General features: G+C 48.7%; 54 protein-coding genes and 1 tRNA gene. 22 read left to right on the top strand and 33 right to left on the bottom strand.

Annotated elements, in window-relative coordinates; all coding sequences use genetic code 11:
• Window positions 1-312: 312 nt before the first annotated feature.
• Window positions 313-501, top strand: coding sequence for a hypothetical protein (locus tag B3A20_RS11465; RefSeq protein WP_290764919.1), 189 nt, complete (start codon window positions 313-315; stop codon window positions 499-501).
• Here the strand turns inward: B3A20_RS11465 and B3A20_RS11460 are convergent.
• From B3A20_RS11460 to B3A20_RS11450, 3 genes are read right to left on the bottom strand one after another with little or no spacing between them, the layout of a single operon-like run.
• Window positions 498-1,682: a DUF4419 domain-containing protein gene (locus B3A20_RS11460; RefSeq protein ID WP_290764917.1), complete on the bottom strand. Its 1,185-nt coding sequence runs from the start codon at window positions 1,680-1,682 to the stop codon at window positions 498-500. The two genes, B3A20_RS11465 and B3A20_RS11460, sit on opposite strands and share 4 nt — an antisense overlap.
• An 18-nt stretch (window positions 1,683-1,700) precedes the next feature.
• Entirely contained in the window at window positions 1,701-2,309 is a 609-nt protein-coding gene (locus B3A20_RS11455; RefSeq protein ID WP_173387584.1) for a hypothetical protein, read from the bottom strand.
• A gap of 33 nt (window positions 2,310-2,342) precedes the next feature.
• The gene (locus tag B3A20_RS11450) at window positions 2,343-3,401 is read right to left on the bottom strand and encodes a DUF4434 domain-containing protein (protein WP_290764914.1); all 1,059 of its coding nucleotides are present in this window, start codon (window positions 3,399-3,401) and stop codon (window positions 2,343-2,345) included.
• 167 nt (window positions 3,402-3,568) lie between these two features.
• Between B3A20_RS11450 and B3A20_RS11445 the strand changes: the two genes are divergently transcribed.
• Window positions 3,569-4,588 carry a polysaccharide lyase gene (locus B3A20_RS11445; protein WP_290764912.1) on the top strand — a complete coding sequence of 340 codons (1,020 nt, stop codon included), beginning with the start codon at window positions 3,569-3,571 and terminating at the stop codon, window positions 4,586-4,588.
• A gap of 100 nt (window positions 4,589-4,688) precedes the next feature.
• Here B3A20_RS11445 and rbr read toward each other — a convergent pair whose 3' ends face one another.
• Window positions 4,689-5,228 (bottom strand): rubrerythrin, encoded by a 540-nt coding sequence (rbr, locus tag B3A20_RS11440; protein ID WP_085490822.1) that lies wholly within the window; start codon window positions 5,226-5,228, stop codon window positions 4,689-4,691.
• 379 nt (window positions 5,229-5,607) lie between these two features.
• On the opposite strand from rbr, the gene B3A20_RS11435 reads away from it, so the two are divergent.
• From B3A20_RS11435 to cysK, 3 genes are read left to right on the top strand one after another with little or no spacing between them, the layout of a single operon-like run.
• Window positions 5,608-6,441, top strand: coding sequence for a TIGR02147 family protein (locus B3A20_RS11435; protein WP_290764908.1), 834 nt, complete (start codon window positions 5,608-5,610; stop codon window positions 6,439-6,441).
• Entirely contained in the window at window positions 6,434-7,612 is a 1,179-nt protein-coding gene (locus B3A20_RS11430; RefSeq protein ID WP_290764906.1) for a hypothetical protein, read from the top strand. The genes B3A20_RS11435 and B3A20_RS11430 overlap by 8 nt, the downstream gene beginning before the upstream one ends.
• A gap of 55 nt (window positions 7,613-7,667) precedes the next feature.
• The gene (cysK, locus tag B3A20_RS11425; RefSeq protein WP_290764904.1) at window positions 7,668-8,588 is read left to right on the top strand and encodes a cysteine synthase A; all 921 of its coding nucleotides are present in this window, start codon (window positions 7,668-7,670) and stop codon (window positions 8,586-8,588) included.
• A 142-nt stretch (window positions 8,589-8,730) separates the two neighbouring features.
• On the opposite strand, the gene B3A20_RS11420 is transcribed toward cysK, so the two are convergent.
• The 4 genes from B3A20_RS11420 to B3A20_RS11405 all read right to left on the bottom strand — a co-directional run bounded on the left by B3A20_RS11420 (window position 8,731) and on the right by B3A20_RS11405 (window position 13,668).
• Complete coding sequence (locus tag B3A20_RS11420; protein WP_290764901.1) at window positions 8,731-10,527, bottom strand: CotH kinase family protein; 1,797 nt, start codon at window positions 10,525-10,527, stop codon at window positions 8,731-8,733.
• Between the two features lie 174 nt (window positions 10,528-10,701).
• Window positions 10,702-11,817, bottom strand: a complete 1,116-nt coding sequence (locus B3A20_RS11415; protein WP_290764898.1) for a TrmH family RNA methyltransferase — start codon at window positions 11,815-11,817, stop codon at window positions 10,702-10,704.
• 82 nt (window positions 11,818-11,899) lie between these two features.
• Window positions 11,900-12,454, bottom strand: coding sequence for a 5-formyltetrahydrofolate cyclo-ligase (locus tag B3A20_RS11410; RefSeq protein ID WP_290764895.1), 555 nt, complete (start codon window positions 12,452-12,454; stop codon window positions 11,900-11,902).
• 53 nt (window positions 12,455-12,507) lie between these two features.
• Window positions 12,508-13,668, bottom strand: coding sequence for a ribonuclease D (locus B3A20_RS11405; RefSeq protein WP_290764893.1), 1,161 nt, complete (start codon window positions 13,666-13,668; stop codon window positions 12,508-12,510).
• Between the two features lie 519 nt (window positions 13,669-14,187).
• Between B3A20_RS11405 and B3A20_RS11400 the strand changes: the two genes are divergently transcribed.
• The 13 genes from B3A20_RS11400 (at window position 14,188) to B3A20_RS11340 (ending at window position 30,616) form a co-directional block, all read left to right on the top strand.
• Window positions 14,188-15,021, top strand: coding sequence for a hypothetical protein (locus tag B3A20_RS11400; protein ID WP_290764892.1), 834 nt, complete (start codon window positions 14,188-14,190; stop codon window positions 15,019-15,021).
• 399 nt (window positions 15,022-15,420) lie between these two features.
• Window positions 15,421-16,416 carry a tryptophan--tRNA ligase gene (locus B3A20_RS11395; protein WP_012820331.1) on the top strand — a complete coding sequence of 332 codons (996 nt, stop codon included), beginning with the start codon at window positions 15,421-15,423 and terminating at the stop codon, window positions 16,414-16,416.
• A gap of 219 nt (window positions 16,417-16,635) precedes the next feature.
• Window positions 16,636-17,649, top strand: coding sequence for a hypothetical protein (locus B3A20_RS11390; protein WP_290764889.1), 1,014 nt, complete (start codon window positions 16,636-16,638; stop codon window positions 17,647-17,649).
• Window positions 17,646-18,581 (top strand): tryptophan-rich sensory protein, encoded by a 936-nt coding sequence (locus tag B3A20_RS11385; protein WP_290764888.1) that lies wholly within the window; start codon window positions 17,646-17,648, stop codon window positions 18,579-18,581. The genes B3A20_RS11390 and B3A20_RS11385 overlap by 4 nt, the downstream gene beginning before the upstream one ends.
• 40 nt (window positions 18,582-18,621) lie before the next feature.
• Window positions 18,622-19,722 carry a hypothetical protein gene (locus B3A20_RS11380; RefSeq protein WP_290764886.1) on the top strand — a complete coding sequence of 367 codons (1,101 nt, stop codon included), beginning with the start codon at window positions 18,622-18,624 and terminating at the stop codon, window positions 19,720-19,722.
• 146 nt (window positions 19,723-19,868) lie between these two features.
• The gene (gene rpsF, locus B3A20_RS11375; protein ID WP_290764884.1) at window positions 19,869-20,240 is read left to right on the top strand and encodes a 30S ribosomal protein S6; all 372 of its coding nucleotides are present in this window, start codon (window positions 19,869-19,871) and stop codon (window positions 20,238-20,240) included.
• Window positions 20,240-20,491, top strand: a complete 252-nt coding sequence (gene rpsR / locus B3A20_RS11370) for a 30S ribosomal protein S18 (protein WP_173355777.1) — start codon at window positions 20,240-20,242, stop codon at window positions 20,489-20,491. Before rpsF ends, rpsR begins: the two co-directional genes overlap by 1 nt.
• A 17-nt stretch (window positions 20,492-20,508) precedes the next feature.
• Window positions 20,509-20,955: a 50S ribosomal protein L9 gene (gene rplI, locus B3A20_RS11365; protein ID WP_173387568.1), complete on the top strand. Its 447-nt coding sequence runs from the start codon at window positions 20,509-20,511 to the stop codon at window positions 20,953-20,955.
• Between the two features lie 195 nt (window positions 20,956-21,150).
• A complete protein-coding gene (locus B3A20_RS11360; RefSeq protein WP_290764855.1) occupies window positions 21,151-24,060 on the top strand; it encodes an MBG domain-containing protein in 2,910 nt (969 codons plus the stop codon).
• Between the two features lie 88 nt (window positions 24,061-24,148).
• Window positions 24,149-25,570 carry a hypothetical protein gene (locus B3A20_RS11355; protein ID WP_290764854.1) on the top strand — a complete coding sequence of 474 codons (1,422 nt, stop codon included), beginning with the start codon at window positions 24,149-24,151 and terminating at the stop codon, window positions 25,568-25,570.
• Window positions 25,570-26,277 carry a hypothetical protein gene (locus tag B3A20_RS11350; RefSeq protein WP_290764852.1) on the top strand — a complete coding sequence of 236 codons (708 nt, stop codon included), beginning with the start codon at window positions 25,570-25,572 and terminating at the stop codon, window positions 26,275-26,277. The genes B3A20_RS11355 and B3A20_RS11350 overlap by 1 nt, the downstream gene beginning before the upstream one ends.
• A 191-nt stretch (window positions 26,278-26,468) precedes the next feature.
• Window positions 26,469-27,560 (top strand): efflux RND transporter periplasmic adaptor subunit, encoded by a 1,092-nt coding sequence (locus tag B3A20_RS11345; RefSeq protein ID WP_290764849.1) that lies wholly within the window; start codon window positions 26,469-26,471, stop codon window positions 27,558-27,560.
• The gene (locus tag B3A20_RS11340; protein WP_290764846.1) at window positions 27,560-30,616 is read left to right on the top strand and encodes an efflux RND transporter permease subunit; all 3,057 of its coding nucleotides are present in this window, start codon (window positions 27,560-27,562) and stop codon (window positions 30,614-30,616) included. The genes B3A20_RS11345 and B3A20_RS11340 overlap by 1 nt, the downstream gene beginning before the upstream one ends.
• A 101-nt stretch (window positions 30,617-30,717) precedes the next feature.
• On the opposite strand, the gene B3A20_RS11335 is transcribed toward B3A20_RS11340, so the two are convergent.
• A complete protein-coding gene (locus B3A20_RS11335; RefSeq protein ID WP_290764843.1) occupies window positions 30,718-30,942 on the bottom strand; it encodes an FtsB family cell division protein in 225 nt (74 codons plus the stop codon).
• A gap of 58 nt (window positions 30,943-31,000) precedes the next feature.
• Window positions 31,001-31,897, bottom strand: coding sequence for a DNA-processing protein DprA (locus B3A20_RS11330; protein ID WP_290764841.1), 897 nt, complete (start codon window positions 31,895-31,897; stop codon window positions 31,001-31,003).
• A gap of 190 nt (window positions 31,898-32,087) precedes the next feature.
• Here B3A20_RS11330 and mazG point away from each other — a divergent pair, with 190 nt between their 5' ends.
• Window positions 32,088-32,885, top strand: coding sequence for a nucleoside triphosphate pyrophosphohydrolase (gene mazG, locus B3A20_RS11325; RefSeq protein WP_290764839.1), 798 nt, complete (start codon window positions 32,088-32,090; stop codon window positions 32,883-32,885).
• An 841-nt stretch (window positions 32,886-33,726) separates the two neighbouring features.
• Here mazG and fusA read toward each other — a convergent pair.
• The 12 genes from fusA to purU all read right to left on the bottom strand — a co-directional run bounded on the left by fusA (window position 33,727) and on the right by purU (window position 45,510).
• Window positions 33,727-35,856 (bottom strand): elongation factor G, encoded by a 2,130-nt coding sequence (fusA, locus tag B3A20_RS11320; protein WP_290764836.1) that lies wholly within the window; start codon window positions 35,854-35,856, stop codon window positions 33,727-33,729.
• A 116-nt stretch (window positions 35,857-35,972) separates the two neighbouring features.
• Window positions 35,973-37,004, bottom strand: coding sequence for a hypothetical protein (locus B3A20_RS11315; RefSeq protein WP_290764833.1), 1,032 nt, complete (start codon window positions 37,002-37,004; stop codon window positions 35,973-35,975).
• A gap of 471 nt (window positions 37,005-37,475) precedes the next feature.
• The gene (locus B3A20_RS11310; protein ID WP_290764830.1) at window positions 37,476-38,189 is read right to left on the bottom strand and encodes an EcsC family protein; all 714 of its coding nucleotides are present in this window, start codon (window positions 38,187-38,189) and stop codon (window positions 37,476-37,478) included.
• A gap of 17 nt (window positions 38,190-38,206) precedes the next feature.
• Window positions 38,207-38,494, bottom strand: a complete 288-nt coding sequence (locus B3A20_RS11305; RefSeq protein ID WP_290764827.1) for a hypothetical protein — start codon at window positions 38,492-38,494, stop codon at window positions 38,207-38,209.
• Window positions 38,495-38,516: 22 nt separating this feature from the next.
• Window positions 38,517-38,852 carry a hypothetical protein gene (locus B3A20_RS11300; RefSeq protein WP_290764824.1) on the bottom strand — a complete coding sequence of 112 codons (336 nt, stop codon included), beginning with the start codon at window positions 38,850-38,852 and terminating at the stop codon, window positions 38,517-38,519.
• Window positions 38,853-39,013: 161 nt separating this feature from the next.
• Window positions 39,014-39,775 (bottom strand): type I methionyl aminopeptidase, encoded by a 762-nt coding sequence (gene map / locus B3A20_RS11295; protein WP_012820312.1) that lies wholly within the window; start codon window positions 39,773-39,775, stop codon window positions 39,014-39,016.
• 89 nt (window positions 39,776-39,864) lie between these two features.
• Window positions 39,865-41,256, bottom strand: coding sequence for a DEAD/DEAH box helicase (locus B3A20_RS11290; RefSeq protein WP_290764819.1), 1,392 nt, complete (start codon window positions 41,254-41,256; stop codon window positions 39,865-39,867).
• Window positions 41,257-41,401: 145 nt separating this feature from the next.
• Entirely contained in the window at window positions 41,402-42,658 is a 1,257-nt protein-coding gene (locus B3A20_RS11285) for a hypothetical protein (protein WP_290764816.1), read from the bottom strand.
• Window positions 42,655-43,350, bottom strand: a complete 696-nt coding sequence (locus B3A20_RS11280) for a hypothetical protein (protein WP_290764813.1) — start codon at window positions 43,348-43,350, stop codon at window positions 42,655-42,657. The genes B3A20_RS11285 and B3A20_RS11280 overlap by 4 nt, the downstream gene beginning before the upstream one ends.
• 27 nt (window positions 43,351-43,377) lie before the next feature.
• Window positions 43,378-44,049 (bottom strand): orotate phosphoribosyltransferase, encoded by a 672-nt coding sequence (gene pyrE, locus B3A20_RS11275; protein ID WP_290764810.1) that lies wholly within the window; start codon window positions 44,047-44,049, stop codon window positions 43,378-43,380.
• 9 nt (window positions 44,050-44,058) lie between these two features.
• Window positions 44,059-44,661, bottom strand: a complete 603-nt coding sequence (locus B3A20_RS11270) for a hypothetical protein (protein ID WP_290764808.1) — start codon at window positions 44,659-44,661, stop codon at window positions 44,059-44,061.
• Between the two features lie 9 nt (window positions 44,662-44,670).
• Entirely contained in the window at window positions 44,671-45,510 is an 840-nt protein-coding gene (gene purU / locus B3A20_RS11265) for a formyltetrahydrofolate deformylase (RefSeq protein ID WP_233138457.1), read from the bottom strand.
• Window positions 45,511-45,616: 106 nt separating this feature from the next.
• Between purU and B3A20_RS11260 the strand changes: the two genes are divergently transcribed.
• Window positions 45,617-46,738: a fibrobacter succinogenes major paralogous domain-containing protein gene (locus B3A20_RS11260; protein ID WP_290764805.1), complete on the top strand. Its 1,122-nt coding sequence runs from the start codon at window positions 45,617-45,619 to the stop codon at window positions 46,736-46,738.
• Window positions 46,739-46,950: 212 nt separating this feature from the next.
• On the opposite strand, the gene argS is transcribed toward B3A20_RS11260, so the two are convergent.
• The 11 genes from argS to miaB form a co-directional block, all read right to left on the bottom strand.
• Window positions 46,951-48,663, bottom strand: coding sequence for an arginine--tRNA ligase (gene argS, locus B3A20_RS11255; RefSeq protein ID WP_290764802.1), 1,713 nt, complete (start codon window positions 48,661-48,663; stop codon window positions 46,951-46,953).
• Window positions 48,650-49,069 (bottom strand): ribosome silencing factor, encoded by a 420-nt coding sequence (gene rsfS, locus B3A20_RS11250; protein ID WP_290764800.1) that lies wholly within the window; start codon window positions 49,067-49,069, stop codon window positions 48,650-48,652. Before rsfS ends, argS begins: the two co-directional genes overlap by 14 nt.
• Window positions 49,053-49,502 (bottom strand): LytR C-terminal domain-containing protein, encoded by a 450-nt coding sequence (locus B3A20_RS11245; protein ID WP_290764798.1) that lies wholly within the window; start codon window positions 49,500-49,502, stop codon window positions 49,053-49,055. Before B3A20_RS11245 ends, rsfS begins: the two co-directional genes overlap by 17 nt.
• A gap of 75 nt (window positions 49,503-49,577) precedes the next feature.
• Window positions 49,578-50,090 (bottom strand): outer membrane protein, encoded by a 513-nt coding sequence (locus B3A20_RS11240; RefSeq protein WP_290764796.1) that lies wholly within the window; start codon window positions 50,088-50,090, stop codon window positions 49,578-49,580.
• A gap of 69 nt (window positions 50,091-50,159) precedes the next feature.
• Complete coding sequence (locus tag B3A20_RS11235) at window positions 50,160-50,717, bottom strand: hypothetical protein (RefSeq protein WP_290764795.1); 558 nt, start codon at window positions 50,715-50,717, stop codon at window positions 50,160-50,162.
• Window positions 50,718-50,809: 92 nt separating this feature from the next.
• Entirely contained in the window at window positions 50,810-52,324 is a 1,515-nt protein-coding gene (locus B3A20_RS11230; protein ID WP_290764794.1) for a flotillin family protein, read from the bottom strand.
• Window positions 52,325-52,505: 181 nt separating this feature from the next.
• A complete protein-coding gene (gene panD / locus B3A20_RS11225) occupies window positions 52,506-52,862 on the bottom strand; it encodes an aspartate 1-decarboxylase (RefSeq protein WP_290764792.1) in 357 nt (118 codons plus the stop codon).
• A 6-nt stretch (window positions 52,863-52,868) separates the two neighbouring features.
• On the bottom strand, window positions 52,869-53,597 hold the full coding sequence (locus B3A20_RS11220) for a hypothetical protein (protein ID WP_290764790.1): 729 nt from the start codon (window positions 53,595-53,597) through the stop codon (window positions 52,869-52,871).
• Between the two features lie 25 nt (window positions 53,598-53,622).
• A tRNA-Leu gene (locus tag B3A20_RS11215) sits at window positions 53,623-53,706 on the bottom strand.
• 117 nt (window positions 53,707-53,823) lie between these two features.
• A complete protein-coding gene (locus B3A20_RS11210; RefSeq protein ID WP_290764789.1) occupies window positions 53,824-54,795 on the bottom strand; it encodes an SPOR domain-containing protein in 972 nt (323 codons plus the stop codon).
• A 157-nt stretch (window positions 54,796-54,952) separates the two neighbouring features.
• The gene (gene miaB / locus B3A20_RS11205) at window positions 54,953-56,275 is read right to left on the bottom strand and encodes a tRNA (N6-isopentenyl adenosine(37)-C2)-methylthiotransferase MiaB (protein ID WP_290764787.1); all 1,323 of its coding nucleotides are present in this window, start codon (window positions 56,273-56,275) and stop codon (window positions 54,953-54,955) included.
• A 335-nt stretch (window positions 56,276-56,610) separates the two neighbouring features.
• Here miaB and B3A20_RS11200 point away from each other — a divergent pair, with 335 nt between their 5' ends.
• Together B3A20_RS11200 and B3A20_RS11195 are read left to right on the top strand one after the other, a co-directional pair.
• Window positions 56,611-57,165 carry a hypothetical protein gene (locus B3A20_RS11200; protein ID WP_290764785.1) on the top strand — a complete coding sequence of 185 codons (555 nt, stop codon included), beginning with the start codon at window positions 56,611-56,613 and terminating at the stop codon, window positions 57,163-57,165.
• Window position 57,166: 1 nt separating this feature from the next.
• On the top strand, window positions 57,167-57,507 hold a 341-nt coding region (locus B3A20_RS11195), incomplete at its 3' end, for a hypothetical protein (protein WP_290764783.1).

Raw genomic sequence — 57,507 nt, 5'->3', positions numbered from 1 at the left:
TTTGAATTTCGTCTAGCGGAAAGCCAGAAGTAGCCATAAACTTCGCTGCATTTCTTGAAATCCATTTTGAACTGCTCCTTGGCATCGCCTTTAAACCAGTACTTCATAAGCGTGCAAGGCGAGCGTTGCAAAAAAATGCTGGCATATTTTTATTACCGAGCCACCGCCGCGGACGCCGTAGGCGTCAAATATATAAAAGTTTGGGTGAGGATGCCATCCTCCAATCTGTGACCTCCATTACTCCCTTTCCTAACAAAAAATGGTATTTTAAAAAGACTTCTCGTTCACCTCCAATGATTAAGGAGTTTGATTATGCTTCAGAAATTGTGGAATAAATGCAAAAAATGCGGTTGCGATAAAGCCGAGGACTCTGAAAAACTTTGCGAATCGTGCAAAGAAAAACGTCGTGAATTTTGGAGCGATATCAAGAAGATTGTGGGTGTTGGCGGTGCCGCCTTTTTGGTGCTTATCGCTGGCGGCAAATTGACGAAAAAATCCTAATTCGTTTCTCTTGTCAGTACATACCCGCGGATGGCTTTCAATCGCTTTGTTTTCGGGTCAATGGTCACTCCCCAAAAACCGGTGGAAAGCTTCAGGGGTATTTCGCGGTCAAGATATTTCCATTTGATGGGAACGTCGTTTTTGCCAATCGTAAAATCCTTATATTCGAGCGGCTCGACCCAGTCGGTGCGGTGTTTCAAGGGATGCTTTGCTTCTTCTTGTAATTGCTTTATTTTCTGCTTCAATTCCTCATCGAATGAATCTATAAATTCGGGGGGCCATTGTTTTATTATCGAAAGATCTGGTCCTATCTTGTCTATGTAGGGGAAAAATTTGGTTATCCAACCATTGATTTTGGGCTGCGTTCCACTTCCTTTGCCACGAGGCACATCTTTGTAGATGCTTCTCCAAAATTCCATGTTGTATTTTTTTTCAAAAGCATTGACAAATTCATTGAGTATCGGGTTGATTTGTTCTGCCCACCAGGGCATGTCGAGAATGTTTGCCAGATTGTCGAATGAACTTTTCAGTTTTTCCCAGTCTTCTTTTTTGCCTTTGATGAAAATTTGCGGGATGCCACACAATGTCATTATCGTGTAGGTGTAGTATTCCGAGCTGATGGCCATGAGCATCGTCTTTGAAACGAATTTGTCTATGGCGGTGGAGGTGGAAAAATCGACATCGAAAGTGGTTCTTGTCGTTTCGGGCAACTTTTGGTAGAGCGTGTCGTATATTTCGGAGATGTTCCTTTTCCACGCTGTTGGCGGAGCTTGCGGAGTTAGGAAATTGTCGATAATGACAATGTTCGTGTCAGAACCGTTTTGAATAAATTTCCCTTTGAGTGCGTCGCGGTTGTTTTTGACGTGCATGCGGATGCCGTCCATAATCAAAAGCCAAATGTCGTCGGGGAAAATTTCGATAGAGTGGTGGTTTGCAAAAGCCATTCCGACCATGGCAACAAACGGGTGCGGAAAAGTGCGGTGCTCTCCGCTTATTAATTCTTGAATGTGCAGTTTTTCTGTGCGTTCGTCCAGCAAAACTTGGCTACCGCTAAAATCCATGATTTTGGTCATGGCGTATTTGGGCGTGCTCTCTTTGACTTTTTTGTCCTTGACAATTGCGTCAGCTGCAGCGGTCCCAAGCCCAATTGCAAAAAACAGGATGAAAATAAATTTATTCATGACCCGATATATAGAGGTTTATTTCTGCACCATTTTTTCGTCAACGCTTTCGATTGTGGGTACAATCCAGTCTTTGACATTCTCTTCGGATCTTGTCGGAGCGGTCATTTCTATGGCGACAAAATTTCTTTGGGGCGTTATGCGAAGCGCTACGCAATGAATGATGTCAGGATCCTTGGGATAATGACAATTGTAACCGTAGTTGAGCTCACTGTTGTAGATAGCATCCTCTTTGGATGTCGATGGGTAGTAATGTGTAAGAACGTATTTGATATAAAAGTCGATATACTCTGAATCGCTCAAGTTTTCAGCAGGGTGAAAGTTTGTATCGGCTTTCATAAACCTTGGGGCCATTGCCCTAATTCTTGTAATGACGTCGTCTTTGATAAATGAAAAAGCGGAGAGGCTTCTTTCATAGGTGTAAATCGGTTTTGCGTATTTGTAATCGTGATTTTTGTTGATGAATTTAAGATCAATTTCTGTGGGTACTGGAATTTCGGTATGGAGGTACAGATTACCTGTCAAGAAACGATAGTTTGTGTATGAAGGATTACTGCTGCTGGATCCTGCACAACCCGCAAAGAAGAGGGCGAAGGTAAATGTGATGAATAAGATAAATTTTTTCATAATTCTCCTTTTTTGTTTGAAAATAATAATAAATTATTCGCTTGTCTTTACTCTTGCGCCATTCAGCTTGTAATAACGAATTTCTTTATTGCGCGACTTGCTTGAATTGCGACGATTCCCGTCTTGGCGAATTCTGCGAATGTCAAAAATTGATTCCGTTGCTTGCGACGTGTCTCGCGGGAACCATTTTTCAAGCGAATCCAACCCTGCATTCCCGAGAACGGCCAAATCGTATGCGATAACTTTTGACGCCCCTGCCGCTCGTGCCGTATCCAATTGCGCCGAAAGTCTTGCGCTATCGGCAAGCGCGTGCGAATCGTTCGTGCGGAATAGTTCCATATCAACCCAAAATTCAATCCCGTATTGCGTACAAGTTTTCGCAATCACCCGCTCGTAATTCCCGGCGGTTGCTGTGCTGGCATGCGGCTTGCCTGCATCGCTTGTCCCAACGCCATCTTGCACGGCGATAATATCTGGCTTGAATCCTGTTGCGAAAAGTTGTTCGAAAAATGCTTGCAACTTTTCGGGCGTTTCCAAATTCTGGTTGTAAAACGGTGCGGCCATGACTTTCCAGCCTTTCGCTTGAGCGGCTTGCGTGACTGGAATTAAAAAATGCGTTGCAAGTGCCGCTGCTGTTGCGTCTTCGCGGAATCCGTCCCAATAATAACGAGCAATTTCTTGCGGAATATAGACTCCTTCAATTACAGTTTCGTTCCCGTAAAGCGCTTGCAGCTCGTCGAGTACTTTCAAATTCCGTGATGCCAGTGTGTCAAGTTGTTCAACTGTCGGCGGAGTGTACCAGTTTTCGCCATCGTAATAAAGCCCGAACCAAAGCTTGTTCCCGGCAGGCTTCGCTGCATCGATGCTCTTGGGGAAAAGCTGGTTGTTCTTGTATTGCGTGTTCTGCAAAAAGTCTAGCTGTGAAGGGTAATACAAGTGCGTCTTTTCGACCGCCGCATATTGCAACACAACTTGCTCTATGCCGAGTGCATGCAATCGCACGTGCATGTGGTTGATGGAATCCGCTGACTGGTAGGCCGTCGTCCATCCCGCATCAAAAATGCCGTCAAAACTTGCCGCCTCCGCATGCATTAAAAAAACGCTTAGCAGAAGCGTGAACGAAAAACAGCGGGGACGGAGTTGGGAGACGAACATAACTGAAATATAATCTGTTTTTTATGTATATTGAAAGGAGTTGTTCTCATTATGCCATGATGGACCTAATCTGCCGTCATGTCTATAATCGAAAGTTTACCTATATGCGTTTCGGATTTTTACATATCTTGATTTGCTGTTCTGCCGCTTTTGCTCAAACCGTTTCCGACACGGTCTCGTTTGTCAACTTCGAAAATCGCGATGTCGGCGTTTACAACAATGCCTTTGCTAAGGAAGATTTCAAGCGCAACACCACGGATAAAAGCTGGTGGTATGCGATGGAAAAGAACAGTGGCGAAAATTCCAAGATTGTCTATGATGGCGTGGCGCACGGCAATGTGCTGCAGCTTAAGTACCCCAAGGGTTGCGTTGGTCCGAATGACAATGATACTCCCGCATGTGCGGCGCAAATCATACAGCCGCTTGTAAAAACTGCCGATACGATGTGGAGTGCGTACGATATTTTCTTCGAGGAAGGTTTTGAATTCCAGTTGGGCGGCAAGCTTCCGGGGCTATGTGGCGGTAAGTGTTACACTGGTAACGCCATGCCCGAAACTGGCGACGGCTGGAGTGCCCGCATCATGTGGCGCAAGGGTGGGAACGCTGTCCAGCTGATTTATTTCATGGGGCAACGTTCTGAATACGGCGACGATTTCAAGTGGGATCTCGGCGGTAAAAATCCGCAAGCGCAATTTACCGTGGGCAAGTGGCACCGCATTGTAAATAAAGTCTCAATGAACTCCGTGTCGGCCCCCGGAAAAGGCGACAAGAACGGTCGCGTGCAGGCGTGGCTTGATGGCGAGCTTGTGCTGGATGTCGATACGCTCAGACTCCGCGATTATGATACTTTGCATGTCGATAAGTTCTACCTATCCACGTTCCATGGCGGGAGCAGTACAGAATGGGCTCCAACGCACGATAACTTTATCCGATTTGACAATTTTACGGTTTCGACCGATTCTATCGCTGTGTCGCTTGACAACGTGGGCAGTGTTGGCTTGAATAAACGTTTATGGCGAGAAAATCGTCGCGCCGTCTCAAAGTCTGTTAAGCTGTATCGAGTTAATGGTTCGCGAAAAACGCAGCCGGTCAAGAACGGCAGACTCGTAAAAGTTGTGCAATAAAAAACACCGGATTTCTCCGGTGTCTTTACGAATGTAATGAGAACGAACTGCGTGGCGTCTTGTTGCAACAAGACGCGCTTCTTGTCGCGACTCTCGACTTTTAGTAGTTCTCTTCGTGGACTTCGAAGTAGGCTTGCGGGTGAGCGCAGACGGGGCAGACTTCCGGGGCCTTCGTACCGACCACGATGTGTCCGCAGTTGCGGCATTCCCAAACCTTGACTTCGCTCTTTTCGAAGACCTTGGCCGTTTCCACATTCTTGAGGAGGGCGCGGTAGCGTTCTTCGTGCATCTTTTCGATGGCGGCGACCATGCGGAACTTCTTGGCGAGAGCGGTGAAGCCTTCTTCTTCAGCGGTCTTCGCGAAGCCTTCGTACATGTCGGTCCATTCGTAGTTTTCGCCTTCGGCGGCGGCCTTCAGGTTCTGGGCGGTGTCGCCGATGCCTTCGAGTTCCTTGAACCAAAGCTTGGCGTGTTCCTTTTCGTTGTCAGCGGTTTTCTGGAACAATGCAGCGATCTGTTCAAAACCGTCTTTTTTGGCGCGGCTTGCAAAGTAAGTGTACTTGTTGCGAGCCTGGGATTCGCCTGCGAATGCGGCTTCCAAATTCTTTTCGGTCTGGGTACCAGCGTATTTATTTGCCATAATAAACTCCCTTATTTGATAGGTTTATTTTAATATACCTCATTTTGTTGCGGTGTGGAAATTTTTATGACGCATTTTTGTAATAAGTTGGAGTAATTGTATTATTGATGATATTGCTCCGTTTTGTCATCCTGAGCGGAGTGTAACGGAGTCGAAGGATCCAGTGACTTTTTTTATTAATGATACATTGTGTATCTTTTAGATTTTAAAATTGAAAAATATTTATAAAAATCCTTAAAAATTTGAATTTTTCTTTAATTTTGTATCATTTTAATATTGCGTGCGCTTGGAGAGAAATCTAAATTTATACATGTAAGAACGGATGTTCTAACCCAAAACTATTGACCAATAACTAGTGACCAATAACTAATGACTACTTATGAAACCGATAACAGAATATAAGGATTACCGCCTGTATATGCAGGACTTTTACGAAGAGCGTAAAAGGACGAGCGCGTTTTCGTGGCGAGAGTTTTCCAAGCTGGCGGGGTTCAAGTCGCCGGTTTACCTAAAGCTTGTTTGCGAAGGCAAGAGCAGCTTGAGTCTTGTCAAAATGGAACAGGTTGCACATGCGATGGGGCTTGCGGGTCACGAGGAGGAATACTTCTCGCTGCTCGTGACACTTGCCAAGGCAACCAAGGATGCCGACAAGAAGGCAACGCTGCTCAAACTGGAAAAGATTGCAGTCGAGCACAAGGTGCGCGTTGCCGATAGCGAGGCGTTCCAGTATTACGAATCCTGGAAGTACCCGGTAATCCGTGAACTCGCCCCGATGATGCCCGGAGCACAACCCCGCAAACTCGCCGACGAGTGCAAGGAATATGTATCTGCCGAAGAGGTCCGCGACATCCTCTCCTTCCTGGTGAAGGCCGGGTTCCTGAAGAAGGACGGCGAGAAGGCCTATTCACAAACTGAGAAGGCCGTCATCGGCTCGGCAGAAGCGCAGCCGATTGCCATCCGTGCCATGCACAAGGAAATGGGCAACATGGCCGTGCGTGCGGTAGACCGTTACAGCGCAAGCGAGCGGTACTTTACCGGAATGACCATCGGCGTGAACGAATCCAACTATGCACGCATCGTCGCCGAAATAGATGCCTGCGCCAAGAAAATCGCCGCCATCGCAAACGAGGGCGGCAAACTGGACCAGGTCTATGGCCTGAACTTTCAACTTTTCCCGTTTACAAACAAGATAGAAGGAGAGAACCATGCTTAACCTCAAGAAGAATCTCTATATCGCAGGCGCGTTTGCCCTTTGCGCTCTGGCAGCCTGCTCTTCGGATAACCCCTCTTCGGCGGGTTCCACGACCATGCCGAACGCGACTGCCGAAAACAGCAGTTCTTCGGAAGAAGTCACCAGTAGTTCCTCTATCAATTCTTCCGAACCGAAACAAGATATTTTCTTTGCGACCGCAGCAACATCGGTAAAGAAGATTGCCAAAGGTGAAGTCGCCATTTATGGTCAAGAATACGGGGCCGAAGCAACGTGTTCTGCCGGCAAGTACGCAAGTAAGAAGTCCTATCTAGCAAGAATCCATATTACCGAAGACAACACCATGGAAAGGACACTTTCTCTCGGCAACTTCGGGAGCTCTTGCGACAGCCTTCTCAACGTATTCAAAGAATCATGCATTTCAGGATCGGTTGACGTTGTAGCCGATGCAAATTGCAGCAGGAACGGCAACCTGAAGGTTTTCTGCTATGCCTCCAATCCAACAAACGACTTCGATGCCATTGTTGGCGGTTTCACGGAACAATCCGACGCCGTCTGCAGCACCATCGCCGATGGCGTAGACTCTACAGAATACGACATTCCCAAATCAGACCCCGACAGCAGCATCAAGGTGAATTCTGGCAGGGTATTCATCCTTGAACCCAACACGACCAACCTAGAGGTTTCCGATGAAGAACGCGTGACTCTGGACAGCCTCGCCGCGGCATTCCCGCAAAAAATTGAACACGACGAGATTGACGGCATGCCCTTAATTTTTAACATGGACGCAGAATACAAGTTCACAACGGAAGGTAAAAAATTCATCCTTAACGAAGATGACAACACCTGTACCGGAAGCATCTATCAGGAAGAATTCGGCGTAACGCGTCATATCGCAAAATACGGAGACTGGCGTTCAACCAATACGACTACCCTCCTAGTACCCGACATCGGCATTGTATACCTAGTCAATGACGGTACCGGTTCGGCCAAGGAAGTTTTCCAGGCGGAATGCGAAGCGACAAACGGTTCTTATTACGAATATATCGAGAAGGCATTTGGATGTGCCGTAAAGAATTTCACGGGAATCCCGTTCGAAACCATCGTTAGCGAACAGGAAACCATGAGTAGGAACAATTTCAATATTCTTCCGGAATTCACTCCGCGAAACTAGAACGCACTAAAAATAATTCTAGATTGTTCTCCGTACAGTTCGGAGAACTTTTTTTATGGCTATTTACAACAACATTCTCGAAACGATTGGCAATACGCCGCTGGTGCGCATCAACAAGCTCAACAAGGGCGATGCCGAAGTCTATGTGAAACTCGAAATGTTCAACCCGCTTGGTAGCGCAAAGGACCGCGTGGCGCTCAACATGATTGAACGTGCCGAACAAGAAGGCAAGCTCAAGCCGGGTGCGCTCATCATCGAACCGACCAGCGGCAACACAGGCGTGGGCCTTGCTTACGTAGGTGCAGTGAAGGGCTACAAGGTGGTGCTTACCATGCCAGATTCCATGAGCATGGAACGCCGCATGCTCCTCAAGTCGCTCGGTGCCGAAGTGGTGCTGACCGAGGGCGCTAAGGGCATGGCTGGCTGCATCGCGAAGGCAAATGAAATCGCTGCTGCCAATCCGGGTAGCTTCATTCCGCAACAGTTCGACAATCCTGCAAATCCAGAGGCTCATTACCGCACGACAGGTCCTGAAATCTGGCGCGATACGGAAGGCAAGGTCGATGTGTTCATTGCTACTGCAGGCACGGGCGGAACAGTTTCTGGCACGGCGAAGTTCCTTAAGGAAAAGAATCCGAATATTTACGTTATCGCAATTGAACCGGACGATTCTCCGATGATTTCTAAGGGTGTTGCTGGTCCGCACAAGATTCAGGGCATCGGTGCAAACTTTGTCCCCAAGAACTACGATCCGAAGGTTGTTGATGAGGTGTACTTGACCAGCACAGAAAAGGCGGGGAATGCCGCTCGTGCTGCCGCTGCCGAAGAAGGAATCTTCGTCGGGATTTCGTCGGGTGCCGCTCTCGAATGTGCTCTTACGGTCGCGAAGCGCCCGGAATTCAAGGGCAAGCGCATTGTCGCAGTGCTTCCGGATACTGGTGAACGCTACCTCAGCACCTGGCTTTGGAACACGTAATTATTACCTTGGGCGCAATGTCACCCCGGCCATCGTGCCGGGGTCGCCATACACATTTCTGATTGCTGATACATAAAAAAAAGGAAAATGCCGACTCCCGTGAGCCGGCATTTCTATTAAGTGAGGAATTTTTTTTAAGAGGTCATTTGGAAAGCATCTTGCCATTAAGCGTTGCGATCCAGTGCCTGTTGCGAGCCTTGGCCGGAATTTCGATGTTGGTCGTTCCGGTCTTAATTTGGGTCTTGTACAAAACAGCACCGTTCAAATCGACTAGGGCAAACTTGCCGCCCATATCCGTGTGGATTTCGAGGTAGTTGCCAATGACCACGAAGAAGTTTGTCGGAGACAGTCTGCTGAGATCGTCATAGCGGATGCCCATCGGAATGGAATCTTTGTCCTTGCCGTCGTTCTGCCAATCAGGATCATGGATTGACGGGTCAACAGGTGCCATCGTAATGGGGGTGGACGGTTCCTTGAAACCAAGCTGTTCGTCCATCCACTGCATTCTTTCTTTCATCTTCTTGCGGAGGTGTTCCACTTCGCCGTCCCAAGTCGTTGCGTTGTAGCCACCCATAGGCATGCCAAAGCCACCGCCACTGCTGCTATTGCAGTATTTCATTGGCTGCGGGTCCGCATCGTTCTGACCGCTTGATTTGCCCAAGTTCGGCCAACGCTTGAAGTTTCTGTCAGCTGCGTTCTTGAGGTACGTCTTCATGGAATCGAGGTAGAGATCCAAAGTCTTGGTGTGCCAAACGCCACTGCGGAGTTCTGCCCAGCGTTTCTTCAATTCACTTTGGTAGTGACTGTCCTTCCACATGCCAAGGAGCCAGTTTGGGGCCTTGAGGGAGCTACCCATGCCCCACATGCCGCCATTGCCTGACTTTTGGCTGTTTTCGATTTGCCAGCCGCTTGTGCCGGAACTTCCGAAGCCGTTTCCGCCACCACCGAAACCACCACCGAAGCCGCCGCCCCACATGCCACCGCCGTTATTGCCTCCGCCATTTTCGGGCTGGCTGCCATTACTCATGGCGAGGTTAAAGTCCCAAGCCGGGCCAAGTGTTACCTTGCCTTCCGTCTTGACTCCGTTCTTGTCGGTTTTGTCCTTTGGCTTGTGCAAGAAGAAACTGCACCAGTAGGAGTCCGCGTTGTTCGTCACTTCTTCGTGCAAGACATAGTCCAGAGCCGATGTCATATCCACGTAGTTTTCATAGCCTTGACCGTTCTTGCCGTTCTTGAACAAGCCTTCAAGATCGTTCAGGTATTTTTTCAGGTAATCTTCCTGTTGCTTTTGGATGTTTTCCTTTTTGGGGTAGTGCAAAATGACGTTTAAACCGTCAGAAGTGTTAAAGCCTTCCTTTTCGATGGGGCCACTGCCTGCGCCACCGGTGTTGGTGCCCGTTTTGTCAAAAGCCCAAATGTAGCCGCCGGTCACGTCTTCGCCGCTAACGTCAGTTTCTTTGAGCTTGCTTACGTTCACGCGATACTTGCCGCGTTTGATTTTTTCAATAAGCACGTACACGCCGCGGTAAACGCCGTTGATGTACAAGTCAAAATGCTTAGTGCGTGGGCTGTAGTGGCCTGCTTGTCTAAAGAGCCAGTGGGCGAGAGCGTTTCGCATCATGCTCTTGTCTACATAAGGACCATGGAAAACCCAGTCGTCTGCAGGCGGGAGCCCGAACAGGCTGACGTCAAGACCTTCACCTTTTTCGTCACGGACTTCTACGCCATAGCCTGGCTTCGGGAACAAGGCGGATGATTGCCCTCTTACCTTGATGCCAATGTCATAAAGCGTACCTTTGGCACTGTCTGCAACGGAGTTTTTTTCTCCATCGAGTACGCGCATTGTTGCAGGAATTTTTTCGGTGACATTTTTGTCAAGGCATTTGCCTTTGGTATCAACGAAAACAATCGGTAAGTCGTACGTTTGCGCAAGGGACATCCCTGCCGCAAAGCAACACGATAATAGGGCTTTTTTTAGCATAATGTATCCACACTCCTTATCCATCTCTTCTAAAAATAAATGCACCCTCGTTGAAAGGGTGCGTTTATTTCTGTTTACACGTTGTTTGTGTTTACAACTTTACAACGGCTAATTTCGCGCGTTTTGTGCAAATTATGCTTTGATGCGCAAGCGAGCGTATTCGTAAAGGCCGAGCGAAAGGGCTACAGATGCGTTGTACGAATGAGCTTCGGGCTTCATCGGGATACGGAGTACGGCGTCGCACTGCTTCTTGATGAACGGGGGGAGGCCCACGTCTTCACCACCGACGGCGAGCACCACGTGGTCTGCAAAGTCGAATCCGGCGAGGTTTGTTTCTGTGTCGGCGTCGAGCCCGAGAATCTGGTAGCCGGCCATCTTGAGTTCGCCGATGGCGCCTTCAAGGTTGTCCGGACGGCAGATGCGGAGTTTTTCGAGTGCGCCTGCAGAAGTGCGGGCGACGCTCGGGGTAATGCCGCACATGCCCTTTGCGGGGAGGAGCAAAATGTCAACGCCCAAGGCGAGCGAGCTACGGATGCAAGCTCCGAGGTTACGCGGGTCTTCGATGTTTGTGGCAACGGCGATGAGCTTCTTTTCGCCCGTGTCACGGGCTTTGAAGAATTCTTCGCGGACGTCCATCCAGTTCAGGAGTTCCTTCTCGTTCATGAGTGCAACGACGCCGTGGTTCGGGCGGGCGTAGCTGTCAAGAATCTTGGAATCGACCTGCTGCACGTGCACGTGGGCGCGCTTGGCGAGCTTCTGGAGTTCATAGAGCTTCGGGTTGCCGGACTTGTGCATGAAGAGCACGCGGTGGACCTGGAGCGGGTTCTTGTTCAAAAGTTCTTCGACTTCCTTGATGCCACCGACGGCGACCTGCGGGGCTGCATCGGCATCACCGACTGCCGGCACGAAGTTTTCCTGATTGGCGCGGGTCTTGTCGAATTCGCGGCGTTCGCCAAAATTGCGCTCGCCTTCAAAGCGCTTCGGGCGGTCGCCAAAGCTCGGACGGTCGCTGTCGAAGCGGCTCGGGCGATTGGCAAAATCGTCGCGGTCGCGACGGAGGTGCGCCTGGCTACCAATGCCACCACGGCGTTCCTGTGAAAATTCGCGACGTTCGGGTGCGCGTTCAGGTTCGTCCGGATGTTCGCGGTTGAACTTCGCCTCATCGAATGTGGGGCGTGCTGTACGCCCAAAGTGGCGCTTGCGATCGTTACCAAAACCGCGACGGCTGTCGTCATTATTGAAACTCATTTTCTGGATTCTCCATGAAAAGGTTTAAATTGTCATGCCCGCCGCTGAGCGGGCATCTCCATTAAAAATTTAGAATTCCACGCTAGTACTTTTCTCGGCAGGCAATCACCGTGTGCATTTTCACATCGGTTTCTTTCTGCTCTAGCGGTTCCTTGGAAAGTTGCGCCGGAGTCATAATCCCTGCCTTAAATGCGTTAGGGTATTTGGCGAGGAACCTGTCGTAGTATCCCTTGCCGTGTCCTTGTCTGCTCCCGTCCCAATTGAACTTTACGCCCGGGACCAGGAACACAGGAATGTCGCCTTCAAACTTCTCGATGCCTTCGCGGGGCTCCATGATTCCATAGTGCCCCTTGACCAGGTCCTTCTTGAGGTTTGCAATCTTGTAGAAGAGCATGATGCCGTCCCCCTCGCACTTCGGGAGCAAAAGGCGTCCTTCGGTGGCGAGTTCCTCAAGAATCGGCATGATGTTCGGCTCGCCCTTGAGCGGGTAAAAAGCCGCGATGTTCCTTGCATCGTGGTAGCCCGGAATGTCGTGGATTTCTTGCCACGGTTCCTTGATGATGTCGTCGCCCTTTTTCATGCGACGCATCTTCAAGATCATCTCAACGATGGGGCTGCTGCCAAAAATCAGCAACACTAAGATTACAATAACGATGGACGCGGCCATTTAAAAACCTTTATTTTGAGGCTCTATTCTTCGTCGCCTATGCGTTTTGCCGTCGGCAACTTGTCACGCAGAATTTCGTTCCAGAGGCACTGCTGCCAGTGCATCAAGTGCGCTTCTTCGTATCGCTTTTCCCACGGGATGTTCCCTGGCGCGGCAAGCCAAATCAACTGAGACTTGTTCGCGAGGAGCGCAGCGTCGATTTTCAGCTCTTCGGCCTTTTCGTCACGCCACGTCTTAAGCGCGTTGAGCAAGTCTGAATGCGGGATGACTGGCGGTGGTGGAGCCTTCGGGAGGCGCATCGGCCAATCGCATTCCGGAACGGCCACAGCTGTGCGCAGCATGTTCAAAAACGATTCCAGACGGTCGCCTTTGAAATTGCGCGGGAGCTTGGGCAGGAACATTTCGCTGACTTCCGGGAAATGCGAATTCTGGGCGTTCACAATCGCAAGCATCAGCTCGGACTGCATCACCTTATAAGGTGGACGGTCGAGTTCTTCGGCCTGCTTTTCGCGCCATTCCCACAAGTGCTTGAGGATGTTCAATGCGCAGGGGCTATAAATGCTGGAACCCGTAATGCGCCACGGATCTTTTTTCGGGGCGTTCGGAGTCCTTGCGTGTTCGATAAGCGTGTTGCACTGCTCCGTGAGCCAGCTCATACGACCGGCCTGTTGCAGCTTTTCTGCTAAAATGGCACAAAGTTCGTGAAGGTAGAACGTATCGTGGATGGCGTATTCGCACATGTCCAGCGAAAGTGGTCGAATCGTCCAGTCGGCTCTCTGGTTTTCTTTCTTGAGCTCGTCGCCAAAATATTCCCTGACCAAATCGGCAAGCCCGAGGTGCTGTTCGCCCAGAATCTTTGCGGCAAGCATCGTATCGAAAATGCTCTTCGGAGAGAATCCGTAAGTCTGCCATAAAAGTCTGAGGTCGTAATCTGCACCGTGGAAAATCAGCGTCTGCATTGCACGTGCCTTAAACAGCGGTGCAAGGTCCAGCCCACAAAGCGGGTCCACAATATAATGGTGTTCGCCAATGGTGATCTGGATAAGACAGAGACGAGCCGTGTAATGGTACATGGAATCCGCCTCGGTGTCGACGGCGGCCATGTCATAGAGCTCCAAATCGAGAAGCAAGTTTGCAAGCGATTCTTCACTATCTACCAATATGTATTTCTCGTCTTTAATCATTTGACAAGGAAATGTAATAAAAGAAAACGATAACGCGCTATTTTTCCCCCGAATTTACCCCAACACAGCACTTTCCCCGCGCAAGTGTGCGATTTTGCACAAAAAAAGACGCTTTGGCGACGAAAATTTTTAAAAAGAGTGTTTTTTACGTGAATAATTGATTTTTTGTTTGTGTTTTCACGTAATAATATGGATAAAGTAACCGTATTTGCGGGATTTTTGTTGCTGGGTTGTCTTTTTAGGAGGCAAAAATGCTTTAGTAGTAACTTTTGGGGCGGTTTTGTACACATATTCACGTCTTATAGAAGCTTTTTTAAAGAACAAACTAATGAAATTACGTGAAAAAATAGCTATTTAACGGCTTTTTCACGTAAAAATTGGCTTTTTTTCAATTTTTGCTTTTTTGATAAGATTGTTAATTTATATATTGAGGCTGTTATTAATATTCTTTCCTAGATTCTTTGCTATATCGCTTTCTTTTATGATTCAATGAATATGCCTTAACGGCAGGAGCGCTTTATGAAAAGCGGTACAAGAATCTATCGATTGGTGCTTTCGCCTGATAATCTTTTGCAACAGGTGCAAGCTCGTATAGACGAATTGCAAAAGGCTATAGACTTTTTACAGGTTCAGTTAGATAAGGCTCCGGAAGGAGTTCTTTATGGATCGCGGAGCCACACAAAATGGCAGTGGCAACGAAAGTTGAATTCTGAAAGAACCTATTTATCAGGTCGGCATGTTCAATTAATTCAATCTCTTGCTCAAAAGAAGTATAATGCTTTGGTGCTTGATAATTTAAAACACCAAAGAGACGTTTTGAATGGATTGTTGGAAGCATATCATCCGCAGAATGGTGAAGCTATATATGCTTCAATGCCTATTGAATGGCGTAACGAAATTGTTCCACTGAACATACCTGATGAGGATTATGCCGAGCAATGGCAAAATTTGAATTATCGAAGAAAACCTGTTGAAAATACTGGCTTCTTGACTGCGAAAGGGGAGTACGTTCGATCAAAGTCAGAAATTATAATAGCGGATACCCTAAATAATTTAGGAGTACCATATCGGTATGAGTATCCCCATGAATTATTGGCTGAGGAAAAAACACATCGTGTGAAGGTGTTTTCTGATTTTACATGCTTGAATATTCGTACGCGAAAAGAAATTGTATGGGAGCATTTTGGAATCATGGATAATCCTGATTATGCGCAAAATGCAGTCTCTAAGATTGAGTTGTATGAAAATAGTGGATTTTTTCCTGGTGATAATTTGATTTTTACTATGGAAAGGCTTGATAAGCCTTTGAATTCGGGGATTGTGCGGCAATTGGTAAAAAAATACTTGATTTAGGAGGCTGAAGGACTTTTGGGGTGTCCGCTGTGGCTGAAAAAAACGAAATTTCAAAAAAATGGCGTTTTTTACGTGATAAATTTAATTTTTTGAGCTGTTATCACGTAAAATTCTAAATAAATTAAGTCTTTTGCCCGGAATTTTGATTTTTTTGTTATCTTGTCTGCTGCAAAATGGATGTTTTGAACGTTAAAATATGTTAGAACGCAAGGTTTTTATGGCGTTTGTGAGCTTTTAGCCCATTTTGTTATGAATAAACTAATGAAATTACGTGAAAATTCCGCAGTTTAGAGGCTTTTTCACGTAAAAATAGGCGTTTTTTCAAAATCGGCTTTTTTTCGGCTGTTTTATTGAGCTTGCCGTGCTCGCTGGACTTGAAATTTTCCTAAATTGCACGCCATGAGAAAGATTTCACTTACCGGTATCAAGCCGACTGGCACTCCCCATCTCGGCAACTATGTGGGCGCAATCCGCCCGGCTCTTGAACTTACGAAGACTTACGACACTGTCTATTTCATCGCGGACTATCACGCTTTGACGACCGTGCAGAACGGCGCCGAAATGCGCGCGAACATCTACAAGGTCGCGGCGACCTGGCTTGCACTCGGTCTCAACCCGGAAGAATCCCTGTTCTACAAGCAGAGCGATATTCCTGAAATCTTTGAACTTAGCTGGGCTCTCAGCTGCTTCACGCCGAAGGGCTTCATGAATCGCGCCCACGCCTACAAGGCGAAGGTCGAAGCCAACACAGCCGCTGGCGTTGACGTGGATTCCAACGTGAACATGGGCCTCTACTGCTATCCATGCCTCATGGACGCCGACATCCTCATGTTCAGCGCTGACATCGTGCCGGTGGGCAAGGACCAGAAGCAGCATGTTGAATTTGCTCGCGATATCGCCATCAAGTTCAACAAGCACTTTGGCGAAGACGTGTTCACCGTCCCGGAACCGGTTTTCCAGGAATCCACCGGTGTTATCCCAGGCCTCGATGGTCGCAAGATGAGCAAGTCCTACGACAACTACATCGACATCTTCCTCGAACCGAAGGCTCTCAAAAAGCGCCTTGGCAAGATTGTGACGAACTCCCAGGGCATTGAAGAACCGAAGGATCCGGATACTTGCAATGTGTTTAAGTTGTACAAACTTTTTGCAACGCCGGAACAAACCGAAGCTCTCGCGGCCCGCTACCGTGCAGGCGGTATGGGTTGGGGCCACGCCAAGCAGGAACTCCAGAACGTCCTCGAAGAACATCTCGGTGCCGCTCGCGAAAAGTATTTCTACTTGCTTGACCATACCGACGAAATCGAAAAAATTCTCGCTTATGGTAAGGAACGCGCTCGCGCCAAGGCCAAGGTCATGATGGATCGCGTCCGTCATTTGCTCGGAACTTATTAGGAACTTACTAAGAGACCGCTCGGCTTCTACTTTTGTCATGCCCGGCACTGACCGGGCATCTCCTTTAAAAAAATCATTTTACAAGGCTCTCGGATTTTCCTCCGGGAGCTTTTGTGTATATTGAACCTTATGATAAATTTCTTTTGGCAAATATCGGAATTTTTTCAAGAATTCTTTAGGGATACTTCGCACATGCCTAATCCCTCGGAGCATTATCTGATGCTGGTACAATTTATGATTTTGCCAGCATTGTCGCACTTGCTAAGTTTTCTGTTTGCTTTATTTTATAAGAAATTTCGTTTAAAGAAACTTTGGCTCGGCCTTTGGATTACTCTTTTCTGTGTCCTTGTTTGCGGCTATATTTGGGCGGTTTCCAATTTTGATTGCGATGTCGTAGATCACTTGTTCTCAATAATGCTGCCTTTTGCGGCAATGTTGCTCTATATCTTCTCTTTTATGGTTTGTGGATTTTTTGGCCGAGCGTTCAATACAAGAAAAATTTGGCATCGATTGTGTGTTCCTTTTGTTGTGATTGTACCGTTCTTTATTTTCTTGTTTTTTTGTTGGAGCCTCATGGTTCATCCTTACGGCGAAATTTCCGATGAACCTTTGGAACAAAACGATTTAGCAGCCACCCAAGATGCAGATTATGAAATGTTCTTGTCTGAATCAGATGCGTGGGGCGATGATTCCAAAACCGTCTCCTTCCGCGAAAAGAATGATTCCGTATTTTTTAAGTTTACTTATAATATGTGTGCCAATACCGGTTATGATTACGATGAATCGAAATTGACAATTCAATTCGGTGGAACTTCGGATGGCAAGTGGATATTGATGGATTCAGAAAAGTCGGTGGTTGTCCGAAAGTTGAAAAAATCTATTGAAGATTACAGTCAAGAATTATCTACAGACGATGTTTTGGATGGCGATGTGTCTTCAGTCGTGCTCAAAGACTACAAACGCAAAACTCGTCGGCGTCTGTATTTCCCGAATGCAAAACTTTCCCATGTGTACGATGCCATGACGATTGAAAAGACGTTCGAAAGCTTTATGCCCCCGCGTGAAACTTATACCACGCTTTCTTACAGGGATGTTGCAAAAAAGTGCAATGATCCTCGCAACGTTTTTGTCGAAAGCATCGTTCATAGTCGACAAAATAAAACAGCTGCTGAACAAGTTAAAATCCTAGATCAAAAAGATTCCTTAGAATTAAATAAATCGGAGGAAAAATGAGTGAAATTCTCAAATGCTTAATGACTTTTGCAACGGAGATTCTTCCCGTAATCCTCCCGGGAATTATTTTCTTTGCTCTTCGCAAACGGACGTCGTGGAAAAAGTTTTGGTTAGTTCTTGGCTTGCTTCTTCCGGCATTTGTTGTTTTCCGGAGTGTCCAATGGCTAGCTTGTAAGAATGATTTAGAAATGGCTATTGAGGGCTTGTTCTTGCTTGCGTTATATGTCTTGGGAGCTTTTATCGGGAATTTTTTTAAGACGAAGAAAGTTTTGTATGTAATAGCTGGTTCTGTCGTTGTGTTGCTTCTGTTCTTGGCCATTAAATGGTTGGTTTATCATGATTCAGAAATGTTTCCGTTTGGAAAAATTGTTGATGAACCATTGCAGAGTGTTGAATTGGAGTTAGCGCAGAATGCTGATTACGAAATAGAAATGATTCAGGAAGACGCCTGGTGGAATGATACCCGCATCATAGCCGTCAGGGAACGGAATGACTCTGTTTTTTATCGTGCCACCTATCGCATGTGTAGTGCGGAAAATATTGATGATGATGGCTATAAAAAATGGACAAAGCCGAATATCGATTCGGTCCAGTGGGCGCTACTGAGTCCCGAAAAGTCTTTAATTGCAAAATCACTAAAAAATTCTATAGAAAAATACAAACAGGAATACCACTCGGATCTTGTTTGGGATGGCTATTCTGTTGATGTCTCTCTGAAGGATTATAAACGTAAAACCAGTCGTCGATTGGATTTGTGCAATGCTTCCATACTTGGAATGCAGGGCGCTATGGCTATTGAAAAAATGATGCTCGATCTTATGCCTCCTCGCGAAACTTTTACGACGCTTTCTTATGATAAGGTCTCGAAAAAGTGTGCAGAAATAGAAAATGCACGGATTCAACAGATTGAGGCAAGTCGCAATAGCAAATAATTTTTATTAAATTACACTCGTGCGAATTCTTTTTTTAGTCTTGTTGTTGATTCTGAACGTCTATGCCGAAGCCAAGGCTTCCGGTCCGGCTCGTTCTAGCTCCAAGGCAAAAAAAACGAAGTCCGAAGTGGTCGCTAAAAAGTCTACAACGTCCAAATCGGCGAAGTCTCGCAAAACAGCCTCTCGCAAAGATTCGAAAAAAAACGCAAATTTAGACACTGCGGCTCCAGAGCCCGCTATGCAGTCCGGCAGGAACGATGTTTCCACGAATTTTGCAAATCCCGCCATTTCGACAACTTCCGTTGCTGATACCGCAATTGATAGCGAAATCGTTCGCGATACCATCGTCGATACTGTTTATGTTGTCATGCCTGAATCGGCAAAAACATCGCAACCCAAAATTGAGTACAACGTTCCTTTGCCTCACCAGTCGGCGTATTTGAGGGAGGGAATTTCCGTAGGCCTTGGCGCAGGTCTTTTCAATGCATCCAAAGATTGCGATTGTCTTGGCGTGTGGCAGGGCCAGCTAGAATATCATTACAAGGATTATGTTACGGGTGGTTTTGATGTTCGCTTTTTTGGCGGAACGCTGGACCGCGATGTCATGCTCATGTATCAACGCTACCGGTTGAATGCCAGATTTCACAAGGGCTTCACAGGGGCGGATTTTTATGCCGCTGTAATGCTTGGGCTGGAGACGACCGACCTCTCGGAATTCCGCAAGGAACTGAAAGAAGGCGTCCACAAGAAGCATACGGACGGGACGGATTCGAGCAAGGTCGTGTCTAGTGACTCTTCAGATGTGGATGAGGCCGTCAAAAGGCTTGAAGCCGAAAAGAATTGTGAAAAGATGTTCTCGCTCGATGGCTTTACTTTGGGGGCGGAAGTTGGCATGGGCGTTGCCCTGTCTCGCTACTTTGGTCTTACGGGCAGCGCTAGTTACGAGTTTAATCTCTCGTGGGCCCAGCTTGTTTCGATGAGTCCTGGAATCGCGTTCAACTTGCGCGAATTATGGCCTTGGGCTGAACGCAACCTGCGATCGACGTGGGTTTCTTTTGAAATGATATTCCAACGGTATTTCAATCGCGGTGTAGGAGAGTGGGCGGTAGCCGGGTTCTTGGGCCTCCAGTTCGGAATTTAAAACTACCTGCTGTCGACTTCCTGCTCCCAACTGCCTCTTGAGGTTTGACATCAGGAACGCTTTTTTCTATATTACTCGTACCGATTTTATCGGAACCCTCCCAGAGCCAATGTCGGTATCTGGGCGATAGACCAAAGGGACTCATTATGAGACAATACGAAACGATGGTGATCATCGACGCTATGATCTCTGACGACGCTATCAAGGCTGAAGTCGAGACCATCGGCAAGAACATCACTAGCGGTAACGGCGAAATTCTCCGCCGTGACGACTGGGGCAAGCGCAAGCTCGCTTACACTATCAACAAGCGCCAGCACGGCTACTATGTCATCTTCTACTACAAGGCAGAAGCTGCAACAGTCGCTGCTATGGAAGCCGCTCTCAAGCTTAACGAAAACGTTCTCCGTTGGATGACCCTCGCTGATTATCCGATGAGCGAAATTGTTTACGACCAGACTCAGGCACAGTCCACCGAAGAAATCATTCCGGTTGACGCAGAAGAAGGGGAGGCTGAATAATGGCTTTTGAAGATAAGAAGCAGGCTACTCGTATTCGCCGCAAGAAGACTTGCTGGTTCACCGAGAACAACGTCAAGTTCATTGACTACAAGGACGAAAAGACTCTTCGTCGTTTTATCTCTGAACGTGGCAAGATCATCCCGCGCCGCATTTCTGGCACTTCCGCTAAGTATCAGCGTATGCTGAACGAAGCTATCAAGCGTGCCCGTCAGATGGCTATTCTCCCGTTCGTTTCGGACAGCTTGCGCTAATAAGGAGGAACTAGACTATGGAAATTATTCTTAAGGCTAACGTCCCCCATTTGGGCAAGATGCTTGACGTCGTGAAGGTTAAGGACGGTTACGCTCGTAACTACCTCTTCCCGCGTAAGCTCGCTGTTCGTGCAACTAAGGAAGCCAAGCTTGAAATCGAAAACAACCGCGCTGCTGTTGAAGCTCAGTTCCAGAAGGAACTCGCCGCTGCTGGTGACGTGGCTGCAAAGCTTTCTCAGGTTTCTGTCAACCTCGAACGCCGCGTTGTTGAAGGCGAACGTCTTTACGGTTCTGTGACCGCAGGTGACATCGCTGAAGCAATCACCAAGGCTGGTGTCAAGGTTTCCCGTGCTCAGATCGACCTTGCTGAACCGATCAAGCAGCTCGGTGTTTACACCGTGACTGTCAAGGTCTTCAGCGACGTTGAAGCACAGGTCAAGGTTTGGGTGGTCGCTGAGAAGTAATTCCTTTTGGGAAATAATTCTCTTCAGTCCCACTGAAAATCTTACGGACCGCTCCCAATCGGGGGCGGTTCTTCCTTTATATAGTATTGTTTTACAACGTTTTAACGTAGTTTGTAGTTGAAAGTGTAAGAAAAAAATTATATTTTTCCTTGGGTTTGATAAATTGGGTTTGATTTATTCAAGAGAGAGTGGTTTATGATTAAAAAAATTGCAATGCTAGTTCTTACCGCCTCTGCGGCGTTTTCAAGTGTTTTTGCGGCTGATGAATGTTCTGTCACATTGGCTGGGGACTTTATTTTTACTGGCAATCAGATAGAACCCACCGTAAAAAAGGTGGATTGCGGTGACGAAGAGTTTACCGATTTTACAAAAATTAGTTATGGAAAAAACATAAACGCTGGTACTGATGCGGGCTCTGTTACAATAACTTTGACTAATGGCAATGTTGTCGAAAAGAAGTTCGATATCAAACGAAAAGGTGTTCGTTTGATTGTGGATGACTGTGAAAAGGAGCTTGGTAGCGATGCTCCTAAATGCGGTGAAAACGAAAGTCCGGCTTTTACGTGGACTATTGATGAAAACAGTGATTTGTCAACGCTCCAAGCGGATACCATGAGCAATTTTGTAAGCGAATTGGGAAAAAAGGTGAAGTTGTCTGTTGCTGAAGGTGTTGAAGAAGTCGGTGTCACTTTTGAAGTTGCTGTTGATCCTTCTGTTAACTTGACTACTCTTTTCCCGAACTACAATATTATTGTGAAAAGCGGGAAAATGAAAATCATCAAAACCAAAATTGTTATTGTTGTTCGGAGCAATGGTAAGATTTATGGCTCCAAAGATCCTGAGTTCACGTACGATGTTCATGGAAATATTGCTCCTGCTGATTATGGAAAGCTTGGTGTAATTACATTGAGTAGAAACGAAGGTGAAGATGTTGGAGACTATTTCATTGATGTAAGCATTGATGGTGTTCAATATAAGAGTCTTTCTGCTAAGGTAGAAGACTGTGAATTGCCTTATTGCAAGAGTACAGATGATTATAATATATATGTTGTTTCTGGTGTGTTGGTTATCCAGCCTGCTACCGCAACGTTGACTGTGGATAACGTCTCGAAAATTTATGGCGATGCTACGCCTGCATATACTTACAAGGCTACAGGACTTCTTGGTTCGGATAAGCTGAATGATGTTTCGATTAGTTGCGCCAAGTGTGTTTCGACGGGCCTAGAAAATGTCGGTGAATATGCTATTACTGCTTCGGTGAATGTGGCTTCTAATCCGAACTATAAGGTTACTGTTCAATCCGGTACGCTTACGGTTACGCCGAAGGCAGCCACTGTGACTATGAATGACGCCGAAAAGACTTACGGTGATAAGGATCCAAAATTTACATTTGAAACGGAAGGTCTTGCGACTGAAGGCGAAACACTTGCATCTCCGACCATTGTTCGCGCCAAGGGCGAAAATGTTGGAACGTACAAGGTCAGTGTTGAATTTGCAGAAGGCTCGAACCCCAACTATACGTTGACGGTCAAGCCGGGTACTCTGACGATTAATCAGAAGGCCGTTACCTTGGTTGCCGATAACATTACCAAGAAATATGGCGAAAAGGATCCTGAACTGACATACACGGTCTATGGCATTGTTTCTTGGGATGGAACCGAGGACGTCTTGAAAGGTGTTGTCTTAAAGCGTGAAGCTGGTGAAAATGCCGGTGAATACGCCATTACGGCAACCGTTAACACAACGCAGAATCCGAATTACATTGTAAGTACGGCCGATGGCGTTTTTGCGATTACGGCTAACGACGATAAGATTGTGGTCACCATTACGGGCCATACTGAAACTGTGGAATATGACGGCAAGGAACATGCTGTTAGCGGTTATGAAATTTCTTCTAACAACGAAGCTTATTCTCTCGATTATGTCACGTACACAGGAGAGGCTGAAATTGCGGGCGTTGATGCCGGTAAGTATTTTATGGGACTTTCTGCAGCAGACTTCAAGAATATATCGGTGAACTATCCCAATGTGACGTTCAATATCACGGACGGTGTTCTAGTTGTTAATCCGAGAGCCTTGGTCGTCTCTGCTAATGCAGACACCATTACGTATGGCGATGAAACTCCGACTGAATTTACATGGTCTGTCGATAGACTTCTTGAAGGTGATGAACTTGATAACATCCACGTGTCTCTTGACAAGTCTGGTCTCCTTGCTGCCGGTAACTATGAACTCACCTTCGACAAGAAGAGCCCGACGAACAAGAACTATAAAGTGACCCAGTACGAAACGAGTTCGCTTATCGTGAAACAGAAACTTGTCACGGTGACCGTCTCGGATACATCTAAGTTCTATAGTGAAGCTGATCCGGAAAAGTTCACCTATACGGTCTCGGGTTTGCTTGATGGCGACGAATTGCCGGAACTTTACCTGAAACGCCAGCAGGGTGAAAATGTGCTTGTCGACGATTCGTACTCCATCTCTGCAGCCTTTATCGAAGCTTTTGACAATCCGAACTACATAGTGAAAATTAGGCAGGGACACTTTACGATTAAGCCATGCACGCAGAGAATTACCGTTGCCATTTATGGAGACAACGTAATTGCAATGTATGATGACGGCAATGAAGTTTCGGCCCTCAAGAGCTTTGATGTAAGCCCGATGCGCATTCCGGGTGAACCGTGGTTGCCCGAAGAATTTGCGTACAAGAAGGAATTTGTTTCTTACAAGGGCGATTCTACGATGACCGAAACGGAACTTGGCGTTTACCCCATGGGCCTTGTTGCATCTGACTTTGTCAATATCTCGCCGAACTTCGAAAATGTCAATTTTGTCGTTACGATTGATGGTACGTTCAAGATTACGGACCAGGAAACATCGCTAGCCACTGTTAAGGGCGCTAAGGCGTTTGGACTTTCCTCCAAGAATCGTAGCATTCAGGTGAGCGGTTCTAAGGTGGGGCAGCGCTTTGCTGTTCTTGACATGCAGGGCAGAGTGCTTCGCTCGGGTGCCGTAGAATCCCCGAACTTCGAAGTCCCGGTCTCGAATGCAGGCATTTACATGGTTCGCGTCGGGGCTTCTACACAACGCATTCGCGTCAAGTAGTTCCCAACCTGCATTTTTTATGTCGAAAGTCCTGGATTTATGTCCGGGACTTTTGTTTTGACAACATTTTTTGCTATTTTAGGATTATATGCGCAAGTTTGCTCTTTTACCCTTGTTTTTAGGTCTTTCTTTCGCCCAGCTTTCTTTTGCTCAGGTGCGAGACCTTTTCGATGAATTTGAGAAAGAAGCAGGTGCTCCTGTGGCGCCGGCGGTAAGTGAACCGGCTAGTTCTGCTGCCGTGCCTGTTACGCCAGCAAGTTCTGCGACCGTGCCGTCCAGCTCTTCTGTGACGGTACAGAGTTCTTCGTCTGTAGCGGCCGTGGTCCCGGTAAGCTCTGCCTCGGTTAGCTCTTCGTCGGTGGTGCTGCAGTCCAGTTCTTCTATTGTAGCCGCTCCGGCTGTCGCAATAGCTGATACCGCAGTTTTGGATTCTGCGACACGTGATTCACTCATGCGTGAAGCTGCAATAGCCGAAGCTGAAAGGGTTCGTGCCCAAGCCGATTCTTCGAGACGTGCGGATTCTCTTGCTCAGGCTCAGGCTGCAGGCCTTACGAATGTGAGCAGCAGTTCTGTTGCCGCCTCTTCAAATAGCATGAGCCGCCGCGATTTGCTTGGACCGGTGAAGGTTTCCAAGGTTCATGGCATTGACGAACTGAAGGGCCGTTACAAGAATCCACGTAAGGCTTTGTTTATGTCGCTTTTGGTTCCGGGTGCAGGTCAGATGTATGTTGGCGGCTCGACGGCAACGTATGTTCGCGGTGGTGTCTATATGGCTTTGGAAGTGTTTATGTGGAGCGGATGGGGTTACTTCTCCGTCTACAAGTACAACCAGCAGGTTGATAAGTATAAAAAGTTTGCCAAGCAGCATTACTCTATCGGACGTTACGAAAATGCCATGCGCGACCTCTACAATACCGCCGGCAACCTCTACATTTCGACGTTTAGCAGCCGCTATATGGGAACGCGTAAGTCGTTCTGTGAAGCTATTTATGGCGATGCGACCCATGGCAAGTGCTATCAGGACGACGCTTTGTTTAGCGATGACAAGACTCACCTGAATAACTTCAAGGACAAGGATAAGTCCTTAGGCGATGAAATGAAGGACTTCAAGCGTTCGTTCAGCAAGGAATCTGAACTCTTCCAGCTGATTTCTGAAGGCGCTTACGTGCGTGGTTGGGATGATGTTAAGAATGGCGGTACTTTGGCTATTGACTTAAATCTCGAAGATGAAAACGCTGAAACGGTTCCGCTTGGTGAATCCGATAACATGAACAAGTATCGTTCCATGCGCAGTAAAGCCAACGACTATGCGGACAGACAGGCTTGGTTCATCGGTGGCCTTATCTTGAACCACCTCATCTCTGCTGTTGATGCCGCCATTACGGCAAATGCCCATAACAAAGTCCTCTACGAAGAAGATGTTTCCTGGTACGATCGTTTGCATTTTGACAGTGGCATGACGTTCAATGATTCCTTCGGCTGGTCGGTTCGCGCCAATTGGGGATTCTAATGCGCATTATTCTTGCCATACTGCTTGCGTCAGTCGCCGCATTCTCGCAGATTGTGGTGAGTGTCGATCAGAACGTCTATAAGAACAGCGACAAGAACGTGTTCTTTGCGGTTGGCGCGTCTGCACTTTTACCAGGCATGGGTGAACTTTACTTGAACGAAAAAAAGTTTGTGCGTCCGTTTGTCTGGACTGACCTTGCGTTGTGGGTGGCGGCTGTGGGCTCATATGTAGTGGGGGACCGCTATGTGACGTCGGCTCACAATTATGCAGTGCGCCATGCTGGTCTTACAGGCAAAAAGAATGTTTCCTTGCTGAATACGGTGGGCTCTTATCGTAGCCGTTCGGGCGTGTTTGGTCAGAATTCTTCGCCGGACATGAACGAGGATTACAACCAGGCGATGATAAGGTCTGATAAAAAGGTTGATGAAGAATTTTCGAATGATATCCAGTGGGATTGGGGGAGCTCCGATAATCCTGAATCGACGGAACATATCGAAGAGTTTAAGAGCCGCATGCGCCATTACCGCGTAAGCCGCATTGTATTCCAGGTTTCAGTAGGTGCGCTTATTTTGAACCGTGTGGTTTCCATGCTCGATGCCTGGCGCATTTACCGTGCCACCTCGACCAAGTCGTTCTCTAGCAAGGTACAGTTTGAACCTGAATTTTATCAAGACGGTGCAGCACTTTTCATGAACGTAAAATTCTGATGTGAGTTCTAAGTTCCGAGTTACTAGTTACTAGAAAAGTTTATTTTGCAATCTCTAGTAACTACTAACTATTAACTAGTAACTGCACCGAAGGTGCTTGCAACTTTTTTACAGCGTTAATCATCTAAATACTGAATTCTAAGTTCTGCCAACTAAGTTCTACCAACTGCGGCGCAGCCGCTAACTAAAATATGAAACACCTTCTTTTAATAGCTCTCTCTTCACTTCTCCTTGCCGCTTGTGGCAGTAAAGACGATTCCGCCAAGGGCGCTCCTGCAGGCAAAGGCAATGGTGGCAAAAAAGGTGGCGCTCAGAGAGTGCTGAATGTCGAAGGTTATGTGGCAGAGCTTGGGCAACAGGGCAAGAACTTCCAGACGATGGCGACTCTCGTGCCGAAGAACAGCGTATCGCTTTCGGCGGCGACTTCTGGCCGCTTGGTAAGCCTCAAGGCAAAAGACGGGGCTATAGTCAAGAAGGGGACTCTCCTCGCAAAGATTGACGATTCTGAACTCCGTGCGCAGCTCAAGCAGGCGCAGTCGAACAAGATGCTTGCCGAGCAGAAGGAACAACGCGTTCGCAGCCTCTTTGAAAAGAATGGTGCGACCAAGCAGGATTTAGAATCGGCAGAAGCGTCTCTCAAGTCTGCTCAGGCAAGTGTAGAACTCATCCAGGCACAACTGGCAAAGACCGAAGTCCGTGCGCCGTTTAGCGGTAAACTCGGTTTTGTCGATGTGTCCGTAGGCGCCTGGCTCAATTCCGGCACGCCGATTGCAGAACTCAGCGAAGTGGACCGCCTCAAGGCGAAGTTCTCGCTCCCGCAGCGTTACGCTTCTGTCATCAAGGTGGGCGACAAGATTTCTCTCAAGGATTCGGAACGCAACGTTGAAAAGTTCGGTGTTGTTTCTGCGCTCGATGCCGTGATTTCTGAAAGCAGCCGCACTCGCCGTGTGATGGTCGATGTCGATAATGCAAAGGGCGAACTTATTGCGGGTAGCTTTGTGAGCGTGAATGTCGCCATGGAAGCTAGCAACGTGCAGAGCTTTACGATTCCGTCCGAAGCGATGATTCTCGACAGGGAAGGCGCTTACGTGTTTGTGAGCCAGGGCGGCAAGGCAAAAATCAAGCATATCACGACGGGGCTTCGCACGCCGATGTCTGTGCAGGTGCTTTCGGGCCTTGATGTTGGTGATACGGTGATTGTATCTGGCATTGTAAGCCTCCGCCCAGGTGCCGATGTCAAGATTAAGGAACTCCGCCATTCGATCAATTACGAGGTAGAGTAATGAGCGTAAGCCAGCTCTCCGTCCGCCGCCCAGTCCTCATGACAGTGATGGCGCTTGTCATTTTGTTGCTCGGATTTTTTGGGCTCAGCTCTCTCGGCATTCGTGAATACCCGAACGTCGACTATCCCTTGATTCAGGTGCGAACCTCTTACCCGGGTGCAAACGCGGCCGTGGTCGAAGCGGAAGTCACTGAAATCCTGGAAGCCTCCATCAACAGCGCGTCTGGTATCAAGGCTTTGACCTCGACGAGCCGCGATGGTTTCTCTTACATCAGCATCGAATTTGAAACGGGCATGGACCTGGAAGCGGCTGCAAACGAAATCCGCGACCGCGTGAGCCGTGTGCGTCGCCGTTTGCCAGACGATGTCGATGAACCGACAGTTTACAAGTCCGATAGCGATAGCGACCCGATTTTGATGGTGAGCCTTGTGAGCGACAAGTTCGACCCGATGGAAGTTTCGGAAATTGCGAACAACCACGTGAAGGAACGCTTGCAGACGATTAACGGTGTTTCGGAAGTGGCAATCTGGGGTGAAAAGCGTCCGGTCGTGCGCTTGTGGATTGACCCGGTGCGTATGCAGGCGCTTGGCGTCTCGGGGGCGCAGATGGCGGCCGCTTTGAAACAAGGTAACTTGGAACTTCCGTCTGGTTCTATTGAAGGTGCTGAAACGACGCTTTCGATCCGTACGCTTGGTCGCATTCTCGACCCGAAATCATTTGGCAACATTGCTGTGAGAACGGCTGAAGATGGAACTGTAATCCGCATTTCTGATGTCGCGGATATTCATTACGAACCGAAAGATACGCGTACCGGTTTTAGACGTAACGGCAAGAATTCCATTACGCTTGCGCTCATGGCGCAGCCGGGCAGTAACCACGTTGAAATTGCAAACGAATTCTACAAGCGCGTCGAAGATATCCGCCGTGAAATTCCGGAAGGCGTGGAACTGCTTTACGGTCGCGATACTTCAATCAACATTCGCGCTTCCATCAAGGAAGTGGTGGAAACCATCTTTATTGCGTTTATTCTTGTGATTGCGATTATCTTTGCGTTCCTCCGCGAAGGCCGTACAACGTTTATCCCGATGGTCGTGGTGCCTGTATCTGTGATTGGTAGCTTCTTTGTGCTTTATCTTTGCGGGTTCAGTATCAACGTGCTTACGCTTTTGGCGATGGTCCTAGCGATTGGTCTTGTTGTGGACGATGCCATTGTGATTGTGGAAAATATTTATCACAAGATTGAAAGTGGCATGACGCCGAAGCAGGCGGCAATTGCTGGAACAAATGAAATCTTTTTTGCGGTGATTGCAACGTCTGTCGTTTTGATGGCTGTGTTCATTCCGGTGCTTGCCTTGGGTGGTACGACGGGCCTTCTGTTCCGCGAATTTGTGGCGGTGATGATTGGAACCGTGTTTCTTTCGACGCTTTGCGCTTTGACTCTTTCGCCAATGCTTTGTTCTAAATTTTTGAAGCGCCAGAAGAAAGGTGCCTTTTACAAGTGGACGGAACCGTTCTTTGACGGAATGAACACTTTGTATTCTCGTTTGCTTGGCGGATTCCTCAAGTGGCGACTGATGCTGTTTCCGGTTGTGGCGGTACTTTTGTTTGCAGCGTATTATTGCTTCAACAACATGAGTAGCGAAATGGCACCGACCGAGGACTCTAACGCCGTGATGGTGAACATGAGTATGCCCGAAGGCGTGAACCTCTCGCGCACCAAGCGCATGGCCGATGAATTTGTCGATGAAGTGACTTCGATTCTCGATTCCAATGAATACACGGAATTCCAGGCGGGTGCTTGGAATGCGGGCAACTCGAGAATGCGTTTGTTTTTGAACGACAATAAGAAAGCTCGCCGTCCGCAGAGTGAGATAGCAAGAGCAATCCAGGTGCTTGGTAACGAATATCCGGATTTGCGCGTGATGGTGTTTGAACCGCAGAGCATCAGTACGCAGCGCGGTGGCCTCCCGGTGCAGTTTGTGTTGCAGGCTCCGAACATCGAAGTGTTGCGTGACCTTGTTCCGAAATTCGAAGAAGCGGCAAGCAAGAGCCCTGTGTTCAGCGTGGTGAACAGCAACTTGCGCTTCACGAAGCCGGAACTCCACATCGAAATTTTGCGCGACAAGGCAAATGAAGAAGGCGTGTCGGTAAACGATATTGCGCAGGCGGTGCAGCTTGCCATTAGCGACCAGACTTATGGCGATTACTATAAGGATGGTCGTCAGTACGATATCATTGGCGCTGTCGGTTACCAGTACCGCGATACGCCGGAAAACCTCTCGATGCTCACGGTCAAGAACGGCAAGGGCGAGCTGGTGAGCTTGGACAACTTTATTACGTACAAGGAACAGTCTGCTTCTCCGTCACTCCCGCGTTACAACCGCTTTAGCGCAGCAACCATCCAGGCGGGCCTTGTGCCGGGCAAGACGATTGGCGATGGCGTCGAAGAGATGCGCCGCATTGCAAAGACGTTGTTGAAGGATTACCCGAGCGTGAGCACGACCTTGAGCGGTTCTTCCAAGGAATTCGAAGAAAGCTCTTCGGGACTCTACGTGGTGTTCTTGCTTGCGCTAGCACTTGTGTTCTTGGTGCTCGCGGGGCAGTTCGAAAGCTTCCGTGCGCCGTTCGTGATTTTCTTTACGGTGCCGCTTGCACTTTCTGGCGCTTTGGTGAGCTTGTTTGTCACGGGCCAAACGCTCAATATCTTTAGCGAAATTGCTTTGATTTTGTTGATTGCTCTCGTGACGAAGAACGGTATCTTGATCGTGGAATTTGCAAACCAGATTGCCGAGAATACGGGCTGCAGCAAGCTCGAGGCGGCTCGGATGGCGGCGGAACGCCGCTTCCGCCCAATCCTCATGACGAGCCTTTCGACAGTATTGGGCGCAGTGCCGCTCATCCTGACCGGCACCCCGAGCCGCATTGCAATGGGTGTTGCCATTGTAGGCGGTCTCACGTTCGCAACGTTCATGACGCTCTTTATTGTGCCTGCAGCATATAGCTTCTTCGCCGGTAAGGTCGAATGCACCAACACGGATGCAAGCAAAATGGCGTAAGCAGTTAGCAGTAGGCTGTAGACAGTAGGCAGGAATAGTTAGGCGGCTTTGTCGCGATTATAAAAACTTCCTACTTCCTACCGACTACTTCCTACTAATCATCATTTCACCAACTGAAACACTTTCTCACCTTCGCGGCTCATGCCGTAGCGGGTACGCAGAATTTCTTCTTTGTAGAGGGAATCGGTCTTTAGCTTTTGGATGAGCTCGTTTCGCTGCTCGATGACTTTACTAAGTGAATCTATCTGCTTTTGATAAAGCTCGATTTCTCTTGCAATTCTGCGCTGTTCCGGGATGCTGTTCTTGCCGAACATCACGTGAAACACCAAAAACGCGAACGTAATTATCGTGGCAATTCTAATGATAACTCGAATGTGCAACTAATTATGCTCCGTTAAAATAGAATTGGAAGTTGTCCTTTGACGAGACTAGACCAGATATTTCTAGCTCCGTCAATATAGCTAAAAGTTCTGGCGCCTTAAAGTCGAAATCTTCTTGAAGTTCCGAAAATGTTTTGCGGAATCCGTTAAACCGGTCAAAGACTTTTTGAGCCCCGTCCGACAGTTGTACCCCGTATGTGCTCAATTGCTCGATTTTTGCCCCTTCGAGGCATGGAATTCCGGCGACTGCCCGTAGACTTTCGGGAATGAAGACGGCTTTGGCGTGCCCGCTGTCGAGGAGCGCGTTCGTGCCGCTGTAGAGTTCGCAGTCGAAGTTCCCGGGGCAGGCGAGGAGAGGTTTCCCTTCGTCTAGGCAGAATTGCGCGGTGAGTAGGGCGCCTCCTTTTTTACGGCTCTGGACCACGAGCGTCGATTGGCTGAGCCCGCTGATGATGCGGTTCCGTGCGATGAAGTTCCCCTTGTAGGCTGGCGTGTCGCCTTCGTATTCGCTCAATAGGGCGCCTCCTGCGTCGATAATCCGTTTGGCGAGGGTGTTGCGTTCCCCTTCGATTTTGGCGTCTAGCCCTTGCGCTAAGACGGCTATTGTGGGTATGCCTGCATCGAGGGCTGCGCGGTGGCAAAAGCTGTCTATGCCCTGTGCAAGCCCCGAAATGACCACGGCGTTTGTGGGTTTGAGCGAACCGACGAGTCGCCTGCAGAGTTCTTCGGCGTTGGCGGATGGGCGTCGCGTGCCGACCATGGCGATGCCGATTTTGTCGTTGGAGGGGAGAGAGCCTTTGCAAAAGAGTTGCTTGGGACTATACTTGGATGCACGCAAGGCTTGTGGGTAATTTTGGGGTAGGAGTTTGCGATAGGATTCGTTAAATGTTGTCGTTTCCATGTTGTTGCTTTGCTGCCATATCCGTTGCATTCCGGGGGCTGGCGGAGATTGCAGGTGTGGAGTGGATGGTTTGAATAAAACTAACGGATATAAGAAACGATATAAGTAAGAATCTAATAAAGCCATAACTAATTTACTGAATTTGTTGTATAAAAGCAAGGGGGTGCGTTTACTTTCTATCTTTGGGCGCATGAAGTACACGTTTAAAGATCTCGTTGATATTATGGCTCGTCTGCGTTCGGAAAATGGCTGCCCGTGGGACCGCAAGCAGACCACGCATTCGCTGTTGCCGTATCTAGTTGAAGAAAGCTGTGAGTTTATCGATGCTGCGCAAGATGGCGACAAGGAGCACATGTGCGAGGAACTCGGCGATGTGCTGTTCCAGGTAATTTTCCATTCGCAAGTGATGAAGGAGCAGGGTGACTTTACAATAGATGACGTGATTCAGGGCTTGTGCGAAAAGATGGTGCGCAGGCATCCGCACGTGTTCGGCGATGCTAAGGTCGATACGGCCGATGATGTGAGCCGCCGCTGGGAACGCATCAAGGCGCAAGAGAAAAACAACTTAAAGCATGCCGGTGAATCCATTATGGATAAAGTTAGCAAGAGCATGCCGACACTTGCGCGCTCGCAAGATATTATCCGCCGTGTGGCAAAAGTCGGTTTTGACTGGGGTGAGGCTGCTCCCGTGTTCGACAAGGCTCAGGAGGAATTTGCTGAATTCCGCGCCGAGATGGAAAAGATTTCTCCCGAAAATGCAAACGTGGACCGCCTGGAAGATGAATTCGGCGATATCATGTTCAGTCTCGTGAATGTGGCTCGCCATTGCGGTTTCAACGCCAACATCGCACTGCAACGCGCGAACAACAAGTTCGAAAAGCGCTTCCGCGAAGTGGAACGCCGCGTTAAAGAACAAGGCAAGGAAATTAAGGATGTTGGCTTAGAAGGCTTGCAAAAGCTGTGGAAAGAAGCGAAGTTGAGAGCTTAGAACTTAGAACTTAGAACTTAGAACTTAGAACTTAGAACTTAGAACAATGCATTCTCTCTAAGTTCTGCCAACTGCCAACTAAGTTCTGCGGCTCTGCCGCTTCGTGGCTATTCCATATTGGAATGTTCCGCGCGGGATTAAAAGAGCGAGCGAAATTTTGTTCGCTCTTGCAATTTGTGTGCTATATTATTCTCGTGGCACCAGTAAATTCTGGTTCTGAGACGGGAAGCCGGATCGAATCGCGGAGTAGAACTTACTAGTGTTACGAATTTTCAAGGACCCCGTAGGCTTGCGCATGCGGGGTCCTTCCTTTTTGAGGATTTTTTTGGGATATTAACTTCAAAAACAGCTGTATTGAAGCAAAAATCGGATTTTAGGCGATTTTTACGTGAAAAATGCTCAAAATTAAGGTTTACTCACGTAAATTTTAGTACAAAATAACACTTTTAGGCTTGCCGAAAGCAAACTTTTCTACTTTTTAAGGTTTTTTCAGATTCAAAAAAGTGAAATTCATACTTTCCGCCATGAAAAAAGCACAAAAACATCAAAAACAACATAAATCTCTACATATAACATTAAAATTTTACGTGAAAATTATCAAAAAATTGACTTTACTCACGTAAAAAATGACGTTTTTCAAAAAAAATTGATTTTCCACGCCGTTTTATTTTATACAAAAAAGGCCTGCAACGAAAGTTGCAGGCCTTTTAAACTTTCGAGATTTTTTGCATTTGGCAGTCATCCGTGAGCAAAAAGAAACCCTCGGTATTAACCGAGGGCTTCTTGCGAGAGCGAGGGTCCGACGGAGGTTCTTGCCTGCGTTTAGACCCGAGCGGTCGTATTAAGCTCTTGCCTTGACCTTGTCGCCGTACTTCTTGATGAGTTCTTCCTGGATGTTCTTCGGAACCGGGAGGTACTTGCAGAATTCCATCGTGAATTCAGCCTTACCCTGAGTCATGGAGCGGAGGTCCGTAGCATAACCGAACATTTCGGAAAGCGGAACTTCTGCATCGATCGTGGTCATGCCCTGTTCTTCGCTAGTGCCTGTGATTGCACCACGACGCTGGGAAACGTTACCCACGACACCGCCCTGGAATTCGGTCGGGGTCTGGATTTCGACCTTCATGATCGGTTCGAGAATCTGAGCACCAGCCTTAGCGAAAGCTTCGCGGAAGGCCATACGGGCTGCAACCTGGAACGCCATATCAGAGGAGTCGACCGGGTGGAATGCACCATCCGTGACTTCCATTTCGATGCCGACAACCGGGAATCCGATGAGGGAACCTGCTTCCATGCAGCTCTGGAAACCCTTATCGCAAGACGGGATGTATTCCTTCGGAATACGGCCACCGACGACGGAGTTGACGAAGTTGTAGACCTTTTCCTGGTCGCCTTCGACTGGCATCGGACGCATTTCACCGACAACCTTAGCATACTGACCAGAACCACCGGTCTGCTTCTTGTGGGTGTAGTCGAACTTGGCCGGGCGGGTGATGGTTTCGCGGTAAGCAACCTGCGGAGCACCGGTCGTCACGTCGCACTTGTATTCACGGCGCATACGTTCGATATAAACGTCAAGGTGGAGTTCGCCCATACCCTTGATGATGGTCTGACCAGATTCCTTGTCAACTTCGACCTGGAACGTCGGGTCTTCCTTCGTGAAGCGGTTGAGGGCCTTGGACATGTTGTCGAGGTCGTCACGGTTCTTGGCTTCAATAACAAGTTCGATAACCGGGTTAGGAACGTGCATAGAAGTCATGTTGTAGTGGTTCTTGCCATCCGTGAATGTCGTACCGGATGCGCAGTCGATACCGAACAGAGCAACGATGTCGCCTGCACCGGCTTCGGTGATGTCCACCATTTCGTCAGCGTGCATACGGACGAGACGGCCAACGGAAACCTTCTTGCCGGTTGCCATGTTGGTAATCATGTCGCCCTTCTTGAGGGTACCCTGGTAAACGCGGACGTAGGTGAGCTGGCCATAGCGGTCGTTCACGAGCTTGAATGCGTAGCAGACGAGCGGTGCGTTGTCTTCGGACTTGAGAACAACTTCAGCTTCGTTGTTGTCGAGGTCGAGAGCCTTGTTTTCAACGTCGGTCGGGCACGGGAGGTAGTCGATAACGCCGTCGAGGAGCTTCTGGACACCAACGTTCTTATGAGCAGAACCCATGAACACCGGAGTGATGTCAAGGCGGATGGTAGCTTCGCGGATGACCTTCTTGAGGAGGGCCTTGTCGATCTGGTCGACGCCATACTGGCCTTCCATAGCCTTTTCCATGACTTCGTCGCTGTAGTCAGCGCAGCAGTCAACGAGCTTTTCGCGGTATTCGTTAGCCTGGTCGACGAGTTCTTCAGGAATATCCTTTTCGATCATGTCGTCGCCGTTTTCGCCTTCGAAGTAGTAAGCCTTCATTTCGATAAGGTCGACCACGCCCTTAAGATTGGATTCCAAACCGATAGGAATCTGCATGACGCACGGCTTGTGGTTGAGTTTTTCCTTGAGCATGACAGCCACGCGGAGCGGGTTTGCACCAGAGCGGTCGCACTTGTTCACGAACACGACGCGCGGTACATGGTAGCGCTTCATCTGACGGTCAACAGTAATAGACTGGGACTGGACGCCTTCAACGCCAGTGAGGACGAGGATAGCACCGTCCAACACGCGGAGAGAACGTTCCACTTCGATCGTGAAGTCCACGTGCCCCGGGGTATCGATGATGTTGATGGAGTCGCGTTCACCGGTCTTGGTGTGAGTCCAGTTTGCAAACGTAGCAGCAGACTGAATCGTGATGCCGCGTTCGCGTTCAAGTTCCATGGAGTCCATCGTGGCACCGACGCCGTCTTTACCACGAACTTCGTGGATAGCGTGGATACGCTTTGTGAAGTAGAGGATACGTTCGGTAAGAGTAGTCTTACCGGAGTCGATGTGAGCAGAAATACCAATATTTCTGTGCTTTTCAATGTTTTTCATATTTTTATTCCACTAATGGAGTTGATGTTATTGAATGTTGCGCCCAAAAATAGAAAATTTTGGGGGGAACTCAAGGGCGGTTTTTGAATTGATGATATAAAAGGGGGTGAATACGGCTAAATTTTGCTTTTTTTGAGGATTCGGCTCACTAAAATTGCGGTAAAAGCAGAAATCGCTGCCCATACAATATAAGTGTGGAATCTCATCCATGGGCCAAAACTCATAAAATAGCGTTGCGCTACTGTATTGAAATTGTTGCTGTCGAATGCTTCGGCAAGTCCATCTGTGTTTATTGGAATGTAAAAGTGGCTGAGGGCAAGTTGCAGAACGACCAAAATCGCAATGGATTTTACGGTCAAGTCCATTTTGTCGAGAACGTTTGCGAGCGGAACTAGAACCAATGGAAGTAGTGGGAGTATGTGCCTAGCTTCGCTGTCTATTGCAAAAAAGAGGAATGCCAGGAAAGCCAAGGCGTAACCCGCACTGCGGCTAAAGATGTCTTCTGAAAGATGGCGGAAGAGAAAAATTACAAGCAACGGAGTAAGCCCAAAGTAGGATATATGGGCCACGGGCGTGATGAATGGGTATTTGAGTGGTCGGAGGAATATCTGGAGGATAAACGCGGTTCCGCTAAAGATGAATTCATTGTTAGTGTGTGCTCGGAGAAAAATGTAGAGCGTAATGAAAGGAATGATGATGAAAGCGAGTTTTTCCCAGGGGGACTGACGTATAAATTCGCGAATGTACGTGTTTGGCGTATAGAATTGATTGTCACAATGGCGCAAAATGACGAATAGGAATAAGTACCAGGCAATTGCACTTGTGAAGAGGAGCGGGATTGATGGTGGAATGTAAAGCATGCTTTCGAGAAGCGGTTGGTTGTGCAAAAGGTAGAGCGTGGTGACAGCGCCGATGGATACCAGAGGAAATGTGATGGCGAGCGTTTTTCCGGTGTGGATTTTAAGACGAGGTGCTTGTTGTGGAAATGCGTCTTTGAAAAAGTAAAGGAGCCAAATGACGTAGGTGACGGTAGGCCAAGTGAGAATTCCCAAAAATGAAATGGAAATGGCTAGCTTGTATTTTTGGCATTGCAAAAAGTAGAACGAAACGAGAAAAACTGTGCTTGCGAATGCATCTGTCAGGAACATTTCGTAGCCGCAGTTCTTTAGAAAGAAGTAGTTGAAGAAAAAACAACTGAAGATGATGGCTGTAGTTGTTTTTTTCCAAGCGTTTAGGCGGACTAGCTTGAAAAAGAACGTGAGTTGGATTGCTAGGTTGAGAAAGTGGATAATGCACATCGAGTGCATCAAGTTTGCGTGCGTTGTCTCGATATTGAGGAGCCGAAAAAATAAGTTTATCAGGCAAAAAGGAAAAATGCGGTAAATGCGGAAACTGTCGTAGCCGGTAGTCCAAAAGTCTGTGGAAAAATATTGGGCAACATTGTAATAAAAAGCCCCGTCATATCCTGCGCCATTGTTGAGTGTAATCTTTTCGCCAACAAGCGATAAAGTAAAAAGGAATAACAGAACAAGAACAAGGAGTACGAAAACTCCTTGTTGCTTTAGTGTATTATGAATTTTTTGTAAAGCTTGCACAAGTGGGTGGGCGTTATCGCGGAACTAGACGTTCTTGTCCGAACTCGTTTCTGTACTGCTTTCGGTCGTGTCTTGTTCTGCTTTGGATTCGCTTGCATCGGGATCCTTGTCGATTGAGTTTTCGACGAGTTCCGGCTTATCGACGCCTTCGAGAGCCTTGAAGTAGGACTTTGCTGTCTTGCCGACTTCGTTTGTGTCGAAATAGGTGTAAGCGCCGTTTCCGATTGCGCCGATAGCAGGGATTGCTCGGAGGGCGATGCGTCCGAGGAAGTTTGCAGAAATTTTGACGCCGATTTTCTGGAGCAGTTTCTGGAGGGCGGCAAGAGAAAGCTTTTGCACGACGATGCGGCTTCCTGTGCGGACGGCGACGTCTCGGAGGAGTGATGCTGCACTGTGGCGGAATAAACACCAGACCATGGCTTCACGGCTGAGCATGGCAAATTTACCGTAAGTGCAGGCTATATCGGAAATAAGCTGTGCCTGGATGCGCCAGACTGCAGCGATATCCGGGATGGAGGTCAAAACGCCGGTGAACCCAGCCGGAATGGAAAGCGATGTACTTACGGCGGCGGCCTTAAGGGCTGCTTGTTTAATCAAAATGTCGGCTCGGGCGTCCGGATCTCTGTTAGGGCAGAGTAGCGAGTCCGGAATATCCGTAATCAAGTTGAAGATGACGGAATTGAACATTTCCTGAATGGAATTGGAATCGTCTTTTTTGAATTCGTTGAAGTTCAACATTGCAGCCTCCTTGTTTCCTATTTCAAGAACATTTTAACAATTCCCGCAATGCTTTGGGGAATCCTATATTTAAAATTACTTTTTTCTAGCCACATTTTAACAATTTCATCGATCCAAAGTCTATCTGAGGCGATTTTTGTGATAAAAAGCTCGGTTTTTTCGCCTTTTTCATCGATTTCGTAGTTGGCGAGGAACGATATTGGGGCTGTTTCGCCATGCGGGATGACTGTGAGGTTCATGATTCTTTTTTCTGCGTTGACGCTGAAAGAAATGTTGTTGAATGTTTTTTGAAGTTGTTCATCCATGATAAAATTCCTTCGGAGTCAGTTAGAACAAAATTTTGGCAAATAGGCCTGTGCCTTTGGGGAGCGCTTTCTTGATGGAATGGTCCTTGAACCACCACGTGACAATTTCGTTAATCAGCGGTCGTGGACTTTCTACTTTGTTTATGACAATCATCGTTCCCTGTTCGGTGTCTTCGAAACAGTAGTGCGCACAAAGTGTGGTTGGTGTAAATTCTCCATGCAAAAGGATGGTGACGTTTGCTTGATTTTCTTGCGAGTCGATATCGACGTTCAGGATTTCACCAAATTTATTGATGAAGTCGTTGCGTTGGAAAAACATTTCGATAGCTTTGTCGCGTGCGTTACTGAGGAAGGACATTGTTTTATTATTAGTTGGTAGTTACTAGTTATTGGTTACTAGTTAATTCGTGTACCTGTTTTTTCGGTTGTAATATATATTCTTTTGCGAAAAATGCAAAAAAATAACACCTCGTGCTTTTTACGGCGCGAGGCGTTCTATAGTATTTGGAATGCGGCGGTTTAGCGCGGAAGCGTGAGGATGTCGATGCCGTCCTTGGTCTTCACGACGGTGTGTTCCCACTGGGCACTGAGAGAGCCATCGCGGGTCACTGCGGTCCAACCGTCAGAGAGCGTTTTTGTCCCCGGGCGTCCGACGTTGAGCATCGGTTCGACCGTAAAGACGTTACCGACTTCGATGAACGGGCAACGTTCGTAGTTGCGGAAGTGGTAGACGGTCGGTTCTTCGTGGAAGCCGCGGCCAATGCCGTGACCGCAGTAGTCTTCGACAACGCTAAAGCCGTGTTCGTCGGCGATGTCCTGGATGGCGCAGCCGATGTCGTTCCAATGAGCGCCTCTTTCACCTGCTGCGCGGATGCCTTCTTCCATGCAGAACTTGGCGGTATCCACGAGTTCGCGGGCGATGTCAGAGACCTTGCCAACGCAGAACATGGCGGAGGTATCACCGTGGTAGCCGGAGAGGATCGTCGTGATGTCGATGTTCACGATGTCGCCATCCTTGAGGATGGTGTTCGCGTTCGGGATGCCGTGGCAGACAACTTCGTTGATGCTGATGCAGGCGTAACGCGGGTAACCGTGATAGCCCATGCAGGCGGAGATGCCCTTGTGCTGGCGAGTGTAGTCGCCGATGAATTCATCGATTTCGAGCGTGGAGACGCCGGGCTTGCACATTTCTCCCGCACGGATCAACGTTTCGGCTGCAAGAGCGCCGGCATCGCGGATCAGTTCGATTTCTTTTGCGGATTTTACTTTGATCTTAGCCATAATTAGTGATTAGTGGTTGGTGGTTAGTGGTTAGGGTCGCATTAAGAACGTTCCTTTTGCATTCCTGTTAACTAACCACTGTTTACTGCTTACTTCTTCCATGCGAATCGGTCTACCAGATACGCGAGGAGCATCTGGTCGTCGGTGGAGCCGTTCGCAAGGTCTTTTACGAGCGGGAGCATACGGCTGATGCGTTCGGTTGCTTTTTGACCGCCAAAGTGCTTACGGACTTCTTCGAGGCGGACCTTGGTACGTTCGCTCACCTTCTTCGCGATTTCTTCGTTCGTGAGCGGATCCATCTTGATGAAGTTGATGCCGAAGTCGACTGCCGTCTGGCGGAGGTCGATTTCTTCGACTGGAGTGATGAGAGAAATGCAGAGGCCACTGCGGCCTGCACGGGCGGTACGTCCGCTGCGGTGCACATAGACTTCGTGGTCGGCGGGGTGGTCGTAGACAATCACGTGTGTTACGTGGTCCACGTCGATGCCGCGTGCGGCGACGTCTGTGCAGATGAGAATCTTGAGCTTCTTGTCGCGGAAGGCGTTGAGCGTCTTTTCACGGAGGCTCTGTGCCACATCGCCACTCAATGCACCAACTTCAAAACCGTAGCCGGAGAGCACCTGTTCGAGGTAGCTCACGTCGCGCTTGTAGTTGCAAAAAATCATGCAGCTTTCGGGATTGTAGTATTCCAGAACCTTGATGGTCATGGAATCCTTTTCCATCACGTCGCATGTGTAGTAGCGGTGTTCGAGGTTGTTCGCGATGACCTTGTCGTAACTGAGCGAAAGGAAATCGGCACCTGGACGCTGGAATTCGCGGGCAAGGCTCTTGACCGTCTGCGGAATTGTGGCACTGTACATCGTGCAAGAGATTGCCTTCGGCAGGTACTTGCGGATCTTCTGCATGTCGGGGTAGAAACCCATCGAGAGCATTTCGTCGGCTTCGTCGAGGACGAGGTCGCGGATTGAAAGCAGGTCTACGTTTCCGCGCTGGATGTGGTCCATGAGACGGCCCGGAGTGGCAACAATCACATGAACGCCGGAGCGGAGAGCCTTGATTTGCGGTTCGTAGCTCACGCCGCCAAAGATGGCGACAGACTTGATACCCGTACCCTTCGAGAGCTTTTCAAATTCTTCCTGCACCTGGATGCAGAGTTCTCGCGTGGGCACGAGGATAAGTGCCTGCGGATACGGATGGTCACGGACAATGACCTGCAAAAGCGGGAGGGCGTATGCGCCCGTCTTGCCCGAACCCGTCTTCGATTGCACGAGCATATCGCGGGCGGCAAGCATATAAGGGATGGACTTGCGCTGGACAGGCATCAGTTCGGTCCAGCCGTGTTCCCGGAGAATCGCCTTCTGTTCTTCGGGGAGCATATCAAACGTATAATCGGGGAGCTTGTTCTTGGGCTCGATAATTTTGACAGGCGTTAAAAACGGATTTACTCTTTCTTTCGTTTCTTCTTTAATGTCTTCACTCATAGTGTGCATAAAGATAGAAAAAGGTTTTAGGTAACAGGTAACAGGTATTAGGAAAAGTATCACGAGCTTTGCTCGTCTTTAAATGGCGGCGAAGCCGGATTATTCCTCTTTTGTTTCCTAACCCCTAATGCCTAACACCTGAAACCTATAACGTCCAATGGTATTCAAGCCCGAGGCTTACAAAGCAATCGATGGTCGATTTTCCGATTGTTGTGGGGGCGGCGCCTGCATCGGGTGATGGGGCTTCGTAAATGTCCCTGCCGCGGCTAGAAATGCCTGCACGGAGGTCTAAACCATAATGTTTCTTGAAGACAAACTGTCCGCCAACGCCAAGCAAAGCGCCTTTGTAGACGTCTTCAAATTTGATGCGGTACTTGTATGCTCTAGAGGGCGTCTTGACGTCTTTTTTTAACCCGATATCTTCGGAATAGAACGTGTACTGGAATCCGAGAAAAGCGAGTGGCGTAATATCGAGCCATGGCGTGATGGGGTAGGTCATGGAAAGTAGCACGTTTAGCCCGATGTCGTGCTGCCCGAAATTCCAATGGTCGAGTTCGCGGTAGACTGTATCGGATTTGTCCGTTTTCATGTCGCGGTTGGAATAGCGGTACATGAGTTCTACCCCGATAAATCCGTGCCATGTAAGGCCTGCGTAAAGGCTGAGGAATGCGTCGTCGTCTTCGATAAAGTTCCAGAGGCTTACAGAATCCTTGGTGACACGGTAATTCCTGACACGGCTTTTTGTGTGGCTACTTGTCCAGTTGTCCGGAGTGAGCGGGAAATGGGCTTGAGAGTAGCCGACTCCAACGCCTGCCCAAATCTTCAAGTTCGGGACTTCCTTATAGAGGTCGTCGGGTTCGGTCTGCATCTTGAGGCGTTCTTCTTTGGTGAGGCGGCGCTTGGTGCGTTTGTCAAAGAACGTGGACGCAATCTCGTCGCTGAGGGCGACCTTGTCGGTGTTTGCCTTGACAACGCCTGCGGCTTTAGGTTCCTGGGCGGTTTCGTCAAAGATGGCAACTTGGATGAATTTTCCCTGGGGCACAAGGAAGAGGACGATATTGTCTTCGAGAGCCTGGATCTTTGCTGCCATGCCGGGATGCCTTGCTCGCAGGTAGCTTGATGGCAATCCCTTTTCGAGGTTGTTCGAAAGCCAAGTTCCATATCGTGTAGCTATGGTGTCGCGTTCCCATTCACCGAGTTCACGGCATTTGGGTTCCCCGATGCCGGTGTTGTTGCGGCGGAGCGAAAGGCAAAATTCATTGGCGTTGATGGGCGAGTTTCCATCGAGCGTCCAAATGTAAACGGTGGCGTCTTTCCACAACGTAAAGCGAGAATCAAAGTAAACGTCGGCTGCGCTTGCCCATGCAACAAGGACCATTATAAAGGCGAGGAGTTTTTTCATTTGACGACCCCCTCGTAAAGATTCTTGCGGATTTTTTGGACAGCAAGCTGGATGAGGTTTGTCAAGTTCGACAGTTTGTACGTCGTAATGGGCTGCTGTAATTCGTCAACGGCGCTAAAAAGCGGACGCTGCTTTAGATTGTCCCAAAGCGTGTACGAGAATATGGCGCTGACGTTGTCTGGTTTGCGTAAACTCCCACTTTCGTTGTGGATGAGCGCATAGTCAAAAAAGTTTTCGCGCTTCAAGTCTGTTCCGATGATGAACTCATGCAGAATCAAGACTACGGGCGGGACGTTCCCTGCGGAGTCCTTGAGGGTTACGCCCTGTTCCGGAATATGCCCCTTGATGAAAATGCGTTCGTCAAGTTTTAGGCTTTCTTCGGGGAACTTGGTATTGGCTGTATCGGGGAGGACGATGAGATTCCCGTACGCTTTGCGCATCTCGGTTTCGAAAGTGTTGCGGCAGTGGAGCGTTCCTTTAATTTGGATGCTGTCTGTGCCGATTTCGAGGCGCTTGGCGAACCAGTTTGAACGAGTGATGACAAATGCGTTTTCGATGCCTGTCACTGCAATACCGCCATAAGGAGCCTTATGGTACGAGGGGTGACTTGCGGTCCAATGATAAGAATCTGCACACCCGGTGAGCATGCAGATTGCAAATCCAATGGAAAGTATCGACTTCTTGATTGTCATTCGCGTTCGTTGCTTGCGGGAATTGCCTTAAACGGCACCCCACTTTTCGCGGTAGGCGTAGACGCGGTCAAGGATTCCCTCGGGAGCATTGATGGCCTTGCGGTTTTCATCGTTTTCGAGGAATGTGATAATGTTATTGATGTTTACGATGGAGTGGGCTTCGATGCCGTATTCATCTTGGACAGTCTGGAGTGCGGACTTGCCGTTTTCGAGCTTTTCCTTGCGGTCCACAGAAATGAGGAGGCCGACAACATTCGCATTTTCGATTTGCGAAAGTGCCTGCATCGTTTCGTTGACGGATGTGCCTGCGGTAATCACGTCTTCGATGATGACAACGTTTGTCTTTTCGGTGTACTTGTAACCGACGAGCGAACCGCCTTCACCGTGGTCCTTGACTTCTTTTCTGTTATACGTAAAAGTGAGGTTCTGGGCGTACACGTCAGAAAGCTTCATGGCAGTTGCTGCGCAGAGCGGAATGCCTTTGTAGGCCGGTCCGTAAAGGTTCTGGGCCTTGCCGTCAAAGTGAACCATGAATGCTGCGGCATAGAATTCGGCGAGCTTGGAAAGGGATGCGCCAGTGCGGAATTCTCCAGTGTTGATAAAGTAAGGCGTTTCGCGGCCGCTCTTGGTCACGAAGTCGCCAAACTTGAGGGCGCCAGATTCTACGAGAAAGTGTACAAAAGTATCTGTATTGTTCATTGCAAATTCCTAGGCTTTAGCCCCGATAAGGAGCGCTACAACTTTAGAGATTACATTGTAATCGGTAATGAACTGGATCGCAAACATGGCGACCAGGCATATAACGCAAAGTACTAAATAGCTGTGGAAGGATTTTTCGAAACCCTTGATTTTCAGCTTGAAAATGAGCCAGACTCCAAAGCTCAAGATAGTGCTGAAGACCCATGCGGCGGTTGTGTTCAAGTCCGCAAGGCGGCTTACGGCGAATGTGATGGTAATGCCCGGCAGAAAGAAGAATGCAACGCTCAGGACGACAAGCATTGCAAAGCCAACGTAGTAGGCGAGTCCGCGGTCTTTCTTGACAATGACCGAAGAGCCGATGGTGGTCTGTTCTTCTTCGCCCGTCATCGGGTTTACGAAGGTTTCAGGCTTGAACTGCTTGTACGGCGAGGTCGATTTCGGTTCTTTGGGCTTTTTCGGCGAAATGACTTCGCCTGTCAGCGGATTGACGAGCTCTTCCGAGGATTCTTCATTAGCAGGAGAGACCGGAGCGGTAGCTTCAGTCTTAACTTCGCTATTTGCTGTGGCGGTCGGCTCTTGAGCGGGGGCTTCATTCTTAATTTCTTCGGACATAGGTGTCTCCTAGAGAATAAACGTTCTGCCTGCGTGAACGAACACGCGGTGTTCAAGCCACAACTTAAGCGCCTGGGAAAGCGTACGCTTTTCGATATCCTTGCCGAGTTCGACGAGTTCATCGATACTTGCAGTCTCGGGAACGCGCTGGATGTCCTGGCAAATGATTGGCCCCTGGTCGAGGTCTTCTGTGGCAAAATGAGCTGTTGCACCGATAATCTTCACACCCTTGTGCCATGCCTGGTGGTAGGGCTTTGCGCCCTTGAATGCGGGCAAGAATCCGTGGTGGATGTTGATGATGCGGTACTTGAATTCTTCCGTGAATTGCGCAGTCAGAATCTGCATGTAGCGGGCGAGGACGATGGTATCGGTCTTTGTTTCTTCGATGATTTCGCGGAAGCGGTTTTCGGGAATCGTCTTGTCCGGGTTGGACGGCACGTAGTAGAACGGCACGCCGAAGGAGCCGCCTACAGGGCCCAAGTCCGGGTGGTTACCCACGATGCAGCTGAATTCGCAGGGGAGGTCGCCATCGCGGCGCTTGAGGAGAAGGTCGTAAAGGCAGTGGTCGGTTTTCGATACGAAAATAGCGACACGTTCGGTCTTGGAGGTATCGAACAGCTTCCAGTTCAGCTGGAGGTGCGGGGCGATAGTTTCGAGGTGTCTTTTGACTTCGGGGATGCCATCCGCTTCGATGTCGAAAACGGCACGTAAGAAAAATGTTTCGATATCCTTGGCGGTGTGTTGCTGGAGGTCGATAATGTTTGCTCCGGCCTTTGCAAGAACTTGCGTTGTGCCGGCAATAAGCCCTTTTTGGTCGGGACAAAGAATTTGAAGAATATAACGAGTCATAGACATACTATAATATTAAAAAATTTAGGCCATGTTACCAAATATTTTATTTCCAAGTAGACAAAAAATAACTAACATTACAATAAGAAATAAAAAGTATTGAAAAATGGAGAGAATTAAATTGTTCAGACTGGGAATTTACTCCGTGCTCGCTTTGTCTGTTGCGCAGGTGTTTGCTGCACCTCCTAAGACTTGGGATGCCATTTTTAACGCCGAAGGTCAGGGCGAATACGCCGCTGCCAAGATTGACGGCAATATCCGTTTTGGCGAATACACTCACTACAAAAATGTTCAGCCGGTTTCCTTCCGTGTTCTTGATGACAAGTTCGACTTCTCTGTTGCCGGTAACATGACTGTTCCTGCAAAGATGGTCGAAGATCCGAGCTTCTACGAAAATTGCCGCAATACCATGGAAGCATGGATTTCGTATTTTGACAGACCGCGCCGCTTTGGTAACCAGGACCTCATCATCAATGTCGTCGGTGTTGACTTTGCTTGCGGTAACGACTTGTTCAACGTTCATGATTTGCGTATAAAGTTTACAAATCCGCAGGCTCAGAAGGCTTGGGTAAACGAACTTGAAGGCCGTCAGAAGTACAAGCGCGAACAGCTTTCAGCTTTCCGTATTGCAGAACAGGAACACCGCGCCGAAATTCGCGACAAGTCCTCTTCGTTTACGGACCCGCGTGACGGACAAGTTTATCGAATCATCAAGGTCGAAGGCCGTGAATGGTTTGCTCAGAACGTGAACTACAATGTCGAAGGCCACTCCTGGTGCTACGAAGACAAGGATTCTTACTGCGCCCGTAGCGGTCGTCTGTATGACCTTGAAGGTGCTCGCAAGGCTTGCCCGGAAGGCTGGCATTTGCCGCGTGACCGCGAATGGTCCGACATGCTCAAGGGCCTCACGGGTTGCTACGATGGCGTTGACAAGTGCGGAAGCTTTGCTACAAAGATGAAGGCTACGACAGGCTGGCAGGGCGGTGGCGGTACCGATGAATACGGCTTCACTGTTTTCTCTTCGGGCTATCGTAAGCTTCTCGGCAAGTCTACCGTCCGTTACGAAGACATGGGCGAATACGCTGGCTTCTGGTCTGCACAGAACGGCCGCAATGAAACGATTTGGCTTTGGGCGATGGGCCGCATGAGTGACCAGATGGTCCGCCAGCTCGTTCCGGCAACCGCAAAGAACAACGGCTATTCTGTTAGATGCATTAACGGGAATTAGTTTAGACGAAAGACGAGAGACTAGAGACGAGAGAGCGTTTTTAGTTTAGCATTTACGAAAAAAGCAAGAACATGAATGTTCTTGCTTTTTTTACTTTCGTCTTTGGACAAGTCCCAAATGCTAGGCTCAGAAATGCCAATGCAAGCATTGGCGCTTCATTCGCCTTACGCATTTGTCGTCTGTAGCGACGAAGTCGCGTTCTTTCGTCTAAGTTACATCTGGCGGATCGGGAAGAGGCCGAGCAAGTCAAGCACGTTCTCGAGCACAATCTGCGTAGACTGCACGAGGAAGAGTCTGGACTTTTCTTCGGCGGATCCGAGCACGCGGTCTTCGTGGATGAACTTGTGTGCTGCTTCGGCAATTTCGAGTGCGTATTGCGCGAGTACGCTCGGTTCATCATCCTTGACGGCGGCGAGAATCTTTTCGCCCTTCTTGGCGAGAATGTTGATGAGGCTATAGGCGGCGTCATCGGTAAGCTGTGCGTAATCCACGTCAGCCACTGGAACGGTGTAGCCGGCCTTGCGCATAATGCTGCAAAGACGGACGTGAGCATTCTGCACGTACGGACCTGTGTCGCCTTCGAAGCTCATCACGGCATCCCAGTCAAAGCGGACATCCTTCAAGCGGCTGTTCTTGAGGTCGTTGAAGGTAAGAGCGCTGATACCGATCTGGCGAGCTATGAGTTCCTTGTTTTCGAGGCCCGGATTCTTTTCGTTGATGAATTCGAGAATCTTCTTCTGGGCGGCTTCGATTACGTCGCGGAGGAGGCTTGCCGTACCGGTACGGGTCTTGCCCTTTTCCCACTTGCCATCGACCATCTGTAGAATCACGCCGAACGGAATGTGGTACATGTCCTTGTACCATTCACGGCCCATCTTCTTCAAGACGTGGAACACCTGCTTGAAGTGGAGTGCCTGTCCCAAATCGACTACATAAAGGCACTTGTCGAAGTTGTATTCCTTCTTGCGGTAGATAGCGGCTGCGAGGTCGCGTGTTGCGTACAACGTGGAGCCGTCACTCTTGCGGATAAGGCACGGGTTCAGGTCGAATTCGTCGAGCATCACCACATCGCGTTCCTGGCTGTTTACCAACAAGTTCTTTTCACGGAGTTCGTCGAGCACTGCCGGAATCTTGTCTTCAAAGAAAGATTCGCCGGTGTAGTGGTCAAAGCTAACGCCCATCATGTCGTAAATGCGCATGAGTTCCTTGAGCGTTGCCGCGCGGAATGCTGTCCACAGCTTGCGGTAGAATTCGTCGCCCTGTTCAAGCTTTGTGAATGCAGCGCGTGCTTCGTCTTCGAGGCCGGGTTCTTCCTTGGATGCCTTGGAGAAACTTGCGTAAAGGATGTTGAGTTCCTTCACGGTGAGAGCGTTCAAAGTGGCGTCGTCGGTCGGGAGCTTTTCGCGGAGGTACATCACGATGAGCTTACCGAAAGCAGTGCCCCAGTCGCCGAGGTGGTTGATGCGTTCAACCTTGTAACCGGCGGCCTTGTAAATGCGGGCAAGCGAGTTACCGATCATAGTAGAACGCAGGTGATGGAAGGCGAGTTCCTTACCGATGTTCGGAGAACTGTAGTCGATGCAGACAACCTTGCCATTCGGTGCTGCGTGGCCGTATTCGAGACCCTTCGCGGCAATTTCGTCAAGAGTGGACTTGGCGAGGAATCCGCGGTCGATGAAAAAGTTCAGGTAACCATTGACGGCTTCAACTTTGGAAAGCCCTGCAGGGAGCTGGACCTTGGCGGCTAAATCTTCGGCAATGAGCTTCGGTGCCTTGCGGAGTGTCTTTGCGAGTGAAAAGCACGGGATGGTGTAGTTACCGTGGCTTGTATCAGGCGGCACGGAAATAAGTTTCAATGCGGCTTCTTCGTCAAAAGCTCCAGTTGCAGCAAGTGCCTTTGCGATTTCTGCATTAAATGAGTTCATTGTCGTCTCCAGACTTCTTGGCGTCTTCGCGGATGAAGTCGTGTTCGTCGAGGTTCATGAGTTTGCCGTCTGCATAGAGGCGGTCGAAGGAAATTTCGTTTCTCTTTTCTTCTTCGAAGAGGTGAACCATCAGGTCAAGACCAGCATCGAAGATGGCCCAACGCACACCTTCCTTGTATTCAACGCCGACGTAGTGGAGCTTGCGAGCCTTGAATTCCTTAGTGAGTTCATTCAAAATAGCCTGCATCTGGGCTTCGCTTTCGCAAGTGGCAATGAGGAAGTAATCCGCTTCGTTTTTCACGCCGCGGAGGTCGATGAGCTGCACGTTCTGGGCGCGAAGTTCAAAAAGGATACCTGCACCAAGCTTAACGGTTTCGGAAAAATCTTGGTTATTTGTTACTGTCATTTTGATCTCCCTGATCGGGTTCTATTATTTGTTGAAAATCTCTTCCGGTATGTACGACTGCATCAACCGTGGCATTCTTGTTGAGCAAGACGAGTACGTTCTTTGTCTTTAGGGTCGCGGCGAGTGCCTGCGCTCCTTCCCATTCCGGGTTCCTGAGCACGATAATCGTTTCGTCGTAATTCTGGAGGCGTTCGTTGTCGATATGGACGACATCAAAACCGTTGTCGCGTAAGAAGGTGCGCATCTTGACGGCGGCACCCTTCATGCTGCAGCTGTTTAGCACTTCGACTTCGCCCTTGATGCGGCGAACTTCGCGAACGACGGGGGCTGGCTTTTCTTCTTCACAGCCTGCCAAAAGGAATGCGGCAAAAACAGCCGAAGAAACTCCTACGGCAAAGTTCAGGTGGAGCGCTTTAGAATAGTTGCGGAACATTCTTTGCCGTAAAATTTAGAAAAATAAAAAAGACCTCGCGGTGCGCGCGAGGTGACAATGATGATTAGATACAGTTTAGTGGCAGAGAACAGTGCATCTTGAGAAACCATAGTCATGAAAGAAACTGCGTGGGCCGTAGGCTTTCAGGGCGTCTCTTTCGTTCACATAAGAGAGTCTGATATACGTGTTTTCGCTGGGCTTGTATTCTAGCGAAATGTCTGGAATCAATACGCTGACGTTGCCCTGACGCAAGTCTTCTCTTGCAAAGTTTGCTTCGTTGTTAAAATTTGTGTATAGTGGCATTCCAAGACCGATATTTGCATACAGGTGAAAATTTGGTGTGAACTCGTATGCAAAATTAGCCATAAGACTTTGGCTTGCAAAAGAGCCGAAGTTTCCACTTACAAAGTTTAAGGAATAGCTGTACGCCACTGTCAGTGCGGGATCGAAGGTGTCGTGACGTACCATTTTATTGCTGTCAAATTCGCGGTTCCAAGGAATGCCTGCTGATTCAATATTTGCGGGGATGTCCGCAACTGCTAATGTTGCTAAACAAATAGTTGATAAAGTAATTGATTTGATATTCATGTCAATCAATATACAAAACTACTTTATATTGGAGTAGTCAAATTACAGTATGTTTTTGAAGAGATCTACTTACCAGCAATAATGCGGGTTTCGCCAAGGACAATCGTCATAGAAGTAACGGTGAGGGCCATAAGCTCTGAACGCGTCTCGTTCGTTGACATACATGACACGGAATGAAACCTTGTCGTTTGGCTTGTATTCAAGCGCGATGTCTGGAATCAGAATGCCCACGTTTCCTTGCTTCACGTCTTCGCGTGCAATGCGGTTCCCAAAATGAAGGCTGGAATATAGCGGCATCCAGAGACCGACATTTGCATACAAGTGCAAACTTGGAGTAAACTCGTAAGCGAAATGAGCCATGAAACTTTGCTGCGCGAACGAGCCGAAACTCCCGCCGATAAAACTCACGGAATAGGTGTACGCAACTTTCAGAGCTGGGTCGAATGTGTCGTGGCGTATGAGTCGCTCTGGGTCAAAGTTCTCGCGGTTCCAGGGAATACCGCTGTCGTGAATGACGTAGATTGTGTCTACAATGGAGTCCTGTGCTGCAACGAGTGTTTCTGAGAGCGCGGTTGAATCAGCCTTTGTGGGGGAGGTGGCAAAGGCGAGCGCTGTTAGGAATAACACTGTTAGATACACGAATCGCATGTAATGAATATACAAAAAAAGGAGGCTTCGTGATAACGCGAAGTCTCCTGCTTAGATGGATTTCTCTGGAATTACTTGTTGTTGTCGGCTTTGGAATCGTCGCTCTTGGTGACTCCGGCGAGTTTGGCTCCGAACATGGAGCCAAGAACTGTGCGGAGGTCAATGCCGAGCGAATCCGTGAGGCCGTTCGTGACTTGCGTAAGCGTCTTGGTAATATCTCCCGTGAGCTTTGCCGTGTTGCCTTCGCCGTACATGGTGATGTTGCCGATTTTTTCCATCGGTTTTGCGATGGCGGCTGCAATTTGCGGCATCTGCTCGAAGTACTTTTCAATGGTTTTGAGCTGCATTTCCTGACGGGCTGCGTCACCATAGAGCTTCATCGCCTCGGCCTTCTTGTTGAGAGCTTCTGCTTCGGCTAGCCCCTGGGCCTTGATGGCTTCAGCTTCGGCGAGACCCTTCGCCTTTGTCGCTTCTGCTTCTGCTAAAGCTTTTGCTTTAGTGGCTTCGGCTTCTGCAAAGGCTTTTTCCTTTTCGGCGTCTGCAATCTGCTTGATGGCCTTGGCACGCTGCTCTTCCTTGTAGCGGACGGCTTCTGCGTCTTTCTGTTGCTGGAAAAGTTCTGCTTCGGAGCGCTGGATTTGTGCCTGGCGTTCGGCTTCGGCTTTCTTTTCGATTTGAGCTTGAAGCTCTTTTTCTGTCACGGCGACCATGCGTTCGCGAATTTCAATTTCCTTTTCTTGCTTGGCGACTTCTGCTTCGGCCTGGGCAACGTTGATTTCCTTCTGCTGCGTCTGCTTCTGGATTTCGTAAGCGGCATCAGCAATTGCCTTTTCGGTATCAGAAATCTTCTGCAAGTTGGCCTTTTTCACGGCGAGGTCGTTCTGCTTCTGGGCAATTTCGAGTTCTGCGGCAACGGCTGCATCGTTTGCTTCTTTTTTTGCTTGTGATTGAGCAACGCTGATATCGCGTTCGGCATTCGCCTTGGAAATGGCAGCTGCCTTGCGGATGGCAGATGTCTTATCGACACCGAGGTTTTCAATCACGCCGTTTGCGTCTTCGAAATTCTGGATGTTGAACGTCTGCACCACGATACCGAGCTTTTCTAGGTCCGGAATTGCATTTTCGAGCACAAGTTCAGAGACCTGCTTGCGGTCGCCCACGAGGTCTACGAGTTGCATGCGGCCAACAATTTCGCGCATGTTACCTTCGAGAATATCGACAATCATGGCTCGGATGTCTTCGGGCTTCTTGTTCAAGAAGTTCTGAGCAGAGGATTTGAGACGGTCCGGATTGTCCGAAATCTTGGCGGTCACCACAGCATCGACCGAGACGTTGATGTAATCCTTGGTGGGGACGGGACTACCGGTTTTCACGTCAATCTGGATCAACTGAAGAGAAAGGTGGTCGGCGCGTTCGAAGAACGGAATGCGAAGGCCTGCACGCCCGATGATGATGCGCGGCTGCTTCTGGATGCCGGAAACGATAATCGCTTCGTCCGGAGCTGCCTTGATGTAGGACATGACAAAGACAACTACTAGGAGTGCTACGATTAGGAGAATAGCTGGAATAATAATGTTTTCTGGCATTTATTACCTCTTTATTATAGTTTACTTTTAATATACAACATTTACATTGTCACAAAGTGTCAAAATGAAAATTTTTTGAAATTTATAGGATGGTAGCGCAAGTTTCGTATAAATTTTCCGTGCTTTATCATAAAAAAAAGCCCGGCGAAGCCGGGAACTTTATACGCATGTATTTGCGCTTTTAGATTTTTTCGATGATTTCGTTTTTGCCGTTGACGCGGATAATGGTTGGTTTCCATGTCTTGGCTTCTTCCGGAGACATCGTTGCGTATGCCACGATAATCACGAGATCGCCCGGCTGAACCAAGCGTGCTGCCGCACCGTTCAGGCAAATCACGCCAGAACCGGCTTTGCCTTCGATTACATACGTATCAAGGCGGGAACCATTATTGACGTCAAGGACGCCGACTTTTTCGAAGGGGAGGATGCCTGCTGCATCCATCAAATCGCGAGCTATAGTGATGGAACCCTCGTAGTTGAGGTTTGCATCAGTAACTGTAGCGCGATGAATTTTTGCTTTAAGTAATTCTAGCTGCATTGCTGCTTAGAACTTGACATTGAAGAAACTTGCTACGCCCTGGTCCGGAGTCGGAATAACACCAAAGCTGAAGCGGTTTGCATCCGGGTTGCTATCCCACTGAGTGGTAATGAATGCATCTGCAAAGGACCAGAGATGAGCGGCTGCGATTCCGAGGAATCCATACCACCAATAGCTCTTGTTTTGAACCTTGAGAACCACGGTCACTGCGATGCTACCGACTTCAAGGACATCCATAAAGGTTGCCTTGGCTGTCTGTTTTGTTTTCCACTGATAGTAAGAAGGAATTAAGAGAGAAATGTAGGCGCTCTTCTGATCGCCACTGCGGTAGCGGTAGGAGCGGTCGATGTCTGCATCTTCCATGCCTTCGGCACGCTGGCTGAGCCAATCTTCTTCGCTCACGCCGAGTCTGTTCCACGGCTTCTGGAGGTATTCTGTCGGGCGGATGCCAAGTTCGACGAGCTTTGTCAGCTTTTCGCGAGTAACGCCCTGTTCCTTAGCCTGCTGGTATTCCCACTGAGTAAGGCCCATGTCTTCGTACTTGAAGCCTTCCCACTGACCACCATTGGCCTGTGCATTACCAATGTTTGCTTGAGATGCTTCGGCATTAGCCTGAGCAATGGAATCTGCAGTAGCAGCATCCTGGAAATCGTCAGAGAAGAGGTCGTCAGACTGAGCAAACGCTAGTGAGCCCGCGAAAAGAACAGCAGAAAGCACTTTGAACATGTTACTCATTTTGATCTCTTTCTTAAACGTTTAATGCCGGGGGAGGGAATCGAACCCTCACACTCTCGCGAGTACTGGATTTTGAGTCCAGCGCGTCTACCAATTTCACCACCCCGGCGGGGGAGCACAACAAATATAGCACTATTTTTGCTTTTTTTGTAGGTATAAAGCAAAAAAACGCATGTTTTAGGCGCTAAAATCTGTAAAAAATTTTTTCGAGTATAATTTTGTTTGCTTAAAGGGCCTGTTTTACGAGCATTGGCCTGAATTCCACATTGAGCGGGGCCAGTTTTTTGGCGCCATAGTCCACTGCTCTTTCCTTTGTATCAAATGGACCGGTGCGCACGATATAGAGGACTTTGCCGCTTTCAAGCGTGTTCTGGCTGATGGTGCAGGCGATGTTGCGCTTTTTGAGATTGTCTACGAGTAAATCGGCGTTGGACTTGACGCCAAATGCGCCCAATTGCAGTTGCCATGCGGATTTGGCTTCGGCTGGCTTTGCTTCGGGAGCCTTTGTTTGCGCGGGTTCTGCAGCAGCGACTGTTGTTGCGGGGGCTGAAGCCTTTGATTCTGCGGCTTTAGCGGCGTCATTGTTTGATGATGGCGTTGTGCTTGCTTGCGGAGCGGCGCTTGTGGCCTGTTCAGCCTTGACTTGCTCGGCCTGAGCTTGTTCCCTCTTGGCGGCGGCTTGCTTCAAGGCTTCGGGATTGCCGAGGTTTTTGCAGGCTTCGTTCAAATCTTCGCTGTGGGCGCGGTCTTGGACGGCGACGCAGACTTTTTGCAGCACGGTCACTTGATGCGGCTGCGATGTTTCAATGGCGTGTACGAGGGATTCGGCGGCCTTGTTGTAGCGGCCAAGGTACATCTGGAACTGAGCCTTGGTCATCATAAGGTCCGCGTAAATGGCTTGCTGCGGGTTCGTCTTGTCGATGAGACTGTCGAGACGCTTGCCTGCCTTGCTGAAGTCAGCGGCGATACCCGTTTGGGAAAGGGCTAGCACGTTCCATAAATAGCATTCGGTACGAGTGTTTTCAGGTTCGTTCGGACAGACCTGTTCGTATGCGGCTGCGGCGACTTTCCAGTTGCCGTTGACGTAAGCTTTTTGGGCGGTGGCGAGAGTCGGTGTGGCCTCAGCAAAAGATGCTGTGGTGGCAAACGCGCACAGTGCGCCTGTAATAACCAAATTGTGAATAAAATATTTAGCCATGTTACCCTCTAGTTACCCTCAAGAGTAAAGATATAAATATTTTTACAAAATGGCTTGCGCTAAATGTGTAACTCGTTGATATTCCGTGAGTTACGTGAATGAACCTCGGTGCGGAGTCTGCTTTTTCGATGGCTAATAGGCTTGCGCGAGGGGAGGGCTACACGAGAGTGCCGCGGAGCGTCCAGCCTCGGATATCGTCGATTTTCACCTTGACGTAATCGCCCGGCTTGATGATGCGTCCTTCTTCCGGCTTGAAAATGACCTTCTTGAAGTTGTCCGTCTTGCCGACGAGTTCCGTCTTGTCGCGGGTGGAGCCGTGTTCGACGAGGATTTCTTCGGTGCGGCCAATCATCATCTGGTTGCGCTTGAGCGTGATGGCGTTCTGGAGTTCCACGAGGCGCGAATGGCGAGCCGACTTTTCTTCGGGCGAGAGAATTTCGGCTTCGTTGAATGATTCCGTGCCTTTGCGCGGGCTGTAGATGAACATGTATGCCGTGTCGAACTGGCAGGCTTCAAATGCCTTGATCGTCTGTTCAAAATCTTCGTCAGTTTCGCCGACAAATCCGCAGATGACGTCTGTCGAAATGGCGTAGTACGGATCCTTGCTGCGCAACTGCTCGATGACGGTCATGTACTGTTCCATGTTGTGCTGGCGGCGCATCTTCTTGAGGATGGCGTCGGAGCCGCTCTGGAGCGGAATGTGCGCGTAATGGCAGACCTTCGGGTTGTTCAAGAGAACGTCGATGAGTTCGTTCGTATAATGGCGCGGGTGCGGGCTTGTAAAGCGGATGCGCTTGATGCCACCGATTTCAGAAACTTTTGTCAGTAATGTCGTGAAGTCTGCGTTTGGCGTCTTGTACGCATTCACCGTCTGGCCGAGCAACATCACTTCGGTGATGCCCTTGTCGGCGGCTCGCTTGACTTCTGTCAGCACGTCGTCCATGTCGCGGTATTTCTCGGGACCGCGGAGGTACGGCACGATGCAGTAGCTGCAGCGCTTGTTGCAACCACGCTGGATCGCGACGAATGCGCTCACGTCATTCTGCAGCTTGGCGTATTCGCCGAGGTAGTTCTCGTCGCGGTCTTCGTCGATGAACATCTTGTGGTGCGTCTTGTGCAGCGGGCTCTGGGCATCCCCGAACAGGAGTTCTGGAATTTTGCGGTACTGGTCCGGGCCTACGATGTAGTTCACGTTCTTGAGGCGCTTGAGCAGTTCCGGCCCACGATTCTTTGCCATGCAACCGCATACGACGACTTTCACGTCAGGATTCTTCTTGCGCAAGTACTTGAGCTTGCTGATGTTGACGATGGCTGTTTCCTCGGCCTTTTCACGCACGCTGCAGGTGTTCACGATGATGATGTCGGCGTCTTCCTGGTTGTTCGTCTCGACGCAACCGCACATGTCCAGCTCCTGCGCGATCATCGCGGAGTCGTATTCGTTCATCTGGCAGCCGTATGTGGCCAAGTGGTATTTTTTCATGCGCGCAAATTTAGAAAAGTAGGAAGTAGGAAGTAGGAAGTAGACAGAAATATGTTTCTGAAAATGCATGAAAAAATGTTATCGAGAAACAAGTCTTTCTGGAGCGCATAGCGCGATAGAATCTATAGTTATTGTAAAAGGGGGAGGCTTCCCGCACCACCTAAAGGTGGCCATGTACACTAAGGCCTGAAGGCCAAGTGTCCAAAGGTCGCTTCAGCCACATCGTCATGGCGGGCCGCGCCCCGCCATCTAGCTGTGTCTTCCGCTACCTCCACAGCGGGGACACCCCGCAACGCCCCTGATGCTCGCGAAAAATATTTTGTTATACTTAAAATATGATGGAACCCTTTAGCAGATTTTTGGGGAAGATTGTTCTGATGACCGCGGCGGGACTTGTTGGCTTGCTTGTTGCGTGTTCATCTTCGGAAAAGGCTTTGAAAAACCGTAATGCGGTGTCTGAAGAAGAACGCAAGGCCAAGTGCCAGGATTGGTTGAATTCTCTAACGCCTGAGAATTTGATTACGTGTCATTTGGATAAACTGGGACTTGACGAAAAGTTAGATTCCTTGCTGCTTTGTGTTTTTGGACAATCGCTTAAAATGAGCGGAGGAAAAGTTTTTTGTGCTGAAGAAGGAAATGAATTTTCATTTTCGTTGGCAGATGATAAATGCGAGTCAGGTGAATTGGTGTGTGTGCAAACAACTCGTGAAAAACCGAATGAAGATTGTAAACTGGATAAACTTCCTATTTTTATTAACGGAATTAGTATTACTCTAAAAGATGAGGGCTATTTGATTTCTTCTATTTGTGGCGATTTTGGATGTGATGATTATATGCTTATGAAAATTGATGATTGTGGGAAAAAATGGCTGAGCGCAAAAAAGGATTGATATGATTTTCAGAAGCCTTTTGCACGCATTTTTCACTTTCACATTTGCTGCGATGTTTGTCGCTTGTGGCGATGACTCGAGCGGTTCCGGACCCGAGGGTGGCAAAAGCAGTTTCTCGGACACCACCAGAATCACCTACGCGCTCAAGCCTTTTGACGGGCCGCTTTCTAACCCGCACAAGGGTTTCACGGTGCCGACCGGTGGGGCGTGGACTTTTGTCCCGGAATTCGAATACGGCCCCTACGGTTCCCTGAACAACAGGGCGTGGGGCTTGGTCTCGTACGGTTCCGGTTACCAGCAATGGAACAAGCTAAATCCGGCTAAGGGCGTTTACGACTGGAC

The sequence above is a fragment of the Fibrobacter sp. UBA4297 genome (genome assembly GCF_002394865.1).
In the GTDB taxonomy this organism is placed as follows: domain Bacteria; phylum Fibrobacterota; class Fibrobacteria; order Fibrobacterales; family Fibrobacteraceae; genus Fibrobacter.
This window is presented reverse-complemented; position numbering and strand designations above follow the sequence as displayed.

Excerpts from the sequence above, each read along its gene's own strand:
- argS (WP_290764802.1), bottom strand. The coding sequence starts at position 48,663 with ATGAACTCATTTAATGCAGAAATCGCAAAGGCACTTGCTGCAACTGGA.
- B3A20_RS11435 (WP_290764908.1), top strand. The coding sequence starts at position 5,608 with ATGAAACCGATAACAGAATATAAGGATTACCGCCTGTATATGCAGGAC.
- B3A20_RS11395 (WP_012820331.1), top strand. The coding sequence starts at position 15,421 with ATGAGAAAGATTTCACTTACCGGTATCAAGCCGACTGGCACTCCCCAT.
- B3A20_RS11210 (WP_290764789.1), bottom strand. The coding sequence starts at position 54,795 with ATGGCTAAATATTTTATTCACAATTTGGTTATTACAGGCGCACTGTGC.
- B3A20_RS11430 (WP_290764906.1), top strand. The coding sequence starts at position 6,434 with ATGCTTAACCTCAAGAAGAATCTCTATATCGCAGGCGCGTTTGCCCTT.
- map (WP_012820312.1), bottom strand. The coding sequence starts at position 39,775 with ATGGCTAAGATCAAAGTAAAATCCGCAAAAGAAATCGAACTGATCCGC.
- rplI (WP_173387568.1), top strand. The coding sequence starts at position 20,509 with ATGGAAATTATTCTTAAGGCTAACGTCCCCCATTTGGGCAAGATGCTT.
- B3A20_RS11405 (WP_290764893.1), bottom strand. The coding sequence starts at position 13,668 with ATGATTAAAGACGAGAAATACATATTGGTAGATAGTGAAGAATCGCTT.
- B3A20_RS11460 (WP_290764917.1), bottom strand. The coding sequence starts at position 1,682 with ATGAATAAATTTATTTTCATCCTGTTTTTTGCAATTGGGCTTGGGACC.
- panD (WP_290764792.1), bottom strand. The coding sequence starts at position 52,862 with ATGCAGCTAGAATTACTTAAAGCAAAAATTCATCGCGCTACAGTTACT.
- B3A20_RS11300 (WP_290764824.1), bottom strand. The coding sequence starts at position 38,852 with ATGTCCTTCCTCAGTAACGCACGCGACAAAGCTATCGAAATGTTTTTC.
- B3A20_RS11240 (WP_290764796.1), bottom strand. The coding sequence starts at position 50,090 with ATGAATATCAAATCAATTACTTTATCAACTATTTGTTTAGCAACATTA.
- B3A20_RS11260 (WP_290764805.1), top strand. The coding sequence starts at position 45,617 with ATGGAGAGAATTAAATTGTTCAGACTGGGAATTTACTCCGTGCTCGCT.
- B3A20_RS11315 (WP_290764833.1), bottom strand. The coding sequence starts at position 37,004 with ATGTTCCTGACAGATGCATTCGCAAGCACAGTTTTTCTCGTTTCGTTC.
- rpsR (WP_173355777.1), top strand. The coding sequence starts at position 20,240 with ATGGCTTTTGAAGATAAGAAGCAGGCTACTCGTATTCGCCGCAAGAAG.
- B3A20_RS11360 (WP_290764855.1), top strand. The coding sequence starts at position 21,151 with ATGATTAAAAAAATTGCAATGCTAGTTCTTACCGCCTCTGCGGCGTTT.
- B3A20_RS11200 (WP_290764785.1), top strand. The coding sequence starts at position 56,611 with ATGATGGAACCCTTTAGCAGATTTTTGGGGAAGATTGTTCTGATGACC.
- B3A20_RS11400 (WP_290764892.1), top strand. The coding sequence starts at position 14,188 with ATGAAAAGCGGTACAAGAATCTATCGATTGGTGCTTTCGCCTGATAAT.
- B3A20_RS11280 (WP_290764813.1), bottom strand. The coding sequence starts at position 43,350 with ATGACAATCAAGAAGTCGATACTTTCCATTGGATTTGCAATCTGCATG.
- B3A20_RS11220 (WP_290764790.1), bottom strand. The coding sequence starts at position 53,597 with ATGAGTAACATGTTCAAAGTGCTTTCTGCTGTTCTTTTCGCGGGCTCA.
- B3A20_RS11350 (WP_290764852.1), top strand. The coding sequence starts at position 25,570 with ATGCGCATTATTCTTGCCATACTGCTTGCGTCAGTCGCCGCATTCTCG.
- B3A20_RS11445 (WP_290764912.1), top strand. The coding sequence starts at position 3,569 with ATGCGTTTCGGATTTTTACATATCTTGATTTGCTGTTCTGCCGCTTTT.
- cysK (WP_290764904.1), top strand. The coding sequence starts at position 7,668 with ATGGCTATTTACAACAACATTCTCGAAACGATTGGCAATACGCCGCTG.
- fusA (WP_290764836.1), bottom strand. The coding sequence starts at position 35,856 with ATGAAAAACATTGAAAAGCACAGAAATATTGGTATTTCTGCTCACATC.
- B3A20_RS11270 (WP_290764808.1), bottom strand. The coding sequence starts at position 44,661 with ATGTCCGAAGAAATTAAGAATGAAGCCCCCGCTCAAGAGCCGACCGCC.
- B3A20_RS11330 (WP_290764841.1), bottom strand. The coding sequence starts at position 31,897 with ATGGAAACGACAACATTTAACGAATCCTATCGCAAACTCCTACCCCAA.
- B3A20_RS11345 (WP_290764849.1), top strand. The coding sequence starts at position 26,469 with ATGAAACACCTTCTTTTAATAGCTCTCTCTTCACTTCTCCTTGCCGCT.
- B3A20_RS11450 (WP_290764914.1), bottom strand. The coding sequence starts at position 3,401 with ATGCATGCGGAGGCGGCAAGTTTTGACGGCATTTTTGATGCGGGATGG.
- purU (WP_233138457.1), bottom strand. The coding sequence starts at position 45,510 with ATGACTCGTTATATTCTTCAAATTCTTTGTCCCGACCAAAAAGGGCTT.
- B3A20_RS11245 (WP_290764798.1), bottom strand. The coding sequence starts at position 49,502 with ATGTTCCGCAACTATTCTAAAGCGCTCCACCTGAACTTTGCCGTAGGA.
- B3A20_RS11455 (WP_173387584.1), bottom strand. The coding sequence starts at position 2,309 with ATGAAAAAATTTATCTTATTCATCACATTTACCTTCGCCCTCTTCTTT.
- B3A20_RS11310 (WP_290764830.1), bottom strand. The coding sequence starts at position 38,189 with ATGTTGAACTTCAACGAATTCAAAAAAGACGATTCCAATTCCATTCAG.
- rbr (WP_085490822.1), bottom strand. The coding sequence starts at position 5,228 with ATGGCAAATAAATACGCTGGTACCCAGACCGAAAAGAATTTGGAAGCC.
- mazG (WP_290764839.1), top strand. The coding sequence starts at position 32,088 with ATGAAGTACACGTTTAAAGATCTCGTTGATATTATGGCTCGTCTGCGT.
- B3A20_RS11420 (WP_290764901.1), bottom strand. The coding sequence starts at position 10,527 with ATGTCCCTTGCGCAAACGTACGACTTACCGATTGTTTTCGTTGATACC.
- rpsF (WP_290764884.1), top strand. The coding sequence starts at position 19,869 with ATGAGACAATACGAAACGATGGTGATCATCGACGCTATGATCTCTGAC.
- miaB (WP_290764787.1), bottom strand. The coding sequence starts at position 56,275 with ATGAAAAAATACCACTTGGCCACATACGGCTGCCAGATGAACGAATAC.
- B3A20_RS11290 (WP_290764819.1), bottom strand. The coding sequence starts at position 41,256 with ATGAGTGAAGACATTAAAGAAGAAACGAAAGAAAGAGTAAATCCGTTT.
- B3A20_RS11340 (WP_290764846.1), top strand. The coding sequence starts at position 27,560 with ATGAGCGTAAGCCAGCTCTCCGTCCGCCGCCCAGTCCTCATGACAGTG.
- B3A20_RS11355 (WP_290764854.1), top strand. The coding sequence starts at position 24,149 with ATGCGCAAGTTTGCTCTTTTACCCTTGTTTTTAGGTCTTTCTTTCGCC.
- B3A20_RS11465 (WP_290764919.1), top strand. The coding sequence starts at position 313 with ATGCTTCAGAAATTGTGGAATAAATGCAAAAAATGCGGTTGCGATAAA.
- B3A20_RS11415 (WP_290764898.1), bottom strand. The coding sequence starts at position 11,817 with ATGAGTTTCAATAATGACGACAGCCGTCGCGGTTTTGGTAACGATCGC.
- B3A20_RS11390 (WP_290764889.1), top strand. The coding sequence starts at position 16,636 with ATGCTGGTACAATTTATGATTTTGCCAGCATTGTCGCACTTGCTAAGT.
- pyrE (WP_290764810.1), bottom strand. The coding sequence starts at position 44,049 with ATGAACAATACAGATACTTTTGTACACTTTCTCGTAGAATCTGGCGCC.
- rsfS (WP_290764800.1), bottom strand. The coding sequence starts at position 49,069 with ATGACAGTAACAAATAACCAAGATTTTTCCGAAACCGTTAAGCTTGGT.
- B3A20_RS11385 (WP_290764888.1), top strand. The coding sequence starts at position 17,646 with ATGAGTGAAATTCTCAAATGCTTAATGACTTTTGCAACGGAGATTCTT.
- B3A20_RS11305 (WP_290764827.1), bottom strand. The coding sequence starts at position 38,494 with ATGGATGAACAACTTCAAAAAACATTCAACAACATTTCTTTCAGCGTC.
- B3A20_RS11285 (WP_290764816.1), bottom strand. The coding sequence starts at position 42,658 with ATGAAAAAACTCCTCGCCTTTATAATGGTCCTTGTTGCATGGGCAAGC.
- B3A20_RS11230 (WP_290764794.1), bottom strand. The coding sequence starts at position 52,324 with ATGCCAGAAAACATTATTATTCCAGCTATTCTCCTAATCGTAGCACTC.